This is a genomic window from Mitsuaria sp. CC2 (assembly GCF_048957715.1).
GTDB lineage: Bacteria > Pseudomonadota > Gammaproteobacteria > Burkholderiales > Burkholderiaceae_C > Roseateles.
In genome coordinates, this window is the sequence record NZ_JARVXN010000041.1 from 55294 (window position 1) to 112964 (window position 57671).

The following is a 57671-nucleotide window of genomic DNA, read 5'->3' on the forward strand; positions in this document are numbered from 1 at the left end:
ACCCCGCCGTCAACACCCACCGCAGATCCGACGGCCCCGACAACAAGTCCAGTAGCCAGTTTCGCAAGGCCGTCGGCGAATCCAGCGGCACCGCTGCCGTCGGCATCGCTGACGCCGACGGTCACCAATTTGTTCTTGATCGCGCTCTGTAGATCATTGATCGCCGGCGCGGCCATGGAACTGGCTGCTGCCCCGAGCGCGCCCGACAGGTCACCTGTCAGCCCCCCGACCACCGCATGCAAGGCCGCCCTTGCCGCCCCACCCTCTTTCCACGCGTCGTAGTCCGCATTCACCTGCGGGTCATTGAGCGTCGTTCGAGCGACGTCGACGGTGTATCCGCTCTTCTCCATCTGCGCGAGCCGCTGGCTTTGCTCTGCATTCAAGATGTCTTCGGACCCCTTCAAGGCGAGATAAAGCTCCGCGTCGTCGTGTGCCTTTGTCTTCGTGGCAGCAAAGTCGGCCACCTCCTTCGCCGCCTGCGCCCCAAACTCCGCGACGATCTGCGCATTCACCTTCGCCTGCTGCGCCAGTTGCTGCCCGTCCCAACCCTGAGCCAGCTTGCCCGCCGTCGCATCGTTGGTCGCCCCGCGATCCAGCTTGTCGAGCGCGGCCTGGCTCGCCGCATCCCCGCTGGTGATCGTCGTGCTCCCCGCGCTGATCGTGCTGCGCGTCGTGCTACGGTCGTCGTCGCTGTCCTTGAACGCGCCAGCCATGCCGCCGCCCGTCCCCGCACTCACCATCACGGCGCTCGCCTTGAACTGGCTGCGGTTCTCGATATCGCTCGTCGTCAGCGTGCCGGTGCTCAGGCTGTTGTTGCCCGCATCGATCGCCGCCTGGCTGCTCGTGATCGCCCCACCCTTCAGGTCGGTGTTGCCCTTCACGTTCACCTGGAAGCCGCCATCGCCCGCGCGGATGCCCGCCTGCTCGCCAACCGCCGCGAAGTCCGCGGTGACCTTGGACTGGCTGAAGTTGCCGCTGGCGCTCGAGCCGTACCCGATGGTCACGCTGCCGCCGGCGCTCATGCTCTTGCTGTCGAACTTGGCCGTGTCCTGCAGGCTTTCGATCTTCAGATTGCCGCCAACATCGACGCTCACCTTCGGTCCGCTGACCACCGCGCCCTGCAGCGTTGCGTCGCCACCGGACTCCAGCTTCACCGAGCTGCCGCCCGTGACCTGCGTCGTCGTGAAGTAATTGTCCGTGCCGTCGGAATTGCCCTTGGACACACTGGCCGAAGCCGTGAAGCCCAGGCTGTTCTGCTTGCCCAGCGTGACGCCGATGCCCACCGACGCACTGGTGCTACTGTCCTTGCTGTGCTGCTCGCTGCTGTTGCCTGCGGCCATCAGGTTGATCGCGTTGTCCGCCTTGATCAACACGTCCTGGCCTGTCAGCGCACTGCCGCGCACCGTCACGTTGGAATCGGCGCCGCCGCCGCTCGCGATCAGGCTGAGGTTCTTGCCCGCAGAGATCGCGCTGCTCACGGCCTGGTCGGACTCGTTGTGCTGCGTGCTCTTGCTCTGCGAGCTGCCCACCGTCAGGCTGAGTCGGATGCCGGCGTTCTGGTTGGCCTCGTTCATCGCCTCGCCGAGCTTCTTGATCTCATCGACCGCCTGCATCGCCTTGGAGATCGCCGTCGCCGCCGCGAGCGCCTTCATGCGGTCATCCTGCGTCTGCGTGACGTGCTCGGCCGCCTTCGTCGCATCCATCGCGGTGCTGATCCCCGGCGCGCTCAGCGCCAGCGTCACACCGGCCTGCTTGAACTTCGTCTCGCTGTCCTGGGCGGACTTGTTGCGCGCCTCCTCGATCTCGATCGACTTGGCCTGGATCGTCACGTTGCCGCCCGGCGCCTGCACCTCCGAACCGATCTGCTTGTACTTGCCGCCCGCGAGGATGTCCACGTCGCCGTTGACGCTGCCCACCATCGAGCCCTGGTTGGTCTCCTGCGTGGACTTCGTCGCCTGCGACAGCTCCTGCTTGCCGATCGTCACGCCGATCCCGCCGCCGCTGAAGAGCCCCGACTTCACCGTCTTCTTGAACTGCTCGGTGTCCACGGAGTTCGTCACCCCGTCGATGGTGATGTCGCGATCCGCGATCAGCTTCGTGCCGTTGTCCGACACCGCCTGCGCCGCGGCCAGCGTGATGTCGCGGCCCGCCACGATGTTCACCGTGTCGCCCGACACCGTCGTGCCGATCGCCGTCGTCTCGTCGGTCTTGTTGTAGGTCGTGACCGTCTTCTTCTTGAACAGACTCTTCTTCGTCTTCTGCGTCATCTCCTCGACGACCGAGTTCGCCTCGCCCGCGAGCAGCTGCACGTCGCGACCCGCGCCCAGCGTCACCTCGCCCTGCGCGCTCGCGATCTGCGCCGCCGTGGCCGTCAGGTCCTGCCCCGCCTTGAGCACGATCGCGCCCTCGGCCTGCAGCGCCGTGCCCACGTCCTGGTGCTGACTCTCCTTCTTGTAGTTGTTGGCGTTCTTGATCTCGTCGCGCGAACTCGAGGTCTGCACCGTCGTCAGCGACAGATCGCGCCCGGCCTGGATCAGCACGCCGCCGTCCGCGCCTGCGCCGTCGGCCCCGCCCTGCGTGATCTGCACCGCCTGCATCGTGATGTCGCGATCGGCCTTCACCACCATGACGCCGCCCGCGCTCAGCGAAGCCACCTGATCCAGCACCGTCGCCGTCGTCGTCACGTTGCCGCGCTTGGTCCCGCCGCTGGCCGTGGTCGTCTCCATCACGATGTCGCGACCCGCCGTCAGGCTCATGTCGCCCGTGGCGCTCAATGAACCACCGATGTTGCGCAGGTCGTCCCGCGCCGTCAGCGCCAGCGTCGTGCCGCGCATGTCGCCCGTGTTGGCGATGTTCTGCGCGGTGATGTCTACCACGCCGCCACGCACGTCACCGCCATTGGTGAAATCGCCGCTCAGCGCCATCTCCACGCGGCCGCCCGCGATGAGCGAGCCGCTGGGCAGCAGGTCGCCCTCGCGCGGTACCAGGTACACCTGCGGCACCAGCACGCGCTGCGTCGTGCCGTCCGCCAGCGTCACCGTCTGCTCCACCAGCCACACCAGGTCGCTGGTGAGCTGCGACATCTGCTCCGCCGTCAGCGCAACACCTGGCACCAGCTGGTGCTCCTTGGCGAAGGTCGCGCCGCGGGTCAGCAGCGCGCGGTACTGGGACTCGTCGTCCGCGTAGCCCGACAGGTAGCCCGTGCCGGTCAGCTGGCCGATCTGCTCGCGCACCAGGCGCTATCGAATTCCGCTATGCCTGTTGACTCACCAAGTATTCCTGGAGGCCAGCCACGCTCAAGTTACGCACCAGTTTTAGTGATTGCTTCGAACACCATGGGCCAAGTTTGAAAGGCGTCCTCGCTGGAGCAAATCCGTTGCCGAATCAACGCCACCTCCACCCGATAGCAATGTTCAGGCCACGCAGCATCGACATTGAATGTTTTTCCATTGCTGGGAATTATGAGCTCTTCAAGATATTCCTCAACGTGGTCAAAATCGCTCTTTACCTTGCCATCTAAACCTTCACGGCGCCCAAGCCTCAAAAGAACTGACAACAATTCAAAGTGCTTAGGAAGCGCTCCGAATTTGCGTTTCACGAACAGCATTTCGCGCGCCGCATCCCATTCACCGCAAATCATCAATAAGCGAACGGCATACAGATATCGCGCCTGGATTACGTCATCATTCCACGCTCGCCCTTTTGAGAGCAAAGCCGATTGAGATATTTCCAACGCGCTCTTCTTGAGGTCGGCTTCATCAATGGACGCACCCTCCAGCACTGCCGACGCGAAGGCGTTAACCGCTCTTACCTCCCCACGATTTCCAGGAAAAGTCGGGACATTCATCCATCCCCTCGATCGATTTTCGGGGGGAATGGCAAAGCGTTCATCACGAAGAGCCCTGGACGAAGTTTCAAAAGCCCAAGTCAAGTACTTTCGGGCAAGCGGACTGCGCCAATCCCAAAGACAAATATAGAGCGCATAGCCCAAATATCGCTGACAAGGCCCCTCCGGTGAACTCAACTGGTCCCAGATGGCGAAGGGCGCACCGCGCGCCTCCAACGCATCTATTGCATCAGCTATACCTCCTTGCCAATGAATGTCTCGCTGGATCTTTTCATCCCAGGGGTGACAAATATAGCTAGTCACTCAACCATTTCCTAACATGGGAATACATGGCGATTACTCTTCCAATTCTTGCCAAAAGTAGAATTTGGCTCACCCGCCGCAGTCCACGTCTGCCCCATCAGCCGCCGCTTCTGCCGCGCTCAAAAAGGGGCACGGCACTTTGCTGCGGCAGTTTATGGTCTCGGCGAGCCATTGGTCTGCAAAAAACTGCCCACACTCTTGCAGCATCGCAGCGATCCAGATTAGTTCAATCCCCACCATGCCTTGCTAACTCGTGTGCGACGAAGTCAGGATCCACTTGCTTCAGTACCGAGATCGCGTCTTCAACCTTCCAATGATGAAATTCGCGATTCTTTAATATTTCATGCAGGTAATTCCTGACATCCGGGAGCAGTTCGATCAATTTTGCATGCAGCAGCAAGAATTGAAGTGGCACCTCAAATTGAAGGACGGACGCATATTCAATCAACCGCCTCAAGGTTAGAACAAGCTCAGTCCTCAATTCTTCATTTATATTTGCGTCCAGAGATTTCGCCCAGAAACTCTCCAGTGCCATGAAAATTCTTGTATAGGTCTCATCGTATAAGCGAAGCCTATGGGGGAACCACTCAAGGTCCTTCCCTTTGCTAATCTCCACGAACAAACGCAAGAACTCGAATCCCGACTTTTCACCCCAGCTCGCCAGAAGCAGTCCTGCGCGTAGTCGAACGTACTCATCTTCGGCTACCAATAAATGTTCAAGCCGCGGAATTCGCTCACGCGGAATATCATCAAAATCCAGTTCGGCAGGTTCGTCCGTATAGTCAACACCGGCCGGAATTCGCTCCAGAAGGTCTTTTTCGTCTGAAATCATGGCTTCTTGGGAGGTTGAGAAAGGGGTTTAGGTACGACTGGCGCTATCGGCGCAACAAAATATCCACCCGGCACGCAGCCCTTGATCAGGCATTCCGAGTCGCGCACCGCATTCTGCAGATCCGATTGCGCGCGATTCAAACGTACAAGATTGTCATTCGTGGGGCTTTTATCATATTTCATCTGAGCTGCATCGATTTTCAATTGCAAATCGCGCTGCACGACCTGGGGCGCGAGGATCTGCGTCTGATCCATCGATATTAGGCCGGAGTTCAAATCCCGCTGCATCTCCCGAGTATCGATTGTAATCTTTTGCCCACCGTAGTTCTTAGCAGACTCAGCCCCGGACGCATCAGTCGTTGAAATATAGGGAGTTTGGTTTGGATTACTACCCCGCACGTGTGTTTGGACACTTCCACTTCCGTCGGGATTTGCAGCAACCAAGTTTCCATCCTTGTCGATAGAGGCCTTCGGATTGCCCTTCAAGTTGACTGATGAATAGAAATCATAGTCCTGACGGATCACCTTCTCTGGAACCTGGATGGGTGCCGGAGTATTTATATATTGCTGTGCATCGTCCACCCGACTGTTGAGCTCGACCTTGACGCGCTGGAGCACCGCTGCCTGCTCCTGAGCAATCCTATCGGCAGCTTTAAGTTCATTGATGGTATTGCGCGTTGTATTCGCAAGGGCACTGCCCCCAGTAATTCCCGACGCCACCCCGACTGCGAAGTTCCCCTGCTGCTTGTTATTGGCTCCAGCGCCGACTCGATCCAGCATATCCATTCGGCCACTCGCCAAGTCGGACCAAATTGAGCTGCGAACCCAATCCGCGGCTTGATCCAATTTCTGGCCGGCTGGAATTTCATCAATTGCCTCCGACGCCGACCGCATATCAGAAAACTGCGCTTTGTACGCGGCAATCAATATTTCGGCGGAATAAGGTCCCGACTTGGACTTTTGAACCGCCCATGCTGAAATCTCAGTATCGGACGGAAGGAAACTCTTCACCGCCGCATCCGCCTTCGCGCGCAGTTGCACGCAAGCTGCGCTCCCCTGACCCAAGCAACTCCGCAACTGAGCATTCGTTCGAAGGTCTTCATTGATCAGTTCCTGCCTCTCGGCCGCTTCCGCACTAGTCAACTTGCCAGACTTCTTCTTTTCCTCCAATTCGCGTAACCGAGACGCCTGGGCATGGTTAAGGAAGTTGTTCTCCGTGGCATTGAACGCAGTCATTGCGCCGCTGCCCCCACCCGCAACGCCACCGATCGCACTTGATGCCCCTGCGATCAACACGTTGGCCAAACCTGCCGGGATGTCCAAAGCGCGGATGTCTTCGCCGAGTTTCGCCACTACAGATTGACTTGCCAGCGCTCCTGCCGCCCCACCGACGCCTCCAGACATGGCGCCCACGATTCCGTGCAGCGCCACTCTCGAAGAGCCTCCCTCTTTCCATGCTTCGTAGTCAGCAATGACGTTCGCGTCCGCGAGAGTGGCATTCGCATTGGTGACGCTGAAGCCTCCCTTCGTCTCCATCTCCACCAGACGCTTCTTTTCGTCGTCCGACAGGGTCGACTCGGAGTTCTTCAGCGCGAGATACAACTCTGCGTCGTCATGCGCCTTCGTCTTGGAGGCCGCATAGTCCCCGACCTCCTTCGCCGCCTGCGCCCCGAACTCCGCCACGATCTGCGCGTTGAGCTTCGCCTGCTGTGCCAGCTCCTGCCCGTTCCAGCCCTGCGCCAGCTTGCCCGCCGTCGCATCGTTGGTCGCGCCGCGGTCCAGCTTCTCCAGCGCGGCCTGGCTCGCCGCATCCCCGCTGGTGATCGTCGTGCTCCCCGCGCTGATCGTGCTGCGCGTCGTGCTGCGGTCGTCGTCGCTGTCCTTGAACGCGCCGGCCATGCCGCCACCCGTTCCCGCGCTCACCATCACGGCGCTCGCTTTGAACTGGCTGCGGTTCTCGATATCGCTCGTCGTCAGCGTGCCGGTGCTCAGGCTGTTGTTGCCCGCATCGATCGCCGCCTGGCTGCTCGTGATCGCCCCACCCTTCAGGTCGGTGTTGCCCTTCACGTTCACCTGGAAGCCGCCATCGCCCGCGCGGATGCCCGCCTGCTCGCCAACCGCCGCGAAGTCCGCGGTGACCTTGGACTGGCTGAAGTTGCCGCTGGCGCTCGAGCCGTACCCGATGGTCACGCTGCCGCCGGCGCTCATGCTCTTGCTGTCGAACTTGGCCGTGTCCTGCAGGCTTTCGATCTTCAGATTGCCGCCAACATCGACGCTCACCTTCGGTCCGCTGACCACCGCGCCCTGCAGCGTTGCGTCGCCACCGGACTCCAGCTTCACCGAGCTGCCGCCCGTGACCTGCGTCGTCGTGAAGTAATTGTCCGTGCCGTCGGAATTGCCCTTGGACACACTGGCCGAAGCCGTGAAGCCCAGGCTGTTCTGCTTGCCCAGCGTGACGCCGATGCCCACCGACGCACTGGTGCTACTGTCCTTGCTGTGCTGCTCGCTGCTGTTGCCTGCGGCCATCAGGTTGATCGCGTTGTCCGCCTTGATCAACACGTCCTGGCCTGTCAGCGCACTGCCGCGCACCGTCACGTTGGAATCGGCGCCGCCGCCGCTCGCGATCAGGCTGAGGTTCTTGCCCGCAGAGATCGCGCTGCTCACGGCCTGGTCGGACTCGTTGTGCTGCGTGCTCTTGCTCTGCGAGCTGCCCACCGTCAGGCTGAGTCGGATGCCGGCGTTCTGGTTGGCCTCGTTCATCGCCTCGCCGAGCTTCTTGATCTCATCGACCGCCTGCATCGCCTTGGAGATCGCCGTCGCCGCCGCGAGCGCCTTCATGCGGTCATCCTGCGTCTGCGTGACGTGCTCGGCCGCCTTCGTCGCATCCATCGCGGTGCTGATCCCCGGCGCGCTCAGCGCCAGCGTCACACCGGCCTGCTTGAACTTCGTCTCGCTGTCCTGGGCGGACTTGTTGCGCGCCTCCTCGATCTCGATCGACTTGGCCTGGATCGTCACGTTGCCGCCCGGCGCCTGCACCTCCGAACCGATCTGCTTGTACTTGCCGCCCGCGAGGATGTCCACGTCGCCGTTGACGCTGCCCACCATCGAGCCCTGGTTGGTCTCCTGCGTGGACTTCGTCGCCTGCGACAGCTCCTGCTTGCCGATCGTCACGCCGATCCCGCCGCCGCTGAAGAGCCCCGACTTCACCGTCTTCTTGAACTGCTCGGTGTCCACGGAGTTCGTCACCCCGTCGATGGTGATGTCGCGATCCGCGATCAGCTTCGTGCCGTTGTCCGACACCGCCTGCGCCGCGGCCAGCGTGATGTCGCGGCCCGCCACGATGTTCACCGTGTCGCCCGACACCGTCGTGCCGATCGCCGTCGTCTCGTCGGTCTTGTTGTAGGTCGTGACCGTCTTCTTCTTGAACAGACTCTTCTTCGTCTTCTGCGTCATCTCCTCGACGACCGAGTTCGCCTCGCCCGCGAGCAGCTGCACGTCGCGACCCGCGCCCAGCGTCACCTCGCCCTGCGCGCTCGCGATCTGCGCCGCCGTGGCCGTCAGGTCCTGCCCCGCCTTGAGCACGATCGCGCCCTCGGCCTGCAGCGCCGTGCCCACGTCCTGGTGCTGACTCTCCTTCTTGTAGTTGTTGGCGTTCTTGATCTCGTCGCGCGAACTCGAGGTCTGCACCGTCGTCAGCGACAGATCGCGCCCGGCCTGGATCAGCACGCCGCCGTCCGCGCCTGCGCCGTCGGCCCCGCCCTGCGTGATCTGCACCGCCTGCATCGTGATGTCGCGATCGGCCTTCACCACCATGACGCCGCCCGCGCTCAGCGAAGCCACCTGATCCAGCACCGTCGCCGTCGTCGTCACGTTGCCGCGCTTGGTCCCGCCGCTGGCCGTGGTCGTCTCCATCACGATGTCGCGACCCGCCGTCAGGCTCATGTCGCCCGTGGCGCTCAATGAACCACCGATGTTGCGCAGGTCGTCCCGCGCCGTCAGCGCCAGCGTCGTGCCGCGCATGTCGCCCGTGTTGGCGATGTTCTGCGCGGTGATGTCTACCACGCCGCCACGCACGTCACCGCCATTGGTGAAATCGCCGCTCAGCGCCATCTCCACGCGGCCGCCCGCGATGAGCGAGCCGCTGGGCAGCAGGTCACCCTCGCGCGGCACCAGGTACACCTGCGGCACCAGCACGCGCTGCGTCGTGCCGTCCGCCAGCGTCACCGTCTGCTCCACCAGCCACACCAGGTCGCTGGTGAGCTGCGACATCTGCTCCGCCGTCAGCGCAACACCTGGCACCAGCTGGTGCTCCTTGGCGAAGGTCGCGCCGCGGGTCAGCAGCGCGCGGTACTGGGACTCGTCGTCCGCGTAGCCCGACAGGTAGCCCGTGCCGGTCAGCTGGCCGATCTGCTCGCGCACCAGGCGCTGCTCGTAGAAGCCGTCGCCCAGGCGCTTCTGTGTGACCGTCGGGTCCAGCGCCATCGCCTGCAGCAGGAAATCGCTGGACAGCCATTCCTTGTAGTTGGCGAAGCGCGGATCGGTCTCGATCAGGTACTTCGACGTCGGCTCCTTGTGCGTCTTGAACAGGCTATTGGAGGGCGGTGTCAGGTTGACCCGCACGCTCAGCGCCAGCGGCTTGCCGTTGAAGGTCGCGCCGGAACCGCTCAGCGTCACGCCCTGCGACGCGCCCGGACGCTGCGACGACGAGGCCGACGACGCGAGCACCTTGGTCGCCTGCGTCATCGCCTTGCCGTCGGCCTGCGCCGAGCCGTCCGCCTGCGCGGCCGCCGCAGCGCGCAGCGCCTGCGCCGCCGCGGAGCGGCCGGTCTGCGCGCCGCCCTGGATCGTGGACGACAAGTCGCCGCCCTGGATCGCGCCGAGCTGCTGGATCGATGTCACGGTGGCATTGAGGATCTGGACTTCGGCCGTGCCTGCGTTGCCGGCGCCGGTTCCGGCGTCGACCGCCTGCGCGAACACCTGGCCGCCGGTGCGCACCTGCGCGCCGCCCTGGGCGCCGGTCACCACCGCATTGCCGGCATTGACCTGTCGCATGACGCGACCGATCAGGCCGCTCAGGCCGGAGCCGCCGCCCGCAGTCGCGCGGGTGTCGCCTTGCGCGCCCTGCTGCGACGCACCGCCGCCCAGGCTCACGCCGCCGGCCTGCTGGCGGCCGTCCGCCCCTTGCGACGCCGGAATGAAGGACTGCGCCTGCGAAGGCAGCTGCAGCGTCACTGTCTGCGTCACGCCCTGCGCGTCGACCACCTGAACGTCGTGCTTGACGTTGGTCACCTTGCCGCCGGTGATGTCGACGCCGGTGTAACCGACCACGCGGCTCATGTCGTTCGTGATCGACGACGCCCCGAGCACCGTCAATTGACCGCCGACGATGATGTTCGCCGCCAACGACTGCGTGACCGAGGCCAGGCCTTCGCCGCCCTCGACCGTGTAGCCGACGACTCCCTCCGTCGGATGCGCGCGCGACCACTCGGCCACCGCATCGTTCGCCGTCTTGCCATTGAGCGGCACGTTGGCGTAGTAATACTGCACCATCCCCTGCGCCGACCGGTACTGGACCCGCGCATACGGCGCCGCCGCGCCCGGATTGGTCTTCCACGCTAGGTACGGATTCAGGTTGTCGATCGTTCCGGCTTGCAGCAGCAGGTCGCCGCGCGCCTCGATGTTGGCGCCGCTGTTGACCAGCGACGCGCCGATCAGGCTCATGTTGCCGCCGCTGCGGATGAAGGCCTTCGTGTCGAGGAAGCTCACGCCGTTCACCGTGCCGCCTGTCGGCTCCGTGCCGCCGCCACCGCCGCCGCCTTCTTCACGCGGCGAATCCTCGATGACGGCGTTCGCCGACATCATCCGCATCTGCTGGTTCTGGTGGTTGTCGCTGCCCGAGCCACCGCCACCGCCGCCTCCACCCGTTCCCCCCGTCCCGCCGGAGCCGGTGCCCGTCGTCTGCCCCGTGCTCACGCCCGCCAACACCGTCCGGTTCACGATCCCGCCGGTCATCTGGATCCCCAGCGCATGGCTGGCCTCGATGATCGAGTTCTCGTTGAGCAGGCTCGCCCCCGTCATCGTCAGCGTGCCGTCCGCAAAGATCAGCGCGCCGCCGGTGTTGGCGATGTCGCGCGTCATCGCCGCATCGATCGTGCGCCGGCCGGCGATCACCGCCGATACGCCGCCTTCCGCGCCGTTGGTGAGCTGGCCGCCGTCGATGACGATGTCGCCGCCGTAGATCCGGCCGGTGCCGACGTTGACGATCCGGTCCGCATTCAGCGCCACGCCGTCGCCGTCGATCAGGCCGCGGTTGGTGAGCTGCCCCGCCGCCGTCAGCAGCGTCAGCGTGCCGCTGAGCTCGCCGCTGGCGGCGTTGTCGATGTTGGCCGCCTGGATGGACAAGGCGCCGCCGCTGCGCAGCGTGCCCTGGTTGCCGAAGTTGCCCGAGACGCTCAGCGTCATGTCGCCGGCCGACTGGAACTGGCTGCCCGCGCTGTAGCTGAAGTCGCCCGCGAGCTTCACCGTCATGCCGGCGCCGCTGCTGATCTGCCCGCCGACACCGCCGGCGAGCTCGCGCAAGTTCAGCCCCATCGCGTCGCCCGACCAGATGCGGCCGCCAGCGTTGTTCAGCGACAGCGCCGAGGCCTGCGCGCCGTCCCCGATCGTCTGCGAGCCCGACGCGCCCAGCGCGCCGCTGGTGTTGTTCAGCGCCTGCGTGATCGTCAGCCCGAGGTTGCCGCTGGCCAGCACCTGGCCGCCGACGTTGTCGAGCTGCTGCGCCTGCAACGTGATGTTGCCGCCCTGGATGCCCACGCTGCCGCCGGCATTGCCGGTGTTGTCGATGCGGCCGGCCGAACTGAGCGTCAGCGTGCTGCCGCCATAGATCAGACCGCCCTGGTTGAGCACCTGCTGCGCGGAGGCGTTCAACGACTGACCACCGATCAGGCGACCGCCCTGGTTGTCCAGCGTGCTGCCGACCGTCAGGCCCAGCGCCGAGGCCGACAGCTCCGCCCGGTTGGTCAACTGGCTCACGCTCAGTTGCGCCGAGGTGCCGGCGCTGATGCCGGTCTCGTTGGTCAGCGCGCCGGCGGCGATCGTCATCGCGCCCACCGCGCGGATGCCGGTCGGCGTCGAGACCGCGGCGTCGCGCGTGTTGTTCAGCGCCGCGCCGTGCGTCTGCACCGACAGCCCGCCGCCCGATTGCAGCAGGCCGCCGCGGTTCTTCAGCGTGCCGCTGTCCGTCGTCAGCGATTGCGAGGCGAGCAGCCGCCCGCCAGCGTTGTCCAGCGTCTGGCCGCGCGTGTCGACCACGACCGTCGCGCCCGAGACCTCACCCTGGCGGTTGGTCAGCGAGGTCGACAGCAGGTCCACCGTCTGCGCCGCCTGGATCGCCCCTTGCGTGTTGTCGAGCGCCCCCAGCGCGCGCACGGTCACGCCGCCCTGCAGGCTGGCGATGCGGCCCGCCTGGTTGGCGACGGACGCTGCGGTCAGCGACATCCCCTGCTGCGACAGCAGGCTGCCGCCGCCGTTCAGCAGATTCCCGCCCGTGGTCAGCGTCAGCGCGCCGTCGCTGCCAGCCCAGCCGCCGCGGTTGTCCACGGTGCCGGCGTTCAGCGTCATCGTCGAGCCGCTGCGCAGCCGGCCGCCCTGGTTGTCCAGGGTGCCGGCGATCGTCGCTTGCAGCGTCGAGTCGCTCTGCAGCAGGCCGTTGCCGTTGTTCGCGAGACTGGCCGCGCGCACGTCGAGCGCCCCCGCGCTGGCGAGCGTGCCGCCGGTGTTGTCGAGGGCGCCGTCGATGGTGACCTGCGCCGCGCCCGTGCTCACCAGGTTGCCGCCGCGGTGGTCGAGGCTGCTGCCCGTCACCGTCACGCCCGCGCCCTGCGTCTGCGCGTCCGTCAGCGTCACCGCACCGCTCGCGCCGATCGTCAGCGCGCCGTTGCTGAGGATCTGACCGGACGTGCCGTTCAGCGTTCCAATCGACAGCGTCAGCGGGCCGCTGCCCGCCTGCACCAGCGAGCCCCGCACGTTGTCGATCGCCTGCGCCTGCAGACGCAGCAGCGTGCCGCTGGACTGGATGCGTCCATCGGTGTTGAGGATCTGGCCGCCGATCGTGGCCGTCAGTTGGCCGGTCGCGCCGAGCTGCGTGAGCGAACCGCCGACATTGCGCCAGTCGCTCGCCGTCAGGCCGACGTTCGCGCCGCTCAGCGTCGCGCCGTCGGTCGACAGCAGGCCCGCGCTCGCCAGCATCAGGTTGCCGGCGCTGGCGAGCGCCGCGCGGTCCAGCCGCAGCGGGCCGCCGGTCGAGGTCAGCGAGGCGGACGCCGCCTGCACGCGGCTATCCTGGAGCTGCAGGTCATGCCGGCTGAGCGTCAGGCCGCCAGCGGCCATCAGAGCGCCGCTCGCTTGCATCGTGCCGGTCGTGCGGACCGTGAGGTCGCCTTGGGCCGCCAGCGTGTTGTCCGGACGGAGACCCGCGGCGAGCGTCCCGTTGCCCGACAGCGACGCCGCATCGATCGTCACCGCGCCCTGCGCGGCGATCGATCCGGTGTTCGCCAGCGCGTTGCCGACGTTCAGGACGGCATTGCCCTGCGCGTAGACCGCGCCGCTGCCGGTCATGTCGCCAATGACGGTCAGGCGCGTGTCCGCGCCGGACTGGATAGCGCCAGCGTTGTTCAGCTGGCTCGCGCCGACGGTCAGCGCGCGCTGCGCATTGATCAGGCCTTGCGCGCCGTTGGTCAGCGCGCCGGTGGTCAGATTGACGTCGCGAGCACCGATCTGGCCGCCCGTGTTGTCCAGCGATCCGGCCTGCCCCACCAGGTCGCGCGTGGCGACGATCGCGCCGCCCGTGTTGTCCAGCGCGCCCGTGACGCGCAGTTGCGCGTCGCCGCCGCTCAGCAACTGGCCGCCTTGGTGGCGCAGGCTGCCGGCCTCGATCACGACCTGTCCGCCTTGCGTCTTCGCCTGGCTGAGGTCGACCGCGCCGGTCACCGCGAGCGTCACCGACTGCGCGCCGAGGATCTCGCCACCGACGCCGCTCAGCGAGGTCGCATCGATGCGCAGACCCTCGCCCCCCGCGTGAACGACGCGCCCCTGGGTGTTGTTCACCGCGCCGGCCGAGATCGCCAACGTGCGACCGGCCGAAGCGATCTCGCCGCGCGTGTTGTCGAGCGCGCCTTGCAGCGTCGCGCTCAGGGTGGCGCCCTGTCCGCCCTGGCCGGTCTGCGTCACCGTGCCGTCGACGTTGGACCAGCGCTGCGCCGCGATGGCGATGCTGTTTCCCGAGACAGCCGCCGCGCCGGTGTCGAGCGCGCCGGTGCTGCCCAACGTCAGCGCGCCGGCGGAAGCTACGGTCGCGCGGTTCAATTGAAGGGCACCCGCCGTGGCCGTCAAGCCGACGGTCTGTGCCTGGAGCTTCGCGTCCTGCAATTGCAGGGTGGCGCCGCGCAGGGACATCGCGCCTGCCGCCAGCGTCTGGCCGCTCTGCTGCAGCGCACCGGTCGCGCGCAATGTCAGGTCGCCCTGCGCGCCCAGCGTGTTATCCGGATTCAGCCCGGCAATGAAGCCGCCGCTGCTGGCGATGCTGTCCGCCTGCACCGCCAGCGCGCCCTGCGACGCCAGCATGCCGGTGTTGCCGAGCACGTCGCCCGTCGTGATCGTCAGCGGGCCGCGCGCGTACGCGGTGCCGGTGTTGGAGAACGCGTCGTGGACGGTCAGGTCCATCGCCGCCTGCGACTGCAGGCTGCCGGCGTTGTCGAGCCGGTCCGCGGCGATGGTCATCGCCTGCGTCGAGGCGATCAGGCCCTGCGCGCCGTTGATCAGCGCGCCCGACGTCGACAGATCCACCGTCCGGCCGCCGATCTGGCCGGCGGTGTTGGCGAGGTAGGCCACGTTGATGCGCAGGTCCTCGGCAATCTGGATCACGCCGCGGGTGTTGTCGACCGCGCCGGCCGCCGTCAGCGTCGCGCCGGTCTCGCTGACGAGCTGGCCGTCACGATGGCTCAGGCTGACCGCGGTCATGTCGACACGACGCGCCTGCGTGAGCGCGTCGTCGAGCGTCACCGTGCCGTCGGCGCGCAGCACCAGCGCGCCCTTGCCGAGGATCTCGCCACCGGTGCCGTCCAGGCGCGACACGGTCAGCGCCAGCGTGCCCGAAGCCGCGCCCGCCTGGACGATCGAGCCCGCGCGGTTGTCCAGCACGCCCGCAGCTATCGTCAGGTCGGCCGCGTTGCCCGCGATCGAGCCTCTCTGGTTGTCCAGCGTGCCGACGACCGAGACGGTCAGGGTTCCCGCCGACGCGGTCTGCGCGATGTCGCCGGCGACGTTGCGCCAGTCGGCCGCCGTCACGGCCACCGAGCCTGCGCTCAAGGCCGCGGACGAGGTGTCCAGCACGCCCGCCGTCGCGAGCATCAGGCGCTCGCCGCCCGACAGCGCCGCGCCTTCCAGGCGCAGGTCGCCGGCCAGGGCGTTCAGCGTGACGCGCTGCGCCTGGAACTTCCCGCCCTGCAGGGCCAGTTCGCCGCCGGTCAGCGTCATCGCGCCGCCCGCGAGCGCCGTACCGCCCTGACGCAGCTGTCCGGTCGCGGCCACCGTCAGGTCGCCGGTGGCGGCGACGGTGTTGTCGTCCTTCAGGCCCGCGGCCAGCGCGCCGCTGCTGGCGAACGTGGTCGCCTCGATGCCGAGCGAGCGTTGTGCCGCGATCGTGCCGGTGTTCGTCAGCGCGTCGGCGTGCAGTTGCATGTCGCCCGCGGCGCGTATGGTCCCGGCGTTGTCCAGCCGACCGCTGGTGCGCAGGTCGATGTCGCCGCCAGCCTGCAGCGTGCCGGCATTGCCGAGGCTGCCCACGTCGACCGACAGGCGCTGCTGCGCCGCGATCAGGCCGAGGCCGGCGTTGTCCACGCTGCCGCCGGTCAGCGTGACGTCGACGGCGCCGATCTGTCCGTTGCGATTGATCAGGGATCCGGCCGACGCGACCAGCGTACCGCCCGACTGGACCAGGCCGCCGGTGTTGTCGAGTTCGCCGCTGACCGTGAGTTGCGCCGACCGCTGGGCGATCAGCTTGGCATCGCGCGTGCTCAGGCTGCCCGCAGTGATGGACACGCGGTCCGCCTGCGTGAGCGCCTGCGCCCCGCCCAGATCGGCATGACCGCCGATGTCGAGCGTGAGACCACCCGCGCCGGCGATGGTGCCGCCGGCGCCGTTGAGCGTGGCGGCCTCCAGGCGCAGTTCGCCGTTGGCGCCGCCGGCATGGATCACCTCGCCGGACACGTTGTCGATGCGCTGCGCGCTCAGCGACAGCGCCGAACCGTTCCCCGCGATGCGGCCGCCGCTGTTGTCCAGCGTGCCGCCTACGGCCGCCGTCAGCCGGCCGGCCGCGCCGGTCTGGCCGATCTCGCCGCCGGCATTGCGCCAGTCCGCGGCCGACACGTTCACCGTGCCGCCGCTGAGCTGCGCGTTGTCCGTGATCAGCGAAGCGCCCGCGTTCAGATCGAGCCCGCCGGTCGCGACCATCGTCGCGCGGTCCAGGCGCAGATCGCCGCTTTGCGATCGCACGCTCAGGTTCGCTGCCTGCGTCTGGCTGCCCTGCAGCTGGAGATCGCCACCGTCGATGCGCGCAAGCCCTCCCGCCAGCGCCGTGCCTGCGTGCTTCAGCGCGCGCTCCGCCGTCAGCGTCAGGTCGCCCGCGCTGCCGATGGTGTTGTCCGCCCGTAGACCCGCGGCGAACGTGCCGATGCTGTCGACCGCGCCAGCGCGCACGACCAGCGCGTTGCCGGCCGCGAACGTGCCGGTGTGGGTCAGCGTGTCCGCCTCGATCATCGCCGCGCCGCCGGCGCGGATCAGGCCGCTGTTGACCAAGGTTCCCGCGCCGGTCACCGTCGCGTCGCCTTGCGCCTGCAGCGTGCCGGCGTTGCTCAGCGTGTCGGCACGGACCGCGAGGTGCCCCGACGCCGCGATCAGGCCTTTGCCGAGGTTGTCGAGCTGAGCGCTCGTCACCCCGACCTGACGACCGCTCAGTTCGCCGTCGCGGTTGTCGAGCTGACCGGCGTCGACGGTCAGATCACCCGCCGTCGTCACCGTGCCGCCCTGGTTGGCGAGCGACTCCGTGCGCAGGTTCAACGCGTCGCCGCCGCCGACGATCTTGCCGGCGGTGTTGTCGATGGCCTGCGCCGTCAGCGAGACCGTCTTCGCATTCGCCTGGATCAGGCCCTGGCGGTTGTCCAGCCGGCCGCTCAGCGCCACAGTCAGATCGCCGCTGCCGCTCAACGCGAGCTGGCCGCCGGCATGACGCCAGTCCTGCGCCTTCACCGACAGCGAGGTCGCGCCCAGCCGGGCGCCTTCGGTATTGAACTCGCCGGCGCTCTTCACGCTCAGCGCGTTGACCGCCTGGATCTGCGCGCCCGCGAGGTCGAGGCCCGCCGCGTCGAGGTGGGCGTCGACCGCCAGCACCTGACCGCGCAGCGTCATGTCCGAGCCGGCGGTCATCGACAGCGCACCTTGCGCGCCCAGGGCGCCCTGAACGCCGATATGGCCGTCGGTGCCGAGGCCGGCCGCGACCGTCGATCCGGCGCCGGTCTGCAGGCGCTGCGCCGCCGTGGCGCTCAGTTGACCTTGCGCCGCAAGCAGCCCGGCGACGCTCAGATCTCCCCCAGAGGACACAGCGACCTGCGCGCCATAGACGGATCCGCCCAGCGTCGCGCTGTCGCGTGCCGTCAGGGCCAGCGCGCCGCCCGCGCGCAGTTGTCCGTTCGAGACGATCGACGGGGCGGCGATGTCCAGGCTCCTGCCAACCGAGACGCTGGCCGACGCATCCTGTCGGAATTCGCCTTGCAGCGTCAGCGTCACGTCCTGGCCGCCGATCGCCGCGCCCTGGTCCTGGGCCAGCGAACGCGCCGACACGGTCACGCCGTCGCGCGCGGCGATGAAGCCGGCACCGTTGGTGATGTCGGCCTGACCCGCGATCGCGAGGCCGCCCGAGGCGGCCTGCAGTTCGCCGCGGTCGTTGCGCAGCTCGGTCCCGACCTGGATGGACAGACCGCTGTCGGCCGCGACGCGGGCGTCGCGGTTGTCAATGCGGTCCGCGCTCAAGGTCGCGGCGCCGGTCGTGCGCAGCGTCGCGTGCTGCTGGCTCAGCAGGCCGTCGGCCTGCAAGGCGATCGAACGCGCCTGCGCGTCCGCGCCGTTCAGCGTCAGCTGTGCGCCGCGGGCCGAAAGCGCCCCGTTCGACCACAGCGTCGCGCCGCTCAGGTCCAGCGAGCCGCCGTCCAGGCTCAGCGCGCCGATGCCGTACTGCTCCACGCTCGCGCCGACCGCGCTGAAGGCGTCCGCCGTGATCGCCAGCGACGCGCCGTTGCTGGCGATGCGCGCGGCGTCGGCGTTCATCGTGCCGTCGACCCGCATGCTCAACGCGTCCGTCCCGATCTGCAGCCATTCAGCCTGGCGCAGGTCCAGGTCATGCGCCGCAATCGACAACTTGCCGCCGGCCAGGCTCGCGGCGCGTGTGCTCAAGCTGCCGTCGGTCTTCAGGCTCAGCGTCCCCGTGGCCGACAGCTGCGCACCGTCGGCGGTCAGTGTCGGCGCGGTCGCCGCGATCGAGCCGCCCTGCACCTGCGCGCGGGTCAGATCGACAGACGCGGTGCCGGTCGCATCGACCGCGCCGGTGGCGATGAGCAGCGCGTCGCGTGCCGCGACGCTGCCGCCGCCCAGCGTGATCGCCGAGGCCTGCGCCTGCGCGCCACCGAGATCAACCGTTGGCGCCTGCACCGTCAGCCGGTCGGCGGCCAGCAGTTGGCCGGCCTGCGTCGCTGACTGCGACGCGCTCAGCGACAGCCCGCCGGCGCCTGCGACCACCGTGCCGTCCGAGGCGATGCCGGCCGCGGTGACGCTGCCGGCTTCACCGGTCAGTTGCGGCGCGCGGACATCCGCCGAGCCGCGCGACGCCAGCCAACCGGCGTTGCGCACGCCGGTATTCGACTGCACCGTCAACGCGGGCGTGACGTTGCTGGTCCCGGTGCCGGCGCCATTGGCATCCGCCTCCTGCGCATAGACGGTGCCGGTGTTGTCCAGCCAGCCGTCCGCGCGCAAGGTCAGTTGTCCGCCGACGACCTGGCCGGCCTGGCGCACGCCCAGGCCCGCCTCGGTCCCCACCAGCGTGATGCGCTGCGCGTAGATGCCGCCCAGCGCCGTGCTGTCCAGCGCGTAGCGCGGACGCTCGCCCGTCGGCGTCAGCGATTCGCCGCCGGCGACGCCGGCCTCGTCCACCGTCATCACCTGCGTGCCGGTCTGGATGCGGGCATCCTTGGCCCAGATCCCGGCGTTGATCTCGACGGCACGCGCGAGCAGCGCCGTGTAGTCCGTCTGCGAGCCGTCCAGGCCCTGGCCGTCGACGCGGATCAGCCCGCCCTGCACGCCGTAGCCGGCGATGCTGCCGTCGGCGTTGAAGCGCGGCGTGCCGGTCGTCAGCACCGCGGCGCTGGCGTTGATGAAGCCGGCGCCGTCAACCTGGATGCCGGACGGGTTGGCGATGACGACCTCGGCGCGCTGTCCGGCGACCTCGACGTAACCCTTCAGCTGGCTGGGCGCGCTGCTGTTGACCTCGTTGAGGATCACCCGCGCGGGGCCCTTGGCCAGCCACGGGTTGGCCTGCACGTAGCCGCCGATCTGCGTGCTCACGTCGCTGCGTGAGTTGTTCAGGATCACGCCGCGCTTGTCGACGTCGAACTGACTGTAGGTATTGCGCGAGACGCCGGCGGCGCTCGGCGTCTGGATGTTGACCTGCACCGTGCCGTTGGCGCTGTTGACCACCGTCGGCTGCTGGTTCTTCGGCGCGTTGGCATCGGCCTTGACCTGTGCGAGCGCGTCCGGTGCCAGCGTGATCGCCGCACCCATCGCGAAGGCCGCCGCCAGCGCGAGCAGCGTGGGCGGGCCGCGCGAGACCGTCGGGACGACGTCGGCGCTGCCCGGCGCGCGCGCGGCGGGTCCCGCGCTTTCCCCGTTGCTGCCGCCCTTGACGTGGCTCAGGGCGGTCTCGGCCACGGCCATCAGTTGGCCGCGTTGCTTGTTGAAGACGATTCGGTACTGAAGACGGTTCATCGCGATCTCAACGGGAATAGGTCAGGTTGAAACCCGCGACGACGCGGGCTGCGGGGAAGCGGGACGGTTGCCACAGCGGCGCGCCGGCGAAGACCTCGAGCGAGAAGCCTTGCGTGCGCAGCCGGGATCCGATGACGGCGCCGGTCAGGTGGCGGCCGGCGAGGCGCTCGGCACCGTTGCCGCCGACCAGGCCGGCGTCCACGCCGAGGTACATCGAGACCGCCGGCGACTGCTGCGCCGCGGAGAGTGGCAGCTCGGCCTCGTTGCGCCACAGCAGGCCGTTGTCGGCGGAGAGCGACGCGTCGCTGCCGAAGCCGCGCACGGTGTAGCGGCCGCCGATCGAGAAGCGGTCCTGCGGCGTGAGCCGGTTCAGCGCGTACTGGCCGCGCAGCGAGGTGCTCAGCTGCAGTTGCCGGCTGCCGAGCGCCAGCGCGCCGTTGACGCTGTAGCTTCCCTGCAGCAGTCGCACGCGCGACTCGGCTTCACCGAAGCTTTCCTCCGGCGCCTGCAGCGCGTGGAAGGCGCCGGTGCCGCGCTTCAGGCTCAGTTCGGCCTCGCTGCCGACGCCGCCCGCGTTGCGCTTCAAGTTGATGCCGGCCTCCCAGCCGCCGGTGCGGCGGCGCTGGACCTCGACCTCGGCGTCGTCGATGTAGTTGCGCGAGCCGCGGCCGAACAGCTTCACGTAGCCGCTGAACTTGTACTGGCCGTCGCGCCAGAGCATGCGGGTCAGCTTCAGTTCGCCGTTGCTGCTGGCGCCGCGATAGACATAGGTCTGGTTGGCGCCGATGACGACCTGGCGGTAGCCGCTGCGGCTCATCGTCAGGCTGATCAGCGAGTGTCCCCAGGGCAGCGAGTAATGCAGCACGTGGCCGCCGGTGCCCTTGTGCGGCCCCTCGCGGTGGTCGACGCGGCGCGCGAGCCAGTCGGCATCGCGGTTGAGCGTCGCGTAGAACAGGTCGTTGAGCGTCAACGCATGGTCCAGCGATGCCGTCAGCGCCAGCGGATAACGACCCGTCGCTTCGCTGCCGCTGTCGTCGAGCGACACCTGCCAGCGCCACTGGCGTCCGCCCTGGTAGCTCACGGCGAGGTCGCTGTAGCCGGGTTCGCTGGTGCCCTGGGCCGGCTCGACCTGGATGTCGGCCTGTACGCCGGGGACGCGCTGCAGGTTCTCGAGCGCCTGCTCCATGTCGCGCAGGTTGAGCACGTCGCCGGGTTTCACCGGCAGCGCGTTGGCGAGCCGCACCTGCGGCGACGTGCCTTCGCGCAGGCGGATCGCGTGGACGCGGCCGGGCACGACGGTCAGCTCGAGCCGCCCGGTGGACAGGTCCTGCGGCGCCGCGAGCACGCGCGTTGTGATGAAGCCTTCCTCGATCAGCGCGTCCTGAAGGCGCGTCACCAGCGTGGCGATGCTGCCGGCGCCGAGGCAGCGGCCGATCGGGGCGTCATCGCCCTGCGGTCCGTCGAGCGCGCCGATCTGGCGCGCCATGCGGGGCTGGCCCTTGACGCCACGCAGCTCGATCCGGGTGATCTGGAAACAGGGCGACTCGTCGTCGCGCAGCCGCGCACGCGCCTGCGGCGCGCTGGCGCGCAGGCGCACGTCGGGTTCGCGCTCGAGCGACTGGCGCTGCTGCGCCTCGCGTTGCTGCTGGAGCTGGCGCTGCGCATCGGGGTCGACGGTGCCCGGGGGCAAGGCCTGACCCCAGGCGGTGTCGTAGGCCGCGCACAAGGCGGCGGCGATCGCGATCGTGGCGACCGTCGGCACGCCGACGGCCGGACGCCCCGCGGGCGTCCGCTGTTCATACTTCTCTTGCATCCCTGCCTGCCGTTTGTCTGGCGTTGTTTTTCAACCCAGGACGGGCCAGGCGAGCGGCGATGCGTCACGAACCGGTCGAGTCCGGTCCGGCAACCCCGCTATCTCGCGTCGTGACTTCCTTGGGAAATCGGCATCGAGACCGGAGGCTTTGCGTCGCCGGCTCGCGCCGGTTTTGCCCTGGTCAGCCCCCCTGGTGTGACATCCCTCACGGAATGCACGGTCCCTCGGGGAACTGACGTAAATGACTGTATCGGAAGGCAACAGGGCCGACACATCGCCACCCGGGGGTGGTTGACGGGCGGTAGGCGGATGCGGTAGCGGCAATGGCGGGGTCACCCATCGCGGGGTCACCCATCCGGCGGATGCGTCACGCGCCCGCGCAGGGCACCCTTCGGGCACCCTCCTACAATCCGCGCGCCTTGACAGGAGCCCGCATGCCCGCACCGATCGACTTCTATTTCGACTTCGCCTCGCCCTACGGCTACATCGCCGCGCAGAGCATCGACGAGCTCGCGGCCCGGTACGGCCGCACCGTCAACTGGCACGCCATCGTGCTGGACGCCAACTTCCAGTCGCTCGAACGCATCCGCGTCCCCAACAGCGTCATGCGCAGCGACTACGTCCGTCGCGACGTCGTCCGGCTCGCCGCGTTCATGAAGGTGCCCTACAACACGCCGTCCTCGCTGGGCCTGCACACCGAGATGGCCGCGCGCCTGTTCCACTGGTTCAATGACCGCGATCCGGAGCAGGGCCGCAAGTTCGCGCAGGCCGTCTACAGGGCCTACTTCGTCGACGACCGCAACATCGCACAGGGCGAAGTGCTGCAGGACCTCTGCGCCACGCAGCACGTCTCGCCCGACCAGCTCCAGGCCATCGCCAACGACACGGCCGCGCGTGCCCGCCTCAAGGCCGAGATCGACCTCGCGGAAGCGCGCGGCGTCTTCGGCTCGCCGTTCTTCATCGTCGAAGGCGAACGCTTCTGGGGCAACGACCGCATGCCGCAACTCGAACACTGGCTGAAGAACGGCCCGTACTGATCGGCCTCACCGGCCGTTACTCCTTGTCCGTCGGGTAATGCCCGGCGCGACAGGTCATCGGTGGCCTCCGGGGCCGCGTTATCAGACGCATGTTGTCCCCGTCATGGAGGTCCCGCATGCGAATGCTTCGTCCCCTGCTGCTCGCGCTCATCGCGGCTCCGCTGGTCGCGACATTGACCGGCTGCGTCGTGGTCCCCGCCCATCGTTATCACGGCTATGACCGCGGCTACGGCGGCGGTGGCGGCTACGGTGCCGGCTACTCGGAAGGCGGTCCCGTCGTCACCGGCACCATCTGGATCGACGGCTACTGGGACAACCGCGGCGGCGGCCGCCGCTGGATCCCGGGCCACTACGGTCCGCGACGCTGAGCGGGCGCGGCCGTGAAACGACGATGCCGGCTCCAGGCCGGCATCGGGTGCACAACGCCCGCGATCGCGGGCGTCGCCAAGCGCTCAAGCGCTCAAGCGCGCCTTTCGATCAGGGCGCGCAGGTGAAGGTCGCGATGCCGCGGTAGTCGCCTCGACCCACCGGCACTTGATACCCCGCCACCACGCGCAACTTGTTGTCCGGCGCCGCGCCAATCGTCAACATCGCACCGTCGCCGATGATGGAGAAGGTCAGGCTCTTGACCCGGCTGTCCGGCGTGGCCAGGGGCTCGTCCGTATTGAAGCTCATGCTCTTCTGATCGCCGTTCGCCTGGACCAGGATCGTCACTTTCGCCGTGGCGCCACCCGGCGCGAACGACAGCGTGGCGGATCCCGTCGCCGTGCCGATGATGTCGCCCACGCCCGTGCTGCGGGTCGGCGCAGTGAAGGTCCCGGCGTCGCAGGTGTAGGTGCCGCTTGTCGGGAAGGTGTCGGCGCGGTTGAAGACGATGTAGTGGAAGCCTCCGTCCGTGCGCGTGACCAGCGAGGTCCGCACGCTGAAGTTCGCCGTGCCCTGACCCCAGCGACCCATCGCGAAGGTCGCGTCGCCAGCGATGCTCTGCACCGCCAGATCGCCGGCAAGCCTGTTGTCGTCGATCGCCACGATGGCGCCGTCGGCCTGTTGCGTCACCAGACTGCCGACGACGCCGGTGTCCAACTCGGTGAACCCCAGCAGCAGGTAGCGCGTCGAGCTGTTCTTCACGAAGGGCGCGCTCACCGAACCCGACGACCCCGCCGGCGTTTCCTTCACTTCCGTCAGGGTGCTGCCGCCGGTCGTCGTGCCACCGGTAGAACCGCCCGTGGTCGTGCCGCCCGTGGTGCCACCGGTCGTCGCGCCCCCCGTGCTGCCCCCGGTGGAACCGCCAATCGTGCCACCGGTCGTGGTCCCGCCGGTCGTACCCTGGTTGGCGTTCACGGAACCGCCATCGCTGCCGCCACCACCGCAGGCTGTCAGCGCCGCGATCAGCGGCAGGAACACGAACACCTTCTTGACTTCGAACTTCATGTGATTCCCTGAATTGAAAACTTTTGTTGCCAAATGCATCCGTTGGCGGGGGCGGAGTCTGGTGGGACTTCTTGCCCTCCGCGCGGGAGTTTTTGGCGTCTTCAGGGGGAACCGCCCGCGTCGCGCGCTATGCGCCCGTCGAGCCTGAAGGTGTGGGATGGCGTTCACCCCCTGATGGGTGTAACGCTTGACTCGGATTTCGCGCCTGCGATACCCGCAAGCCTGGCCTCAGCTCGCGGGCGGTCTCCTGCGACCGCAGACGCTCACGGAGCGCGTCGCGCGATCACGGCGTGCAGACGAAGGTGGCGATGCCGCGATAACCGATGCCGCGCACCGGCACTTGGTAGGGCACGACCACGCGCATCGCGTTGCCCGGCGCCGCGCCGACGGTGAGCAGCAGGCCGTTGCCCGAGGAATCCACGAATCCCGGCGTCTTCAGGTAGTGGTCCGGCGTCTCCAGCGGCGTGTCGGCAGTGCTGAAGCTCTGGGTGCCCAGGAAGCCGTTCGCACGGACCTGGATCGTGGACTGCACGATGGCGCCCGCCGGCGCGAACGACAACGAGGCCGTCCCGCTGGCGACCCCGGTGAGCTGACCCGATCCGGACAACCGGCTCGGCGCGGTGAAGGTGCCCGTGTCGCAGGTGTAGCTGCCCGAGCCTGGAAACGCCGCCACACCGTTGAACACGATGTAGTGATAGCCGGTGCTCCCCGCCGTGATGGGTTGGTCGAACGAGAAGAGCCGGAAGATCCCCAGCGCCCATCGCCCCATCGCGAAGCTGGCATCGCCTGCGATGCTCTCCACCGCCGCGTCGTCGCCGATCAGCGAGAGGTTGTCCATCCTCACGACGGCACCGTCGGCCCGCTGCGTGATGCCGAACTCGACCAGATTGGCCTCGTTGATGTCGTTGCCGAGGATGAAGAAGCGGCTGCTCGCGTCCGTCTGGAAGGGTGCGCCGACCGCCGCCGCGGCGGCGTCCGACGCGGCGGTGGCGGACGCTTGCGCTGTCGCGATGGCACGACCGTCGGCCGCCGCACCGACCTTGCCCGTCCCGCCCTCGCTCAGCGGGGCTGCCGTCGTCGGACTGTCGTCATTGCCGCCACCGCAGGCCGCCAGCGCCGCGACCAGTGGCAACGCCACGAATGCCTTGTTGAATGCGTTCTTCATGACACTCCCTGAAATGAAGTCTGATGCCGGCGGGATTGCCGGCGCGGACAAGTCTCACGGGACCGGCGCAAAGCCAGGTGGCATCAGTTGGCAGTTCAGACGGGAGTTCAGTCCAGCGCTTCGGATTTCGCGACATCGCTGCGGGTGAGCGGAACATCAGCCGCGCAGAGATCTCAACTCGCCTGCTTGAACGCCATCACGGCCTGGTTGCGCAGCGTGCGCAGCAGCGAGAGCTGCTTCTCGTCGAGCACCACGCTGCCCGGCTGCGCCTTGTCCGCGTAGATCATCGCGAAGGGCGCGCCGCGCAGGGCCATCGGCAGGATCAGGAAGCTGTGCGCCTTGGCCCCGCTGAGGAACCACGGCGGCAGCCGCTCGGCGATCTTGGGCTGCGAGGCGTCGGCGATCAGCGTGTCCACGCCCTTGGAACAGATCGCCGTGAAGAGGTCCGCCGGCATGCCCGGCATCACCCGCAGCGGCACGCGGAACAGCGGCACCACCGCCTCCACGCCGTCGCCCAGGCCGAAGCGGCCGGTGAGCGTCTCGGTCTTGGGATCGCGCAGGCAGAAGATCACCCGCCGGAAGCCCAGCCCGCGGTACATGGTCTCCAGGATCATGCGCAGGATCTCGTTGAGCTTGAAGCTCTCGACCATCGCGTTGGTGATGTCCTGGATGCCCGCGGCCAGCGTCGCCGCCGCCTGCTCGGGCGGGATCACGCCGGCCGGCGCCTGGCCGTCCACCATCGTCGCCTGCAGCTGGTGCGGCGACAGCGTGTCCTCCGCCGACGGCGTCAGCGGCGCCAGCAGGCGCTGCGCCGGCGAGTTCTTCGTCAGCTTGATGTCCATCGCCTGCGCCAGCTGCGTCAGCCGCTGCCGCGCCTGGTCCGCCGCCGCTTCGAACGCCTTGGCCTCGACACCCAAAGCGCGCGCGTAGCGCTGCGCCATCGCGCGCACCTTGGCATGCGCCTCGGCCGGATCGCTGTTCAGGATGACGTCCGCGACGTCGTTGCTTGCGCGGCCCAGCCAGCGCATGCGGTCGGTCGAATGCTCCACCAGCCGCGCCGGCGCGTCGCCGTCGGGCCGCTGCATGCTGCGCTGCAGGCTCTCCGGGAAGCCCCACTGCCGCGCCACGCCCAGGCCCAGGCTCTCGTAGCTCAGCCCCAGCACCTGCGCGGAAGCCGCGGCCTCGCTCAGCGGCGGCGCCGCCTGCTCGCCCATGCCGCGCTCCGGCCGCACGACGCGGCGCACCTGCTGCGCCTCCTCGGGCAGGTAGAACTCGGCCAGCAGCCGGCCCAGGCCCTGGAACATCGTGGCGAGGAAGGACTCCTCGTTCTCGCGCGGCACCAGGCACAGCTCGCGCGCCAGCGAGCCCGCCATCAGCGAGCGCAGGAACTCCTCCTTCAGCCGCTGCGCGTGGCCCTTGTTCTCCATGCGCTCCAGCAGCACCAGCGACAGCGCCAGGTTGCGGATGCCGCCGAAGCCCACCAGCGCCACCGCGCGCGACACCGTGCTGATGTGCCCGCCGCCCGCATGGCTGAACTGCACCGTATTGACCAGCCGCAGCAGCTTGTTGGTCAGCGCCACGTCCTTGAGGATCTCGTTGGACAGGGAGTTGAGGCTCTCGTTGTCGGACTGCGTCATCCGCTGGATGCGCGTCACCGAGTCGGCCATCGCCGGGAAGTCGCTGCGGTGCCGCATGCGGCGCAGCAGGAATTCGAGCGTGGCGTTGCCGCCCTCGCCCGTGTCGGTGGTCTCGCTCGCGGCCGGATGCAGCCACGCGGCCAGCGCGTCGTGGAAGGCCTTGGCATCGGCCCAGCGCTGCGACGATTCCCGCGACAGGCCGCGCAGCAGCACGGCGCGCAGCGCGTCGTCGCTGTCCGGGCCGAGGTCGGCGGGCGGATCCATCGTCTGCTCCATCGCGCGGCGCACCGCGCGCCACGGATCGGTGTCGTAGTTGAGCCGCTGGCCGGACAGCATCTCGCTGAGCATCACCGCCGCCGCGAACACGTCCATCACCGGCGAGGCGGGATCGCCCTTCGCCGCTTCCGGCGAGATGTAGCCCGGCGTGCCGACGATGCGGTTGGGGCGCGCGGCCACGCCGGCCGCGGCCGACTGGATGCGTCCGGCGATGCCGAAGTCCATCACCTTGGGGCGGCCCGCGGCGTCGATCAGGATGTTGGACGGCTTCAGGTCGCGATGGACGACACCCGCCTGGTGCGCCGCGTGCAGTCCGTCGAGGATGCCCAGCATCAGCGCGACGGCCTCGCGCGCCGGCAGCCGGCCGCGCTGGCGCAGCCGGTCCGTGAGCGTGCCGCCGGGCACGTACTCGAAGACCATGTAGGCCTGGCCGGACTCGATGTCGGCCTCGAAGACCGGCACGATGTTGGGGTGCGTCAAGCGGCTGACCGCGCGCGCCTCATGCAGCCAGGCATCGACGCTCGCGCGATCGACCGCCTGCGTCAGCACCTTCAGCGCGACCTCGCGGTCCAGCCGCGGATCGTGGGCCAGCCACACCACCGCCTGGGCGCCCTGCCCAAGACTGCGCAGCGGCTTGAATCGCCCGACGGCGGGCGGCATGGCGGTCATGGTCGGTCCTTGCCGGGCTGGGACGTGCCGGGCTGGGACGTGCCGGACGGGCGCGTGCCGGTCGACGACCCTGGCTGGGCGGTGCTGTTCGTGTTGTTCGTGGACGTGTTGGTGGCGGTGGCGGGAGCCGGCGCGCCGGATTCGGCACGCTCGCGCAGTCGGGACCGTGGCGCCGCCGTCGCCGCCGCGCCCACGGCCGGGTCGCTCATCGCGCCCAGGCCGCTTTCGCCCGCGTCGGCGATCGCGCCGCTGTTGCCCAGGGCGTCGTAGATCTCGCGCAGGCCCAGACCGAGCGCGCGCGCATAACGCCGCGTCGCGAGTTCGATCGCCGCCTGGCGCTTGCGCTCCGGCAGGGCCAGCGCGTCCACCAGCTCGTTGGCCAGGCTGCAGGTGAGGCGCAGCATCTCGGTGTCGCCGTCGGCGTGGCGCACCGGCGCCTCCTGCGGCTGGCGGCGCATCATGTGCTGCAGCTCGTCGCCGAGCCCCCAGTACCGCGCGACCGCCAGACCCAGGCTCTCCAGGTCGCAGCCCAGCACCGCGTAGGCGGCGGACTGCTCGTTCATGCCGCGCGGATTGGGGTTGTCCTCGGTCGCCTCGGGCGCGACCTGCAGCTGGCGGATCTGCTGCGCGTCGTCCGGGAAGTGGTACTGCACCAGCAGCCGGCCCAGGTTCTGCATCAGCGAGATGAGGTAGACCACCTCGCCGTCGTAGCCGGCCGGCCGCAGCGCCTGCGCCACCTGACCGGCGCGCTGCACGCGGCGCATCACGCTCTGCATGAACTGGGCCTGGCCTTCGTTCATCGGACCGGGCCAGGGCTTGAGCGCCCGCGCCGCGTCCTCGAGCCCGTTCAGGCCCAGCATCGCGATCGCGCGCTGCAGGTTGAGCACCGTGCCGCCGCTGGTCGGTCCCTGCTGGCGCAGCGCGTTGTTGACGCGGCGGATCAGCTCCAGCGCCAGGGCCATGTCCTTCAGCGCCATGGCCGCCAGCTGGCTGCCGTGCTGCCCCGCCATCGCCGACGACGACACCGTCGTCACCAGCCGGGTCGACGTGCTCGGCAGGTGGCCGAAGCGCTGCATCTTGTCCTTCAGCAGCGCGATCGGGCCGCCGTCGTCCTGCTCGGCCGACAGCCGCCAGCCGTCCAGCGCGCGCCAGAAGCTGCGCGCGAGGTGATAGCGCTGGCGCGTCTGCCGGTCGCTGGCGCGGTTGACGATGGCGCGCAGCGGCTCGGGGATCGCGTACGGCGTTTCCCAGCCCAGGCGCACCAGGTCGTGCCCCTGCGGCTGCATGCGCTGCAGCACGACCTGCAGGTCGGATTCGTCCAGCACCGGCTTGCCGCTGAGCAGGCGATGCAGCAGCAACCCGACGCAGACGACGTCCTCCTCCGCGGCTTCGCGCGCGGCGCGGCGGGTGGCGGCGTTGAAGTCGGCGTTCGGCGGCACGACCTCCTGCGCCACTTCGAGGCCCAGCACGCGGACGTGGTTGCCGCCGTCGACGACGATGTGGGCGAGCTGGATGTCGCGGTGCGCATGGCCCGCCTCGTGCGCGAAGGCCAGCCCCTCGAGCGCCTGCGCGGCCCAGCCTGCGGCGTCCAGCGGCAGCGGCGGCGCGCCGCGGGACAGGCGTTCTTCCAGGGTCTCGCCCAGCGCGCGGTCGTAGGCGACGTAAGGCCAGGGATCGACGCGGCCGGTCTCGATGACGTGGGCCAGGTTGGGGTGCTGGATGCGCGAGGCGCCGTCGACCGTCTTCAGCCAGTGCAGCATCGCCGCCTCGCTGTTGGGCTTCTCCCGCGGCATCATCAGGAACATCTCCTGGCCGCTCTGCGGGTCGAAGACGACCCACAGCATCGAGCGCTGGCTCTTGTGCAGCAGCGCGCGCAGCTCGAAGCGGCCGAAACGCTTCATCGGGGCGGCGGAGGATGTTGTGGTGTTGTCAGACACGAGCGATGTGCGGCACCCGACGGTGCAGGGGCCACGGACCTTTTGTAACTTGGATTGGACCGAAAACCCGGCGTCCTCGCCTGAAGAACTGAGGGGGATTCTCCGCTCAGTTCTGTAACTGCGCCCACACCTTTTCCAGGCGCTTGACGCTGACCGGCTGCGGCGTCCTCAGTTCCTGTGCGAAAAGGCTCACCCGCAATTCCTCGAGCTGCCAGCGGAAATCCTCCACCCGCGCGTCGGTCGTCCCCTTGAGGTCGGCCACCCGGCGCGACCAGCGCTGCTCCAGCGGACGCAGCTCGGACAGCAGCTTGGCGTCGCGCGGCGCGTCGGCGCGCAGCTTGTCCAGGCGCAGCGTGATCGCCTTCAGGTAACGCGGGAAATGCTGCAGCTGGCTCCACGGCGTCTGGAGGACGAAACGCTTGGGCATCAGGCGCTGCAGTTGCGCCTGCAGGTCGTCGACCACCTCCTTGGGCGCCGTGCGGGCGTCCTTGAGCTTGCGCAAGGCGCCCTGGAATTCGATCAGGACGTTGAAGGCCAGACGCGCCACCTCCTGCGCGATCAGGTTGAGGCGGGCGCGGCCTTCCTCGAGCCGGGCCTTGAAGCTGAATTCATCCACCGGCAGCGGATCGGCCAGGAAGGCCCGCTCCAGCGCGACCGCGATGATCTGGTCGCGCAGCGCGTCGGCGGTGCCCAGGCTCATGTACGCGACGCCCATCTGCGTCAGGTCGGGGATGTTCTTCTCGAGGTACTTCAACGGCTCCTTGAGCTGCAGCGCGATGAGGCGGCGCAGGCCGGCACGGTGCTTCGCGGCGGCGAGCTCGGGCTCGTCGAAGACCTCGATCTCGACGTGCTGGCCCTTGTCGATCAGCGCGGGGAAGCCGATCAGGGTCTGCGGACCGCGCTTGATCTCCATGAGCTCGGGGAGCTCGCCGAAGGTCCAGGCGGTGTAGGTCTTCGTGGCTTCGGCGGCGGGCTTGGTCGGCGGCACGATCGTCGCCTTGATGCCGCGCGAGGGATTGCCGTCGGTTGAGGTCGGCCGTCCTCCGTCGACCGCAGCCCTCACCCCTGCCCTCTCCCGCGAGCGGGAGAGGGAGTCGTCCGAGCCTTGCCCCGCGAGAGAGTCGCCCGAGCCTTGCAGCTTCAAGGTCGCCAATGCCTGGAACGCGGAACGCGCTTGCATGCCGAGTTCCGCCTTCAGCGTTGCCAGGTTGCGCCCCTGACCCAGCTGCCGGCCGTGCTCGTCGACGACGCGGATGTTCATGAACAGGTGCGCGGGCAACTGTTCCAGCTTGAAGTCGTTGCGCTGCACCGCGACCTGCGAGCGCTCCTTCACCGCCTTCAGCAGCACGTCGACCAGCCCGCCCTGCGCGAACGCGTTCAGCTCGAGGAACTCGGCGACGAACTCGGGCAACGGCGTCAGCCGGTTGCGCGGCTTCTGGTGCAGGCTCTTGAGCAGCGCCGTCACCTTGGCCTCGATCATCCCGGGCACCAGCCAGTCGACGCGTTCGTCGCTGACCTGGTTGAGCGCGTAGATCGGCACCGTCACCGTCAGGCCGTCGCGCGCGTCGCCGGGCTGGTGCAGGTAGGTCGCCGCGCAGTCGACGCCGCCCAGGCGGATGGTCTTCGGGAAGGCGTTGCTCGTGACGCCCGCGGCCTCGTGCCGCATCAGCTCGTCGCGGCTGAGCTGCAGCAGCTTCGGGTCGGCCTTGCTGGCTTCGCGGAACCACTTTTCCAGCGTCACGCCCGAGTACACGTCCGCCGGCAGCTGCTGGTCGTAGAAGGCGTAGATCAGCTCGTCGTCGACCAGCACGTCCTGCCGGCGCGACTTGTGTTCCAGCTCCTCGACCTTGGCGATCTGCTTCTGGTTGTGCGCCAGGAAGGGCAGTCGCGTCTCCCAGTCGCCGTTGACCAGCGCCTCGCGGATGAAGATCTCGCGCGCGGCGACGGCGTCGACGCGACCGAAGTTCACGCGCTTGTTGTTGTAGAGCACGATGCCGTAGAGCGTGGCGCGTTCCAGCGCCACGACCTCGGCGGCCTTCTTCTCCCAGTGCGGCTCCAGCAGCTGGGTCTTGATCAGGTGGCCGGCGATGCCCGGCAGCCATTGCGGCTCGATCGCCGCGATGCCGCGGCCAAACAGCCGCGTCGTGTCCACCAGTTCCGCCGCGACGATCCATCGCCCCGGCTTCTTGCTCAGGTGGGCGCCGGGGTGGCGCCAGAACTTGATGCCGCGCGCGCCCAGGTACCAGTCGTCGTCGTCGGCCTTGACGCCGATGTTGCCCAGCAGGCCCGCGAGCATGGACAGATGGACCTGCTCGTAGGTCGCGGGCGCGCCGTTCAGGCGCCAGCCGTGCTCGGCGATCACCGTGTGCAGCTGCGAGTAGATGTCGCGCCACTCGCGCACGCGCCGCGGATTGACGAAGTTGTCGCGCAGCAGCTGTTCCTGCTTGCGGTTGGAGAGCTTGTGCTCCCCTTCCCCGCCGCGCGATTCGCCCAGCCACTTCCACAGCTTCAGGTAGCCCATGAACTCCGACTTCTCGTCGTCGAACTTCTTGTGCTTCTCGTCGGCCTGCTGTTGCTGCTCCATCGGCCGGTCGCGCACGTCCTGGCCGGACAGCGCGCTGGCGATCACCAGCACCTCGCTGAGCGCGTCGCGCTGGCGCGCCTCCAGGATCATCCGGCCGACGCGCGGGTCCAGCGGCAGCTTCGACAGCTCGTGGCCCATCGGCGTGAGCTCGTTGCGCTCGTCCACGGCGCCCAACTCATTGAGCAGCTGGTAGCCGTCGGCCACCGCCTTGCGCGGCGGCGGTTCGATGAAGGGGAAGTCCTCGACCTGGCCGAGGTGCAGCGACTTCATCCGCAGGATCACCCCGGCGAGCGAGCTGCGCAGGATCTCGGGATCGGTGAAGCGCGGACGGGAGAGGTAGTCCTTCTCGTCGTAGAGCCGGATGCAGGTGCCGTTGCTGACCCGGCCGCAACGGCCGGCGCGCTGGTTGGCCGCCGCCTGGCTGATGTTCTCGATCTGCAGCTGCTCGACCTTGTTGCGGTAGCTGTAGCGCTTGACGCGCGCCAGGCCGGGGTCGACCACGTAGCGGATGCCGGGCACCGTCAGCGAGGTCTCGGCGACGTTGGTGGCCAGCACGATGCGCGGCTGGCCGTGCGGCTGGAAGACGCGGTTCTGCTCCTGCTCCGACAGACGCGCGAACAGGGGCAGCACCTCGACGCCGGGCGGGTGGTGCTTGCGCAGCGCCTCGGCGGCATCGCGGATCTCGCGCTCGCCGGGCAGGAAGACCAGCACGTCGCCGCGGCCCTGGCGCCAGAGTTCGTCGACGGCGTCGCAGATGGCATCGTTGACGTCGTACTCGCGCGATTCCTCGAAGGGTCTGTAGAGCTGTTCGACCGGGAACAGGCGCCCCGACACCATGAGCACCGGCGCCGGCCCCTTTGCGGACGCGAAGTGCTGCGCGAAGCGGTCCGCGTCGATCGTCGCGGAGGTGACGACCACCTTCAGGTCGGGCCGGCGCGGCAGGATCTCGCGCAGGTAGCCGAGCAGGAAATCGATGTTGAGGCTGCGTTCGTGCGCCTCGTCGATGATCAGGGTGTCGTAGGCGCTGAGCAGCGGATCGGTCTGGGTTTCGGCCAGCAGGATGCCGTCCGTCATCAGCTTCACCGAGGCGCCCGGCTGCAGCCGGTCCTGGAAGCGGACCTTGTAGCCGACGACGTCGCCCAGGGGCGACGTGAGCTCCTCGGCGATGCGCTTGGCGACGCTGGACGCGGCGATCCGGCGCGGCTGGGTGTGGCCGATCAGGCCGCCGCCGTTGCCGCGGCCCCGGCCCATCGCCAGCGCGATCTTGGGCAGCTGTGTCGTCTTGCCGGAGCCGGTCTCGCCGCAGACGATCACCACCTGGTGCTCGGCCATGGCCCGCATGATCTCCTCGCGACGGCCGGAGACCGGCAGCGATTCGGGGAACTCGATCGGCGGGATCGGCGTGGCGGGTGCCGGCGGGCGGCGCGGTCCGGCCTGGCGCGGCGCGCGCGCAGGACGGGGAGGACGCGAAGGCGGCGCGGCGGGGGCGTTGGTATCTTGACTCACGGGGCGCGGATTATCTCGCGCCTCGCGACAACGGGCCGGACGTCAGGCTCCCCGGTCCCCTGCGCTCACTTCTTCTCGTCCGGCATCTCGACATAGGTGATCACGCTGATCACCGCGCCCTGCGGGTCCTGGAGGGTCGCCATCCGGCCGACGGTGGGCACGTCCATGATGTCCATCAGGACCTTGGCGCCCATCGCCTTGGCCTGGGCGACCGTCTCGTCGACGTTGTCCACGGTGACGTAGATCCCCCAGGCGGGCGGCATGCCCGGCTGAGGGCTGGTCATCATCCCGCCGATCGCGTCCTCGCTGCCGCGCGGCTTGATGACCTGGTACGGCGGCGCGTCGGGCGCGCCCGGCATCGGCATGGCCTCGACGGTCCAGCCGAACAGCTTGCCGTAGAACTCGGACGCCTTCGTGGAGTCGGTCGTCATCAACTCCGACCAGCTGAAGGCCCCATGCGTCTTGAACACTTCCATGTGTCGCTCCCGGGGGTGTTGCGGAGGCGCCATGCTCCACCGCCGCACAGCGTCCCGCAAGTGACCTTGCCGCCGCGTCGCGGGGACAGGCTGTTGCACAATCCGCGCCCATGAGCCTGGTCTTCCCCCATACCTTCGTGCCGTGGTTTCGCGCGGTGGCCCCTTATATCCACGCGTATCGCGGAGAAACCTTCGTCGTCGGAATGACCGGGGAAATGATCGCCGCCGGCAAGCTCAACAGCTTCGTCCAGGATCTGGCCATCATGCATGCGATGGGCATCAAGATCGTGCTGGTCCACGGTTTCCGCCCGCAGGTCAACGAGCAGCTCGCGCTCAAGGGCCACCAGCCGCAATACAGCCACGGCATGCGCATCACCGACGGCATCGCGCTGGACAGCGCCCAGGAAGCCGCCGGCCAATTGCGTTTCGAGATCGAGGCGGCGTTTTCCCAGGGCCTGCCCAACACGCCGATGGCCAATTCGACGGTGCGCGTGGTGTCGGGCAATTTCCTGACCGCGCGCCCGGTCGGCATCGTCGACGGCGTCGATTTCAAGCACTCCGGCGTCGTGCGCCGCGTGGACGCCGCGGCGATCCAGCGCGCCATCGATATCGGCGCCATCGTGCTGATGTCGCCCTTCGGTTTCTCGCCCACCGGCGACGCCTTCAATCTGATGATGGAAGACGTCGCGACCGAAACCGCGATCGCGCTGCAGGCCGACAAGCTGCTGTTCATGACGGAGGTCGAGGGCGTCCGCGAAAACCCCGAGGATCCGGAAAGCGCGATCGACACCGAACTGGCGCTGGCCGACGCGAAACGGCTGATCGCCAAACTCCCGCCGCCGACGCAGCCGACCGACGTCGGTTTTTATCTGAAGTACTGCGTGACGGCCTGCGAATCGGGCGTCGAGCGTTCCCACATCCTGCCCTTCGCCGTCGACGGCGCGATCCTGCAGGAGGTCTATACCCACGACGGCATCGGCACAATGGTCGTGGATGAAAAACTCGAAAGCCTGCGCGAGGCGACCCACGACGATATCGGCAGCCTGATTGCGCTGATCGAGCCGTTCGAACGCGACGGCACGCTGGTCAAACGCGAGCGCAGCGAAATCGAACGCGACATCGAGTCCTATACCGTCATCGAACACGACGGCGTGATATTCGGCTGCGCGGCGCTGCATCCGTATCAGGAAGCGCGCACCGCCGAAATGGCGGCGCTCACCGTGTCCAGCGCCGTGCAGGGCCAGGGCGACGGCGAACGCATCCTCAAGCGCATCGAACAACGCGCCAAGGCCATGGGCTTGACCAGCGTCTTCGTGCTGACCACGCGCACCATGCACTGGTTCATCAAACGCGGCTTCCAGCCGGTCGATCCGAACTGGCTGCCCGAGGAACGCAAGCGCAAATACAACTGGGACCGGCGATCGCAGGTCCTCGTCAAGAAACTCACCTGATCCCCTCGGGATCGTTCTCCAGGCAGCGGCCGGCGTCGGCCGGCTGCCGCACTCCCCCACGCGGACTTGCGTCCGACAATTTCTGAACATCGAGGTTTGATATGGCCCGCACCGTCCAATGCGTTTATCTGAAGAAGGAAGCCGAAGGGATGGACTTTCCCATCTATCCGGGCGAACTCGGCAAGCGCATCTATGAGAACGTGTCCAAGGAAGCCTGGGCGGCGTGGATGAAGCACCAGACCATGCTGGTCAACGAAAACCGCCTGAATCTGGCCGACCAGCGCGCCCGCCAATACCTCGCGCGGCAGATGGAGCAGTTCTTCTTCGGCAGCGGGGCGGAGCAGCCCGCGGGATATGTCCCGCCGACGGAGTGATTTCCTGGTCGCACCGCGGCGGTGCGACGTCGCCCTGGTCAATTCGTGTCAGCCGGGACACGTTTTCTGACAGTTGATCCGGCAAAAACTCCAGCAAATGCCAGTCCGGGGCCTTTTTCCACATCGGCCCGGGGATTTACCCCCTTGCGGACATACTCGATTCCCTGCCTATAATGCGGACATTCCCTTTCGAGGGAGCCGTTGAACTACGCGAGGAATTGCATAAATGGCATCGCTCAAAGACCTCCTGGCCCAACGGGCCGCCCTCGAAGCGCAAATCGCGGAAACCCAGGACCGCGAGCGGTCCGACGCGATCGGCAAAGTCAAGTCGCTGATGCAGGAATACGGCCTGACGGTCGCTGACCTGACCGCCCGCGCCGCCAAGACCGGCGCACCCAAGTCCTCCAAGGTGGCCGCGAAGTATCGCAACCAGGCCACTGGCGAAACCTGGAGCGGCCGCGGCCTGCAACCGAAATGGCTGAAGGCGGCCATTTCCGGCGGCGCCAAGCTGGAAGATTTCGTCATCTGACGATCGTGATCGGAGGGCCTGCGCCTTCCGGCAGCAAAAGCCACCCTCGGGTGGCTTTTTCCGTTTTCAGGCGATACCTCTTGCGGGCACCCTCATTCCGGGGGGAGTCCCCCTTTCGGCAGGGATAGCGCTGACCGGGCCTTCCCGGCGCACGGCTAGCATGCCGCCCGGTCCCCTCCGCGCCTCGCGCGGATCCGCTCTTTTCCTCCTACGCCGCCCCCATCTTGAAGTCCGAGTTGTCCGCTCCCGCCGGTTGGGCTCCGCCCGCCCCGTCGCGCCGCCTGCCCGCGGTCGCGCCGGCCGCCCTGCTGGTCGGCGCCACCGCCCTGCTGCTGGTCGCCGGCGCGCTGTGGCCGGCCTGGCGCATGGTCGCCTGGTGGCTGCTGCCGCTGCTCGGACTGGGCGCCGTCCTGCATGCCCGTTCGCTTCGGCAACGCGCCCTCGACGAGCGCCGTGAATGGCGCGCCAAGATCGACGAGGCCGGCCTCTCGCTGGCGCAATGGATCCCCGGCGAATCGGTGGCGATGTCGCCCGGCTGGCAGTCGCGACTGGGGCCGCTCAATCCCGCCGATCCGCTCGCCTGGCTGACTCAGGTGCACGCGGTCGACCGGATGACGCTGGAGGAGCGCCTGCCCGCCTTGTTGCGGGGCGGCGCCACGACCGCCGCCGGAAGCCGTCCGGGCGGCAAGGAAGGCCCGGACGATCCGACCGGCCAGGCATCGCCGGACACGGAACCCGACACGCTGCACCACGCGCTGCGCCTGCCCGACGAGGCCGGCGGCTGGGTCTGGCATGAGCTGCGGCTGCGCGTCGCGCGCCGCGACCCGCGCGGTCGCGCCCGGCAGGTGCTGGCCAGCCTGCAGGACATCCAGTGGCGCCGCACCGCCGAGGAGCGCCAGCGGATGAGCAGCGGGCTGTTCCAGCATCTGCATGAAGGACTGGCGATCACCGACCTCGAGCATCGGCTGCTCGACGCCAACCCCGCCTATTGGGCCTTGATGGCCGCGCTGGTGGAGCCGCCCGCGGGCCTGGTCATCGAGAACGGCGACCCGGCCCCGGAGACTGCCGAGGCGCTGCGCCGCCGCATGCTCGGCCATCCGGCGCTGCCGCTGGACGAGGCGCAGCTGCGCCGCGCCGGACACGATCCGGAGGCGATCGCCGACGCATTGGCCGACCCCGCCGGCCACTGGCAGGGCCTGGTCAAGGTGCGGGCCGCGGGCGGTCAGCCGCGCACGCTGCGGCTGACGGTGTCCTCGATCCCCGAGCCGGACGGCCCGGCCCGCTACCGCGTGCTGGCGCTCAGCGACCTGACGCAGGAACTGCAGCGGCAGCAGGCGCTGGAGCGCCTCGGCCGCTTCGACCTGCTGACCGGCCTGCCCAACGAGCAGGAATTCCTGCGCCGGCTGCAGGCCGCGCTGCAGATCAGCCGCCAGGTCGGACCCGGCTTCATGCTGTGCGTCGCGCGCGTGGACCTGGACGGTTTCGCCGCGTTCAACCGGCGCCACGGCGTGGCGCGCGCGGACCAGGCGATGCGGGAACTCGGCCGGCGGCTGACGCTCGCCCTGCGGCAGGCGCCGCAGTGGTCGGACGACGTCGCGCGCCTGGGAGGCGATGAGTTCGGCCTGCTGCTGCGTGTGCAGAGCGTCGAGGAAGCGCAGCAGGCCCTGGAACGGCTCGTGCAGGTGCTGCGTCGACCGATCGATCCGGACGACGAGAGCGGCGCCTCCCGCCCGGGCGATCCGGGCGATCCGGGCGATCCGGGCAATCCGGGCCATGCGGACGGCCCGGGTACATCCGCAGGCACGCCCACCAGCGCGGACGCCGAGATCAACGACCTCGACGGGGAGGACGCCTTCGGCGCGCTGCGACTGAGCGCCAGCGTCGGCGCGACGCTGTACCCGCAGGACGGCGGCGAGGCCGAGACACTGATGCGCCACGCCGCGCACGCGCTCTACCGCGTCAAGCGCAGCGGCCGCGACGGCGTGCAGTTCTTCGACGTCGAGAAGCGCCGCAGCCGCGAGGCACAGGCGCAGGCCGCGCTGCGCGTGCAGCAGGCGTTGGAAGCCGGCGAGCTCTGCCTCTACTACCAGCCCAAGCTGGACCTCGTCGGCGGCGCACTGCTCGGCGCCGAAGCGCTGCTGCGCTGGCGGCATCCGCAGCGCGGACTGCTGGCGCCCGCCACCTTCCTGCCGACCGTCGAACACAGCGGCATGGCCGCGCAACTCGGCCACTGGGTGCTGGAGCAGGCGCTGGAGCAGGCCCGCCTCTGGCGCACCCAAGGCCTGGATCTGGAGCTCAGCGTCAACATCAGTCCGCGCCACCTGGCCGCGCCGGCCTTCGTGCCGCGGCTCGAAGCGCTGCTGGCGCGCCACCCGGACGTGCCGCCGGACCGGATCGTGCTGGAACTGCTGGAGTCCAGCGCGCTGGACGACGTCGCGCACGCGCGTCGCCTGCTGACCGACTGCAAGCGCCTGGGCCTGCGCCTGGCGATGGACGACTTCGGCACCGGCTACGCGACGCTGTCGGTGCTCAAGCAGCTGCCGCTGGACCAGCTCAAGATCGACCGGTCGTTCGTGCAGACCATGCTCGTCGACGCCCAGGACCACGCCCTGGTGCAGGGTGTGATCGCACTGGCCGGACAGTTCGGCTGCGAGCTGGTGGCCGAAGGCGTCGAGTCCCCGGCGCACGCGCAGGCGCTGATCGCGTTGGGCTGCCATGTCGGCCAGGGCAGCGGCCTGTGCGAACCGCTGCCGCCGCAGGCGCTGCTGGACTGGGCGCTGCGCCGCACGCCGCCGCCCTCGCCGGCCCTTAAAATCCCGAGGTGATCCCACCCGGCTTTATTCAGGACCTCCTGGCCCGCGTCGACATCGTCGACATCGTGGGCCGCCATGTCGACCTCAAGAAGGCCGGCATCAACCACAAGGGCCTGTGCCCCTTCCACGGCGAGAAGTCCCCGAGCTTCACCGTCAGCCCCTCGCGCCAGACCTACCACTGCTTCGGCTGCGGCCAGCACGGCAACGCCGTCGGTTTCCTGATGGAGCACCTGGGCATCGGCTTCATCGACGCGGTGCGCGACCTCGCGCAGCAGGCCGGCATGCAGGTGCCCGAGGACGACCGCAGCCCGCAGGAGCGCGAGCGCGAGAAGGCCCAGAAGCAGCGCCAGGCGACCCTGACCGAGGTCCTGGCCAAGGCCGGCCAGCACTACCGCCAGCAGCTCAAGGGCAACCCGCGCGCGATCGAGTACCTCAAGGGCCGCGGCCTGACCGGCCAGATCGCGCTGCAGTTCGGCCTGGGCTACGCGCCGGACGGCTGGCGCTCGCTGGCCAACGCCTTCCCGTCGTATGACGATCCGCTGCTGGTCGAGACCGGCATGGTCATCCTGCAGGACGACCCCGGCAAGAGCGAGGCCGAACAGCGCCGCTACGACCGTTTCCGCGACCGCGTGATGTTCCCCATCCGCAATGTGCTGGGCGAGGTCATCGGCTTCGGCGGCCGCGTGCTGGACAAGGGCGAACCCAAGTACCTGAACTCGCCGGAGACGCCGGTCTTCCACAAGGGGCGCGAACTCTACGGCCTCTACGAGGCCCGGCCCCAGATGCGGCGGCGCGGTTACGCGCTGGTGGTCGAGGGCTACATGGACGTGGTCGCGCTGGCGCAGCACGGCTTCGGCAACGCGGTCGCGACGCTGGGCACGGCCTGCACGGCCGAGCACGTGCAGAAACTGTTCCGCTTCACCGAGTCGGTGGTGTTCAGCTTCGACGGCGACGCCGCCGGGCGCCGCGCGGCCGGACGGGCGTTGGAGGCCGCCCTGCCCCACGCCAACGAGACGCGCACGATCAAGTTCCTGTTCCTGCCGACCGAGCACGACCCCGATTCGTATGTGCGCGAACTCGGTGCCGACGCGTTCGAGCGCTGCGTCGAGGGCGCCGTGCCGCTGTCGCGCCAGTTGATGGACACCGCCGCCGACGGCTGCGACCTGGGCACCCCGGAGGGCCGCGCGAAGATGCTGAGCGTCGCCAGGCCCCTGTGGGCGGCGCTGCCGGACGGGTTGCTGAAGCGGCAGCTGCTGGGCGAACTCGCGCGCCGTGCGCAACTGCCGGATGCCGAATTGCAGGCGTTGTGGGCGAACGCGCAGCCGCCCGCGGCGCCGGGTTCGCGCCCCCGCGCGGAACGCCCCGCGCCCGCGCCCAGGGCGGCTCCGAGAACGACCTCCCCGTCTTCCGACGGTCCGCACGAGGAGCCGTACTTCGACATCCCCGCGTCCGCCTATGGCGACGAAGCCCACGCCGGCGCGGACGATGTCCATTTTCCTCCAGACGCTTACGGCGCCGGCGCGGCGCCCGCTCCCGCGCCCCAAGCCTCGGGCCAGGCGGAACGCAAGTGGGTACCCAAAGGCGAATACAAGGGCAAGGGCGGCGGGGGCGGCTGGAGCGGCAAGGGGGGCAAGGGCGAGTGGCGCAAGCGCGACCAGGACCCCACCATCGGGATGCCGCTGGAATTGCCGCCGGCACCGATGAACCTCGCGGTTCGCATGCTGGTGCTGCACAGCGAGCTCTGGCAGCAGATCGGCGAGCAGGATCTGCAGCTGCTGCACGAGCTCCCCGGCGAGCACGGCCAGTTGATTGCGTGGCTGGAGCGCTCACAGGTCGACAACGGTCCGCTGCCGTGGGCGGTGCTGCAGATCGCGCTGCAGGAGGCCGACCTGATGGACCTGGCCCAGCGCGTCAGCGGCGGTCCGCTGACCGCACCGCCGCCGGACCAGCATGTCGAGGTGGAATTTCGCGTCGTGATGCGCAAGCTGTGGGTGGGCAAGCTCCGCGCGGAAGCCGACCGCATCGCGCGCAGCCCGCAGCCGGACATGGCGCGGTTCCAGGCCTTGCTGCGTCAGATCCGCGAGCTGGAAGCCGCCTGAATCAGCGGCCTGCCGCATCTTGCAGCGGCTGGCAGCAGCTGACAGCGGCCTGGGCGAACCGCCCGATCGTGCTTTTTGACCGATCGGGAAAATTCGCAGATAATCTATGGTTTTCGCGCGTCAAGAGTGACCGCAGCGCCAACCGGTCCCCGGCCCCCCACTGACCCTGGGTTCATACACAAAGTGGCCAACTTACACCGCCTGGGCTGCAACAACAAAGGTTCACGCTAACCTTCACGCGCCAAGCCTTGAATGGCAGTCGGTTTGTCCCGATCTGTCCTCCGGGGCCGAGTTCGAGCCGCCTGGCTCGCTCGCGCCGCATAGCCCGCAAGTGTCGGGAGTTTGCGGGCGCCAGCGGGACAGGTGGCTGTTTGCATTGCCTGCACCCACTGCGATTTCCCCGCATTCACCTACTGGCCCACGAGCCACCGAGGAACTGCATGACCGCCAAAAAGACCGCGTCCAAGGCCGCCGCCGCAGAAACCGAAGAAGTCAAGAAGCCGGCCGTCAAGGCCGCCGCGAAGACCGCCAAAGCCGCCACCGCTGCCGCGTCCGCTGACGACGCGAAGCCCAAGCGCGGCCGCAAGCCCAAGGCCGAGACCGAGTCCAAGAAGCCGGCCGGCAAGGCCAAGGTGGAAGAGGAAGAGGAGGACTTCGACGCCGACGGCGACGGCGAGTCCGATGGCGAGTCGGATGCCGAAGGCGACTCGGCCGAGACCGTCGAGGCGGTGGAGGTCGAGGAAGTCGGCGAGGACAAGCCCAAGGCCAAGCCGCTGCGCATGAAGGTCAGCCGCGCCAAGGAGCGCGCGCTGATGCGCGAGTTCGGCCTGGACGAGACGGCGCTGACCGAAGAGGAAGTCGCCAAGCGCCGCCATGAGCTGAAGACCCTGATCAAGATGGGCAAGACGCGTGGTTTCCTGACGCATCAGGAAATCAACGACCACCTGCCCGAGAAGCTGATCAACGAGGAAATCCTCGAGGCGATCGTGTCGATGCTCAACGACATGGGCATCGCCGTGTACGAGCAGGCGCCCGACGCCGCCACGCTGCTGATCCAGGGCTCGACCTCGCCGACCGCCACCGAAGAGGAAGCGGAAGAAGCGGCCGAGGCCGCGCTGTCGACCGTCGACTCCGAATTCGGCCGCACGACCGACCCGGTGCGCATGTACATGCGCGAGATGGGCACCGTCGAGCTGCTGACCCGCGAGGGCGAGATCGAGATCGCCAAGCGCATCGAAGGCGGCCTGCAGGCCATGATGCTGGCTATCTCGGCCTCCCCGACGACCATCGCCGAGATCCTGGCCATGGCCGCCAAGATCCGCGCCGGCGAGATGCAGATCTCCGAGTCGGTGGACGGCTTCGTCTCCGACGACGAGGCGGACGACTACGTCGCGGAAGAAGACTTCGACGAGTTCGACGAAGAGGACGACGACGACGGCGCCGGCGGCTCCAAGGCCCTGACCAAGAAGCTGGAGGAGCTGAAGAATGCCGCGCTGGTGAAGCTGGATTCGCTCGCGACCAACTTCGACAAGATGCGCAAGGCCTTCGAGAAGGACGGCTACAAGTCGGCCAACTACAACAAGGCCCAGTCCGCGATCAGCCAGGAGCTGATGACCATCCGCTTCACGGTCAAGACGATCGAGAAGCTGTGCGACATCCTGCGCTCGCAGGTGGACGACGTGCGCCGCTTCGAACGCGAGATCCGCAAGATCGTCGTGGACAAGTGCGGCATGCCGCAAGAGCACTTCATCAAGACGTTCCCGCCCAACGTGCTGAACCTGCAGTGGGCGGAAAAGGAAGTGGCGGCCGGGAAGTCGTACGCGAACATCATGTCGCGCAACCTGCCCGCGATCCAGGAGCTGCAGCAGAAGCTGATCGACATCCAGGGCAAGGCCGTGGTGCCGCTGGACGACCTCAAGGGCATCAACAAGCGGATGAACGAGGGCGAAAAGGCCTCGCGCGACGCGAAGAAGGAAATGATCGAGGCCAACCTGCGCCTGGTCATCTCCATCGCCAAGAAGTACACCAACCGCGGTCTGCAGTTCCTGGACCTGATCCAGGAAGGCAACATCGGTCTGATGAAGGCGGTCGACAAGTTCGAGTACCGCCGCGGCTACAAGTTCTCGACCTACGCGACGTGGTGGATCCGCCAGGCCATCACCCGCTCGATCGCGGACCAGGCCCGTACCATCCGCATCCCGGTTCACATGATCGAGACGATCAACAAGATGAACCGGATCTCGCGTCAGCATCTGCAGGAGTTCGGCTTCGAGCCGGACGCGCCGACGCTGGCCGAGAAGATGGAGATGCCGGAGGACAAGATCCGCAAGATCATGAAGATCGCCAAAGAGCCGATCTCCATGGAAACGCCGATCGGGGACGACGACGACAGCCATCTGGGCGACTTCATCGAGGACACCAACAACACCGCGCCGATCGAGGCCGCGATGCAGGCCGGCCTGCGCGAGGTGGTGAAGGACATCCTGGACAGCCTGACCCCGCGCGAAGCCAAGGTGCTGCGCATGCGCTTCGGCATCGAGATGAGCACGGACCACACGCTGGAGGAAGTCGGCAAGCAGTTCGACGTCACCCGCGAGCGCATCCGCCAGATCGAAGCCAAGGCGATCCGCAAGCTGAAGCACCCGTCGCGCAGCGACAAGCTCCGCACCTACCTGGACAACCTCTGATCCAGACCGGACCCGGACCCCAGCCAGGGGCTCCGGGTCGGCACCGGGTTTGCCGCAAGACCGGCCCCCGTCCTCGGACGCGGGCCGGTTTTTTCTTGGCGCCGCCGCTGTCGGACTTCAGCAGCCGAAGGGCTTGTTACGACATTCGCCCGCCCGTTGGGGGAGGTGTCGTACAGGGGCCGACAGGCCCCCGAGGCGAGGGCTTATCACCACGTGACGCCCAGGGTGGCGCGGCTACACTGAGACTTCCATCACATCTTGTCCCCTGCCCAGGCCGATGACCCAGATCCGCGAGCGCACCGTCCTGTTTGCCGACTTGCGCGGCAGCACGGCGCTGTTCGAGACGCTGGGGAACGCGGAAGCCTCGGGACTGGTGACGCAGACGGTCGCGCTGACCGGCCAGGCGGTGGAAGAGAACCGCGGACACATCATCAAGACGCTGGGCGACGGTCTGATGGCCGCCTTCGACAACCCGCGCGACGGCATCAAGGCCGCGATGCGGATGCAGGAACTGCTGCTGAAGACCTCGGCGCGCAGTGAGCGTCTGCGCCACACCCACCTGCAGATCGCGCTGGCGCGCGGCGAGGTCGTCGAGATCCACGGCGACTGCTTCGGCGACGCGGTCAATGTCGCGGCACGGCTGCTCGACCACGCGGGCGACGGCGAGACCGTCGTGACCGCCGAGGTCGTCAACGGCCTGACCGGCGCGCAGAAGGCGCGCTTCCGCAGCCTGGACCACATCAGCGTGCGCGGCCGCGCCGAGCCGGTCCACATCTACGTGCTGGACCAGGGTTCCGGCGACCCCGGCGCGACGCAGTTCGGCGAGATCGCGCGCAGCGCCGGGCCCGAAGGCATCCGGCTGGTCTGGCAAGACCTGGACCGCGTCTTCGACATCGAACAGATGCCCATCGTGCTGGGCCGCAGCACGCAGGCCACCTACTGCATCACCGACGTCCGCGTCAGCCGCTCCCATGCGCGCATCGACTGGCAGGGCAGCAGCTTCAGCCTGACCGACCTCAGCTACAACGGCACCTTCGTGCGCTTCGGCGCCGGCGGCCAGACGCTGAGCCTGCGCCGCGGCTCGTGCACGCTGCACGGCGCGGGTGCGATCGGTCTCGGCGGCGCGGCCTCGGAATCCCAGGCGCCCACCGTGCGCTTCGAGGTGATCCACCTGGCCGAAGCCGCCACATCGGCGATGATGCGCCGCGGAATCTGAACCGGATGAGTTTCCTTCCCGAACCCGACCACGCGCACGGACGTGCGCCGACCATCGGCATGCTGCTGGTCAACCTCGGCACGCCCGACGCGCCCACCCCGGAGGCCACGCGCCGCTACCTGGCGCAGTTCCTGTCCGACCCGCGCGTCATCGAGATCCCCAAGGCCGCCTGGTGGCCCATCCTGCACGGTGTGATCCTGCGCACGCGTCCGGCCAAGTCGGCGAAGAAGTACGCCAGCATCTGGACCAAGGACGGCTCGCCGCTGATGGTCTGGACGAAGAAGCAGGCCAAGCTGCTGCAAGGCCAGCTCGGCGAGCAGGGCCACCGCGTCAAGGTGCTGCACGCGATGCGCTACGGCAACCCGTCGATCGCGTCGCAGCTGGACGCGCTGCGCGCCGAGGGCGCGACCCGCGTGCTGGTGCTGCCGGCGTATCCGCAGTATTCGGGCGCGACCACCGCCAGCGTCGTCGACGACGTGGCGCGCTGGTCGCTGGCACACCGGCACGTGCCGGAGTTCCGCTTCGTCAACCGCTACCACGACGACAAGCGCTACATCGCCGCGCTGGCCGACAGCGTGCGCGCCCACTGGAAGGCCGAAGGCCGCGGCGATCTGCTGGTGATGAGCTTCCACGGCATGCCCGCGCGCACGCTGGCGCTGGGCGATCCGTACCACTGCGAATGCCTCAAGACCGGCCGCCTGCTGGCCGAGGCGCTGGGCCTGTCCGATGCGCAGTACAAAGTGACCTTCCAGAGCCGCTTCGGCAAGGCGCGCTGGCTGGAGCCCTACACCGAGCCGACGCTGCGCGAGCTCGCCGGACGCGGGCTGAAGTCGGTCGACCTGATCTGCCCGGGCTTCTCGTCGGACTGCATCGAGACGCTGGAAGAGATCGACATGGAAGCGCGCGAGGCCTTCCTGCACAGCGGCGGACAGCGCTTCAGCTACATCCCCTGCCTGAACGACCGCCCCGCCCACATCCGCGCGCTGGCGGCGATCGCCGAGCAGCACCTGCAGGGCTGGCCGACCACCGCCGTGCCCGACGAAGCGCAAGCGGCCGCCCTCGCCCGCCAGCGCGAGGCCGCGCTGACGGCAGGCGCCGCACGTTGATCAGCTGATCGCGGCCGCGGACTGACGCGCCTTGCGCGTGGCCATCCACTTCATGACGCGAGGCAGCAGCAGCACGATCACGACGATGGCCAGCAGCGAGGCCGACAGCGGACGTTCGAAGAACACGCTCCAGTTCCCGCCGCCGATCGCCACGCCGTTGCGCAGATGCGCTTCGGCGAGCGGGCCCAGGATCATGCCGACGACGACCGGTGCGGTCGGGAAGTCGAAGCGCCGCATCACCACGCCCAGCAGACCGATGGCCAGCATCACGTAGAGGTCGAAGGCGCTCTGGCGCATGCCGTACACGCCGACCGTGGCGAAGATCAGGATGCCGGCGTACAGCGGCGCGCGCGGGATGCGCAGCAGCTTCACCCACAGCCCCACCATCGGCAGGTTGAGCACCAGCAGCATCACGTTGCCGATGTACAGCGACGCGATCAGCGCCCACACGAGCGTCGACGAGGTCTCGAACAGCTGCGGCCCGGCCTGGATGCCGTAGTTCTGCAGGGCCGACAGCAGGATGGCCGCCGTGACCGAGGTCGGGATGCCCAGCGTCAGCAGCGGCACCAGCGTGCCGGTCACGGCCGCGTTGTTGGCGGCCTCCGGTCCGGCGACGCCCTCGATGGCGCCGACCGTGCCGAACTCCTCCTTGTGCTTGGACAGCTTGCGCTCGGTCGCATAGCTCAGGAAGGTCGGGATCTCGGTGCCGCCGGCGGGGATCACGCCGAACGGGAAGCCCAGCGCGGTGCCGCGGATCCAGGAGGGGATGGAGCGCCGCCACTCCTGCTTCGTCATGTGCACGCGGCCCATGGTGTTCATCGTCAGGTTGCTGCGGCCCTCGTAGAGCGCCACGTAGAGCGTCTCGCCCACCGCGAACAGGCCCACGGCGACCAGCACCGTCTCGATGCCGTCCATGAACTCGGGCACGCCGCCGGTGTAGCGGATCTGGCCGGTGATCTGGTCCATGCCGACCAGGCCCATGGCCAGGCCGATGAACAGCGCCGTCATGCCGCGCAGCGTGCTCTGGCCCAGCACCGCGGAGACCGTGGTGAAGGCGATCAGCATCAGGCAGAAGTACTCCGGCGGGCCGAGCGTGACGGCGAAGTCCGCCAGCACCGGCGCGAACAGCGTGACCAGCACGGTCGCGATGGTGCCGGCGAAGAACGAGCCGATCGCCGCCGTGGCCAGCGCCGCGCCGGCGCGGCCGTGGCGGGCCATCTTGAAGCCTTCCAGCGCGGTCACCATGGTGCCGGTCTCGCCGGGGGTGTTGAGCAGGATGGAGGTGGTCGAGCCCCCGTACATCGCGCCGTAGTAGATGCCGGCGAAGAAGATCATCGACGCGGTCGGGTCGACCTGCGCGGTGATGGGCAGCAGCATCGCGACGGTCACGGCCGGGCCGAGGCCGGGCAGCACGCCGATCGCCGTCCCGAGCGCGCAGCCGACGAAGGCCCACAACAGGTTGACGCCGGAGGCGGCCGTGGCGAAGCCGCCCATCAGGTGGGTCCAGAGGTCTTGCATGTCGGAACTCCGGTGAGGCCTAGAGCCAGCCGCCGGCCGTGATGGCGGGCAGGTTCAGCGCGAGCAGCTTGTTGAACAGCCAGAACACCGGCGCGGCGATCAGCAGGCCGGTGACGAGGTCGATGACGATCTGGCGCACGCCGCCGTGGGCCTTGCCCTCGGCGCGGCGCAGGCCGCGCACCGCCAGCACGAAGCACAGCGTGCAGGCGAGGACGAACCCGATCGTGGTGATCAGCGCCGCGTTGGCGATGACGGCGCCGGCGACCCAGGCGGCGGACAGCCAGTCCGCCTTCGGCGCGCCGGATGGCGGCTCCATCGAGCGGTAGCCGCCGCTGCGCGACTCCCAGATCAGCCAGGCGCCGCAGACCAGCAGCACCGCGGCAACGAACCAGGGCAGCGCGTTCGGGCCGATGCCTGAGTAGCCCGCGTCGGACGGGATCGCGGCGGCCCCGAAGGCCATCACGCCGCCTATGCCCATCGCGGCCACGCCGACCAGCGTTTGATAGAGCGGGCTGGTTGCTGCCTGCTCGGTGGTGTCAGTCATGAAGACCTCCCGGTCCAGAATCAATGCACGGCACGCGCGCCGTTTCTACCAAGCGGAACCCGAGGAACTGGCTTCGCCAGGCCACCGGGTTCGCCCCCTTGAGGGGCGCCTCTGGCGTTGGCCGCCGAAGGCGGTAGGGGGTGGGTCAAACCATGCCGGACTTGTGCATGATCGCGCGCAGCGAGGCGAACTCGTTGTCGACGAAGGTCTCGAAGTCCTTGCCGGTCAGCACGGCCGGGGTCCAGCCGTTCTTCTCCAGCGCCTCGGCCCATGCCTTGGACTTGGTCGCCTTCACGACCAGGTCGATCAAGGTCTGACGCTGTGCCGGCGTGATGCCGGGCGCGCCGTAGACGCCGCGCCAGTTGCCGATCTCGACGTTGTAGCCGAGCTCCTTCATCGTCGGGATGTCCAGTCCCTTGATGCGCTGGGGCGCGGTGATCGCGATCGGGCGCATCTTGCCGCTCTCGATGTAGGGCTGGAACTCGCTGTAGCCGCTGCCGCCGATGCTGACGTTGCCGCCCAGGATCGCCGCGACGGCCTCGCCGCCGCCCCGGAAGGCGACGTAGTTGATCTTGGTGGCGTCGACGCCGACCTCGCGGGCGAGCATCGCCGCGGCGATGTGCTCCGTGGCGCCGCGCGAGCCGCCGCCCCACTTCACCGAGCCCGGGTCCTTCTTCAGCGCGTCGACCACGTCCTTCATCGTCTTGAACGGCGAATTGGCCGGCAGCACGAAGACGTTGTACTCGCTGGTCAGGCGGGCGATCGGCGTGGCCTGCGTCAGCGTGACGGGCTGCTTGCTGGTGATCAGGCCGCCCAGCATCACGGCGCCCATCACCATCATCGCGTTCGGGTCGCCCTTGGCGGCGTTCACGAACTGCGCCAGGCCGATGGCGCCGGCCGCGCCGCCCTTGTTCTCGAAGGTCACCGCGCCCGCGGCGCCGGCGTCCTGCAGGGCCTTGCCCAGCGCGCGGCCGGTGATGTCCCAGCCGCCGCCCGGGTTGGCCGGCACCAGGATCTTCAGGGCCGCCGCGGCCTGCGCGCCCAGCGGCAGCGCGCCGGTGGCGCCCAGCGCGGCGAAGGCGGCCGCGGACTTCAGGAATTGGTCTCGACGCATGCTCGTGTCTCCTGTTGTAGATCTCAGCGTCAGGGCAGAGCGCGCACCCGACGTTCGTTGTAGGCGTGAATCCTGCACACATCGCCTTTCATTCGGCTGTCGGGAAGCTCAGGGTTGACCCTGAGCGGCGCGGCCTTCGCGCGTGGCGGACACTGCCGGCCATGAGGCTGTTTTTCGTCGAGGACAACGCCGCGCTGCAGACCACGGTGGCGCGGTCGTTCGAGCGCCGCGGCATCCAGGTGCAGGTGTTCGCGGAGGGCCGCGCGGCGCTCGAGCGCTGGCGCGCGTCGCCGCCCGACGTCGTGCTGCTGGACCTGTCGCTGCCCGACATCGACGGGCTGGAGCTGCTGTCGGCCGCGCGCGCCGAACAGCTCACCACGCCGGTCATCATCCTGACCGCGCGCGGCACCGTCGGCGACCGCATCCTGGGCCTGAACATCGGCGCCGACGACTACCTGCCCAAGCCGTTCGACCTCGACGAACTCGAAGCGCGGGTGCGCGCCCTCGCCCGCCGCAGTCGCGGCGCGCCGGGATCGGCAGCGGGCGCTGGCGCGGGTGCCGGGGCCGGTGCCGGGGCGCATGAGGACGAGTCCTTCCATGGACTGCGCGTGGACGCCGACAGCGGCGCGGTCTACCACCTCGGGTTGCCGCTGGAGCTGCCGCCGCGCGAGGCGGCCCTCCTGCGCGCGCTGCTGGCGCGTCCGGGCCAGGCGGTCGCCAAGGAGCGGCTGACGGAGATCGTCTTCGCCGACGATCTGGACGTGCAACCCGACGCGGTCGAGGTCGTGGCCTACCGCCTGCGCAAGCGGCTGCCGGCGGACGGCGTGCGACTCGTGACACTGCGCGGCCTGGGCTACCTGCTCAAGGCGCCGGACTGAGTGGCTGAGTGGTGATGCGGTCGTCCGCGACCTCGCGCCGACGCTGGCTGTCGTCGATGCGCAGCCGGCTGCTCGTCGGCATCCTGGTCCCCGTCGGCCTGCTGATCGCGGCCAACGCGCACCGGCTCTACGAAGACGCGCTGCGGGCCATCGACACGGCCTACGACCGCACGCTGCTCGCCTCGGCGAAGACCATCGGCGAGCAGCTCGACGTGCACGGCACGCGCGAGGACCCTCACCTGGTCTCCGAGGTGCCCTACGCGGCGCTGGAGGCCTTCGAGGCCGACAACCGCAGCCGCATGTTCTACCGCGTCACCGGCTTCAAGGGCGAATGGGTGTCGGGCTTCGACGACCTGCCCGCGTGGCACGGCAAGCTGCCCGCGCGCGGCGCCTATGCGGCGCTGGTCGATTTCTACGACGACGTGTACCAGGGCGAGGAAGTGCGCGTCGCGGTGCTCAAGCAGCCGGTCTCGGGCGAGGCCGGCCTGGGCGTGGCGACCATCCAGGTCGCCGAGACGCTGGAGATCCGGCGCACGCTGGCGCGGCAGGTGCTGATCTCCACGCTGTGGCGGCAGGCCGCGCTGCTGGCCGTGATCGCGATCGTGGTCTGGGGCGTGGTGCTCTTCGCGACCTGGCCGGTGCGCGAGCTCAGCCGCTCGATCGGCGCGCGCGCGGACGACGACCTCAGCCCCATCCCGATGCCGGGCGTGCCGGCGGAACTCGCGCCGCTGGTGGTCGCGATCAACGAGGCCTGGTCTCGACAGTCCGGCCTGTTCGCGCATCAGAAGCGCTTCGTGCGCGACACCTCGCACCAGTTGCGCACGCCGCTGGCGGTGCTCAAGGCGCAGGTGCAGTCGGCGCGCCGCGGCGACCTGCCGCTGACGCAGGCGATCGACGAAATCGGCGCGACCGTCGACGGCGCCACCTCGCTCGCCAACCAGATGCTGGCGCTGGCCAAGGTCGAGCAGTTGCGCCAGCAGGGGGATCCGCCGCGACTGGACCTGGCGGACACCGTGCGCGAAGTGGCGCTTGACCTGGCGCCGCTGATCGCGGACGCGGAGCTCGACTTCGAGCTGATCACCGAGCCCGCGCCGGTGCGCGGTCACGAGTGGGCGCTGCGGGAGCTGGTGCGCAACCTGCTGCACAACGCGCTGCGGCACTGCCCGCGCGGTGGTCGGCTGGAGTTGCGCGTGACGGCGCGCGGACGGGACGGCGACGCCGGCTCCGCAGGGGGCATGGGCGCAGGCACTGGGGCGGGCGCGGGCGGCGGCATCGAACTGCGCATCGCCGACAGCGGCTCCGGCATCGCGCCGGCGCTGCGGCCCAGACTCGGACAACCGTTCGCGGCCGGCAGCGGCGGCGGGTCGGGCCTCGGGCTCGCGATTTGCCGTGAGATCGTCGATTCGCTCGGCGGCACGCTGGCGCTCGACAACCGCGAACGGGACGGGGTCATCGAAGGCCTGGACGCCGTGGTCCGGCTGCCGGCGGCACCATCCGCCGATCCGTCGCCCGCATAGGACAATCCGATTCAGATGTCTTCCTCCACCCGCAACCCTTCGCCCTCCCCTTCCCCAGGATCCGCCGGCGTGCGCCTGGACAAATGGCTCTGGGCGGCGCGTTTCTTCAAGACGCGCTCCATCGCCGTCGACGAGATCGGCAAGGGCCGCGTGACGATCAACGGGCAGGCCGCCAAGGCCTCGCGCGAGGTGCGCGTCGGCGACGTGGTGAAGCTGCGCCAGGGCCAGATCGATCGCGAGGTGAAGGTCGCCGGTCTCAGCGGCGTCCGCGGCCCGGCGCCGGTCGCGCAGGCGCTGTACGAGGAAACGCCCGACAGCATCGCGGCGCGCGAGCGCGCGGCCGAGGCACGCCGCCTCGCGCCCGAGCCGGCCGACGCCATCGAGCAGGGCCGCCCGACCAAGCAGGACCGCCGCCGCCTCGCGGACTGGAACCGCTGGTCCGCCAGCCTGGACTGACGCCGCCTCCGCCAGCCTTGCACCGGTGGGGACACCGGTGCGGCAAGCCGTCCCGCCGGGGCTGACCGCGAGGACGACATGATCCCTCTCCACATGAGCCCGGCGTCTCACGACGCGTCGTCGTCGACGCTTGAGGAAACGAGCGCCGAAGCCAGCGTCGACACCAGCGCCGAAGCCAAGGACGGATCGGTCGCGGCGCGCGGGGGCGACGTCCCGCACCCCCGATCGCGCGCCGCTTCGCTCGCGCCTGCGCTCGTGAACCCGCCGTCCCGTTCCGACGACCGTTCCGACGACCGTTCCGAATTCCAAGAGGCGACCCGGCGCCAGGCCGTCGCCCGCTTCGATGCGATCCGGCTCGCCGGCGTGTCGATGACGCCCGCCGACATCGAAGTCCTGAAGGCGATCGTCGCGCTCGCGGTCTCGATCGGTGGCGCGGCGGCTTTCGGCTTCGGACTGGGCCGGGGCATCGGCGGCGCGATCGCCGAACTGGGCGTGCGCAGTGCCTTCGACGCACCACAGACGCTGGGCATCGGCAATGACCGCAACTACGTCGAGCAGGACACCGATCACAGCCTCCTGCTGATCGCCGTGATCACGACATCCCGCTGGGTCGGCGCGTCGATCTGCGGCGCCATCGGCGCGACGGTGGGCAGCGTCGTGTCGCCTCGCGCCGCGGCGCTGACCGGTCGTCAACTGGCGGCCATTCCGCCAAACCAACTGGTACCCGACCACGTGGCCGATCTGCTGGACGAGACTGGCGCGCCCCATGGGATGGACGGCGTACGCCGGCTCCGCCAGGAGATCCAGGCGATCCAGGACCGCCACGGCCTCATCGACGGCCCGACGCAGGTGCGCGCCGGCGAATGGGCCTTCGGCGGCATGAACGCGGTCCGGGGGGCCTCGCTCGGCATGGCCCCGCTCGGCGCGCTGCCGGACATCGGGTTGTCGGCCGGCGTGTCGTTGACGGCCGGCGCCCTCACGGGCCTGGCCGCCGGTGTGGCCATGGCCCGTCAGCGCCATCGCGTGCCGGACGCCGGTCACGTCGGCGGCGACCCGGCGCCGCTCGTGCCAGTGCCGCTGTTCGAGGTGAAGAAAACACCTGTCGTGCGCTCCCGCTTCACGGGCACGGGCCCGCGACACGCGATGGGCAACATCGGCCACGGCGTGGCACACCGGCTGCGGCTCTTCCTCGGCTCGACCTGGCTGCTGGGCATGCTGGGGCTGCTCGTCAACGTCGCCGGCGCCGCCACCCGGCCCGCGCCGCTGAACTGGATCCACCGCGCCGGCAAGGCCGTCGAACTCGGTGTCGGCGTGGGCTGCGCCGTCCGCCCCTACTTCCAGGGGCTGCCGCCGATCAACGCCCGCGAGCACGCCCGACTGGAAAGTCAGCGGATCTCGCCCGCCCCGGGCGAATAGCGGCTCCCCGCCTCAGCCACGATCGCCCGTGCGCTGGGTCCCCGCTATCAGGCCCCAGGCTTGCCCGCGCACGGATGCGAAAATCACCCTCTTGAAGTTCCGGCCATGGGCCCCAGATGCGGCGGGTCGCCCGACGCTCGCTGGTTCTCAAAGAGGCCGGCCGCGCTTCCAGAGAGGAGCCGGGCATCCGCATTGGGGCATTCCAACCATGACGACTGACAACCAACAACCTGATCCGACGCTGGACGAACTGACCCAGCAAGCCGCTGCCGCGGCCGCCGCCTCGGTCCCCGAAACGCTCGAAGCCAGACTGGCCGACACCGAGCGCCGCCTGGCCGAGATGTCCGACGCCTACCTGCGCGCCAAGGCCGAGGTCGAGAACACCCGCCGCCGCGGCGAGGAAGACACGACCAAGGCCCGCAAGTTCGCCGTCGAGGGTTTCGCCGAAGCGATGCTGCCGGTGATGGACAGCCTGTCCGCCGCCATCGCCCTGCCCGACGCCAGCGTGGAGCAGGTGCTGCAGGGCGTGCACGCCACGCTGCGACAGCTGCAGTCGGCGCTGGAGCGCAACAAGGTGGTGGAAATCAATCCCGCCGCCGGCACGAAGTTCGACCCGCACCAGCACCAGGCGATCTCGGTGGTGCCGGCCGAGCAGGACCCGAACACGGTCGTGACCGTGCTGCAGAAGGGCTTCCTCATCGCCGACCGCGTGCTGCGGCCGGCGCTGGTCACGGTGACCGCCCCGAAGTGAGCGCATCGACCGGCGTGATCGAAAAAACACGCTGAAAAAAGATCCGGGCCCTTGAACCCGGACAAGTTATCCACAGATCAGAAGCATCCCGGAACGTTGTTTCAGCCGCTCATTGATGAGCGCCAGGGAAAGCTTGAAGCGCCCCCCGCTGACCGTTCCGCCAGTTTTCAAATTCAGGAGCACCACATGGCTAAGAAAAAGATCATCGGCATCGACCTGGGCACGACCAACTCGTGCGTCGCGGTCATGGAAGGCAACACCACCCGCGTCATCGAGAACGCGGAAGGCGCCCGCACCACGCCGTCCATCATTGCGTACCAGGAAGATGGCGAAGTGCTGGTCGGCGCGTCGGCCAAGCGCCAGGCCGTGACCAACCCGCGCAACACGCTGTACGCGGTGAAGCGCCTGATCGGCCGCAAGTTCCAGGAAAAGGAAGTCCAGAAGGACATCGACCTGATGCCCTACACCATCGCCGCCGCCGACAACGGCGACGCGTGGGTGGAAGTGCGCGGCAAGAAGCTGGCGCCCCCGCAGGTGTCGGCTGAAGTCCTGCGCAAGATGAAGAAGACGGCCGAGGACTACCTCGGCGAGGAAGTGACCGAGGCCGTCATCACGGTGCCGGCCTACTTCAACGACGCACAGCGTCAGGCGACCAAGGACGCCGGCCGCATCGCCGGCCTGGACGTCAAGCGCATCATCAACGAGCCCACCGCCGCGGCCCTGGCCTTCGGCCTGGACAAGCACGGCGCGGGTGACCGCAAGATCGCCGTGTTCGACCTGGGCGGCGGCACCTTCGACATCTCGATCATCGAGATCGCGGACGTCGACGGCGAGAAGCAGTTCGAAGTGCTGTCGACCAACGGCGACACCTTCCTGGGCGGCGAGGACTTCGACCAGCGCATCATCGACTACATCATCGCCGAGTTCAAAAAGGAACAGGGCGTCGACCTGACCAAGGACGTGCTGGCCCTGCAGCGCCTGAAGGAAGCCGCCGAGAAGGCCAAGATCGAGCTGTCGAACTCGTCGCAGACCGACGTGAACCTGCCGTACATCACGGCCGATGCCACCGGTCCGAAGCACCTGAACATCAAGCTGACCCGCGCCAAGCTGGAGTCGCTGGTGGACGAGCTGATCGAGCGCACGATCGCCCCCTGCCGCACCGCGATCAAGGACGCGGGCGTGTCGGTCGGCGAGATCGACGACGTCATCCTGGTCGGCGGCATGTCGCGCATGCCCAAGGTGCAGGAGAAGGTCAAGGAGTTCTTCGGCAAGGACCCGCGCAAGGACGTGAACCCCGATGAGGCCGTGGCCGTCGGCGCCGCGATCCAGGGCCAGGTCCTGGGCGGCGAACGGACCGACGTGCTGCTGCTGGACGTCACCCCGCTGAGCCTGGGCATCGAGACCCTGGGTGGCGTGATGACGAAGATGATCAAGAAGAACACGACCATCCCGACCAAGTTCGCGCAGACCTTCTCCACCGCCGAGGACAGCCAGCCCGCCGTGACCATCAAGGTCTACCAGGGCGAGCGCGAACTGGCGCAGGCCAACAAGAGCCTGGGCGAGTTCAACCTCGAAGGCATCCCGCCGGCACCGCGCGGCCTGCCGCAGATCGAGGTCAGCTTCGACATCGACGCCAACGGCATCCTGCACGTCGGCGCCAAGGACAAGGGCACCGGCAAGGAAAACAAGATCACCATCAAGGCGAACTCCGGCCTGTCCGAGGCCGAGATCGAGAAGATGGTGAAGGACGCCGAGGCCAACGCCGCCGAGGACAAGAAGAAGGTCGAGCTGGTGCAGGCGAAGAATCAGGCCGACGGCCTGGTGCACTCGGTGCAGAAGTCGCTCAGCGAGCACGGCGACAAACTGGACGCCGGCGAGAAGGAAAAGATCGAGGCGGCGGTGAAGGACCTGGAAGAAGCCATCAAGGGCGAGGACAAGGCCGACATCGACGCCAAGACCGAAGCGCTGATGACCGCCAGCCAGAAGCTGGGCGAGAAGGTCTACGCCGAGGCGCAGGCGGCCCAGGCCGCCGCCGGCGGCGCGGCGGGTGCGGCGGGTGCGGCGGGCGCCGCCGGTGCCGAGCAGGCGGACGCCGCGGGCGCGCAGGCGTCGGCCAAGCCGGCCGACGACAACGTCGTGGACGCGGAGTTCAAGGAAGTCAAGGACTCCAAGTAAGCCGCACAGGCGTGCGTGCCGGCCCGGGGCCGGCATCGCGCCCGGCAATCGCTGTCGACTGACAGCCGCCGCGCGGGGCCGCCAGCCTCGCGCGGCGTTCTGGTTTGAGGCCTGCAGGAATATCCATGGCAAAGCGTGACTATTACGAAGTCCTGGGCGTCGCGAAGAACGCCAGCGAAGAGGACATCAAGAAGGCGTATCGCAAGCTCGCGATGAAGTACCACCCTGACCGCAATCAGGGCGACGGTGCCAAGGAGGCCGAGGACAAGTTCAAGGAAACCAAGGAAGCCTACGAGATGCTCTCGGACGGCCAGAAGCGGGCCGCCTACGACCAGTACGGCCACGCGGGCGTGGATCCGAACCAGGGCATGCGCGGCGGTCCGGGCGGCGAAGGCTTCGGCGGTTTCGCGGAGGCCTTCGGCGACATC

The 57671-nt window shown here is 68.6% G+C and carries 31 protein-coding genes and 1 riboswitch (2 of these 32 only partly in view); of the genes, 17 read left to right on the forward strand and 14 right to left on the reverse strand.

Features of this window, described 5'->3' with window-relative positions; all coding sequences use genetic code 11:
* The 5 genes from PV762_RS25945 to PV762_RS25965 all read right to left on the reverse strand — a co-directional run.
* Positions 1–3233: the 5' portion of a hemagglutinin repeat-containing protein gene (locus tag PV762_RS25945; protein WP_421037889.1), read on the reverse strand. The gene continues 1231 nt to the left of window position 1, outside the view; the window shows 3233 of its 4464 coding nt (coding positions 1–3233); it begins with the start codon at positions 3231–3233; its stop codon lies off the left edge, out of view.
* A gap of 68 nt (positions 3234–3301) precedes the next feature.
* Positions 3302–4150 carry a hypothetical protein gene (locus tag PV762_RS25950; RefSeq protein WP_421037890.1) on the reverse strand — a complete coding sequence of 283 codons (849 nt, stop codon included), beginning with the start codon at positions 4148–4150 and terminating at the stop codon, positions 3302–3304.
* Between the two features lie 226 nt (positions 4151–4376).
* On the reverse strand, positions 4377–4982 hold the full coding sequence (locus tag PV762_RS25955; RefSeq protein WP_421037891.1) for a hypothetical protein: 606 nt from the start codon (positions 4980–4982) through the stop codon (positions 4377–4379).
* Positions 4979–20068, reverse strand: a complete 15090-nt coding sequence (locus tag PV762_RS25960; protein WP_421037892.1) for a hemagglutinin repeat-containing protein — start codon at positions 20066–20068, stop codon at positions 4979–4981. The genes PV762_RS25955 and PV762_RS25960 overlap by 4 nt, the downstream gene beginning before the upstream one ends.
* A gap of 7 nt (positions 20069–20075) precedes the next feature.
* Positions 20076–21881: a ShlB/FhaC/HecB family hemolysin secretion/activation protein gene (locus PV762_RS25965; RefSeq protein WP_421037893.1), complete on the reverse strand. Its 1806-nt coding sequence runs from the start codon at positions 21879–21881 to the stop codon at positions 20076–20078.
* An 85-nt stretch (positions 21882–21966) separates the two neighbouring features.
* Positions 21967–22068: riboswitch (cyclic di-GMP riboswitch) on the reverse strand.
* A 247-nt stretch (positions 22069–22315) separates the two neighbouring features.
* Between PV762_RS25965 and PV762_RS25970 the strand changes: the two genes are divergently transcribed.
* Positions 22316–22918, forward strand: a complete 603-nt coding sequence (locus PV762_RS25970; protein WP_421037894.1) for a 2-hydroxychromene-2-carboxylate isomerase — start codon at positions 22316–22318, stop codon at positions 22916–22918.
* A gap of 116 nt (positions 22919–23034) precedes the next feature.
* Positions 23035–23286: a hypothetical protein gene (locus tag PV762_RS25975; protein ID WP_421037895.1), complete on the forward strand. Its 252-nt coding sequence runs from the start codon at positions 23035–23037 to the stop codon at positions 23284–23286.
* 109 nt (positions 23287–23395) lie between these two features.
* On the opposite strand, the gene PV762_RS25980 is transcribed toward PV762_RS25975, so the two are convergent.
* The 6 genes from PV762_RS25980 to PV762_RS26005 all read right to left on the reverse strand — a co-directional run bounded on the left by PV762_RS25980 (position 23396) and on the right by PV762_RS26005 (position 34599).
* The gene (locus PV762_RS25980) at positions 23396–24349 is read right to left on the reverse strand and encodes a hypothetical protein (protein WP_421037896.1); all 954 of its coding nucleotides are present in this window, start codon (positions 24347–24349) and stop codon (positions 23396–23398) included.
* Positions 24350–24632: 283 nt separating this feature from the next.
* Positions 24633–25514 carry a hypothetical protein gene (locus tag PV762_RS25985; protein WP_421037897.1) on the reverse strand — a complete coding sequence of 294 codons (882 nt, stop codon included), beginning with the start codon at positions 25512–25514 and terminating at the stop codon, positions 24633–24635.
* A 173-nt stretch (positions 25515–25687) separates the two neighbouring features.
* A complete protein-coding gene (locus PV762_RS25990) occupies positions 25688–28096 on the reverse strand; it encodes a protein kinase domain-containing protein (RefSeq protein ID WP_421037898.1) in 2409 nt (802 codons plus the stop codon).
* Positions 28093–30033, reverse strand: a complete 1941-nt coding sequence (locus tag PV762_RS25995) for a serine/threonine protein kinase (protein ID WP_421037899.1) — start codon at positions 30031–30033, stop codon at positions 28093–28095. The genes PV762_RS25990 and PV762_RS25995 overlap by 4 nt, the downstream gene beginning before the upstream one ends.
* 106 nt (positions 30034–30139) lie before the next feature.
* Entirely contained in the window at positions 30140–33958 is a 3819-nt protein-coding gene (hrpA, locus tag PV762_RS26000) for an ATP-dependent RNA helicase HrpA (protein WP_421037986.1), read from the reverse strand.
* A gap of 230 nt (positions 33959–34188) precedes the next feature.
* Positions 34189–34599: a VOC family protein gene (locus PV762_RS26005; RefSeq protein WP_421037900.1), complete on the reverse strand. Its 411-nt coding sequence runs from the start codon at positions 34597–34599 to the stop codon at positions 34189–34191.
* 110 nt (positions 34600–34709) lie between these two features.
* Between PV762_RS26005 and argA the strand changes: the two genes are divergently transcribed.
* The 8 genes from argA to hemH all read left to right on the forward strand — a co-directional run bounded on the left by argA (position 34710) and on the right by hemH (position 46874).
* Complete coding sequence (argA, locus tag PV762_RS26010) at positions 34710–36050, forward strand: amino-acid N-acetyltransferase (protein ID WP_421037901.1); 1341 nt, start codon at positions 34710–34712, stop codon at positions 36048–36050.
* 101 nt (positions 36051–36151) lie between these two features.
* Positions 36152–36424, forward strand: coding sequence for an oxidative damage protection protein (locus tag PV762_RS26015; RefSeq protein ID WP_421037902.1), 273 nt, complete (start codon positions 36152–36154; stop codon positions 36422–36424).
* Between the two features lie 226 nt (positions 36425–36650).
* The gene (locus tag PV762_RS26020; protein ID WP_088403657.1) at positions 36651–36953 is read left to right on the forward strand and encodes an H-NS family nucleoid-associated regulatory protein; all 303 of its coding nucleotides are present in this window, start codon (positions 36651–36653) and stop codon (positions 36951–36953) included.
* Between the two features lie 236 nt (positions 36954–37189).
* On the forward strand, positions 37190–39778 hold the full coding sequence (locus PV762_RS26025) for a putative bifunctional diguanylate cyclase/phosphodiesterase (RefSeq protein WP_421037903.1): 2589 nt from the start codon (positions 37190–37192) through the stop codon (positions 39776–39778).
* On the forward strand, positions 39775–41865 hold the full coding sequence (gene dnaG, locus PV762_RS26030) for a DNA primase (protein WP_421037904.1): 2091 nt from the start codon (positions 39775–39777) through the stop codon (positions 41863–41865). Before PV762_RS26025 ends, dnaG begins: the two co-directional genes overlap by 4 nt.
* 440 nt (positions 41866–42305) lie before the next feature.
* Positions 42306–44552, forward strand: a complete 2247-nt coding sequence (gene rpoD / locus PV762_RS26035; RefSeq protein ID WP_421037905.1) for an RNA polymerase sigma factor RpoD — start codon at positions 42306–42308, stop codon at positions 44550–44552.
* A 277-nt stretch (positions 44553–44829) separates the two neighbouring features.
* On the forward strand, positions 44830–45768 hold the full coding sequence (locus tag PV762_RS26040) for an adenylate/guanylate cyclase domain-containing protein (RefSeq protein ID WP_421037906.1): 939 nt from the start codon (positions 44830–44832) through the stop codon (positions 45766–45768).
* 5 nt (positions 45769–45773) lie between these two features.
* Entirely contained in the window at positions 45774–46874 is a 1101-nt protein-coding gene (hemH, locus tag PV762_RS26045) for a ferrochelatase (RefSeq protein WP_421037907.1), read from the forward strand.
* Here the strand turns inward: hemH and PV762_RS26050 are convergent, their stop codons facing one another.
* From PV762_RS26050 to PV762_RS26060, 3 genes are all read right to left on the reverse strand, one after another.
* Positions 46875–48392: a tripartite tricarboxylate transporter permease gene (locus PV762_RS26050; RefSeq protein ID WP_421037908.1), complete on the reverse strand. Its 1518-nt coding sequence runs from the start codon at positions 48390–48392 to the stop codon at positions 46875–46877.
* A 19-nt stretch (positions 48393–48411) separates the two neighbouring features.
* On the reverse strand, positions 48412–48936 hold the full coding sequence (locus tag PV762_RS26055) for a tripartite tricarboxylate transporter TctB family protein (protein WP_421037909.1): 525 nt from the start codon (positions 48934–48936) through the stop codon (positions 48412–48414).
* Between the two features lie 145 nt (positions 48937–49081).
* The gene (locus PV762_RS26060; RefSeq protein WP_421037910.1) at positions 49082–50050 is read right to left on the reverse strand and encodes a Bug family tripartite tricarboxylate transporter substrate binding protein; all 969 of its coding nucleotides are present in this window, start codon (positions 50048–50050) and stop codon (positions 49082–49084) included.
* Positions 50051–50211: 161 nt separating this feature from the next.
* Here PV762_RS26060 and PV762_RS26065 point away from each other — a divergent pair, with 161 nt between their 5' ends.
* The 7 genes from PV762_RS26065 to dnaJ form a co-directional block, all read left to right on the forward strand.
* Positions 50212–50928, forward strand: coding sequence for a response regulator transcription factor (locus PV762_RS26065; protein WP_421037911.1), 717 nt, complete (start codon positions 50212–50214; stop codon positions 50926–50928).
* A 14-nt stretch (positions 50929–50942) separates the two neighbouring features.
* Positions 50943–52445, forward strand: coding sequence for a sensor histidine kinase (locus PV762_RS26070; RefSeq protein WP_421037912.1), 1503 nt, complete (start codon positions 50943–50945; stop codon positions 52443–52445).
* A 15-nt stretch (positions 52446–52460) separates the two neighbouring features.
* The gene (locus tag PV762_RS26075) at positions 52461–52901 is read left to right on the forward strand and encodes an RNA-binding S4 domain-containing protein (protein ID WP_421037913.1); all 441 of its coding nucleotides are present in this window, start codon (positions 52461–52463) and stop codon (positions 52899–52901) included.
* A gap of 78 nt (positions 52902–52979) precedes the next feature.
* Positions 52980–54317: a hypothetical protein gene (locus PV762_RS26080; protein ID WP_421037914.1), complete on the forward strand. Its 1338-nt coding sequence runs from the start codon at positions 52980–52982 to the stop codon at positions 54315–54317.
* A gap of 208 nt (positions 54318–54525) precedes the next feature.
* Entirely contained in the window at positions 54526–55068 is a 543-nt protein-coding gene (grpE, locus tag PV762_RS26085) for a nucleotide exchange factor GrpE (protein WP_421037915.1), read from the forward strand.
* A gap of 186 nt (positions 55069–55254) precedes the next feature.
* On the forward strand, positions 55255–57243 hold the full coding sequence (dnaK, locus tag PV762_RS26090) for a molecular chaperone DnaK (RefSeq protein ID WP_421037916.1): 1989 nt from the start codon (positions 55255–55257) through the stop codon (positions 57241–57243).
* Positions 57244–57368: 125 nt separating this feature from the next.
* Positions 57369–57671: the beginning of a molecular chaperone DnaJ gene (dnaJ, locus tag PV762_RS26095; RefSeq protein ID WP_421037917.1), read on the forward strand. 843 nt of this gene lie beyond the right edge of the window; 303 of the gene's 1146 nt are visible here — the first part of the coding sequence; its start codon is at positions 57369–57371; the stop codon falls past the right edge of the window.

Excerpts from the sequence above, each read along its gene's own strand:
- PV762_RS26050 (WP_421037908.1), bottom strand. The coding sequence starts at position 48,392 with ATGCAAGACCTCTGGACCCACCTGATGGGCGGCTTCGCCACGGCCGCC.
- PV762_RS25980 (WP_421037896.1), bottom strand. The coding sequence starts at position 24,349 with ATGAAGTTCGAAGTCAAGAAGGTGTTCGTGTTCCTGCCGCTGATCGCG.
- PV762_RS26070 (WP_421037912.1), top strand. The coding sequence starts at position 50,943 with ATGCGGTCGTCCGCGACCTCGCGCCGACGCTGGCTGTCGTCGATGCGC.
- PV762_RS26065 (WP_421037911.1), top strand. The coding sequence starts at position 50,212 with ATGAGGCTGTTTTTCGTCGAGGACAACGCCGCGCTGCAGACCACGGTG.
- dnaK (WP_421037916.1), top strand. The coding sequence starts at position 55,255 with ATGGCTAAGAAAAAGATCATCGGCATCGACCTGGGCACGACCAACTCG.
- PV762_RS25970 (WP_421037894.1), top strand. The coding sequence starts at position 22,316 with ATGCCCGCACCGATCGACTTCTATTTCGACTTCGCCTCGCCCTACGGC.
- PV762_RS26005 (WP_421037900.1), bottom strand. The coding sequence starts at position 34,599 with ATGGAAGTGTTCAAGACGCATGGGGCCTTCAGCTGGTCGGAGTTGATG.
- PV762_RS25965 (WP_421037893.1), bottom strand. The coding sequence starts at position 21,881 with ATGCAAGAGAAGTATGAACAGCGGACGCCCGCGGGGCGTCCGGCCGTC.
- PV762_RS25960 (WP_421037892.1), bottom strand. The coding sequence starts at position 20,068 with ATGAACCGTCTTCAGTACCGAATCGTCTTCAACAAGCAACGCGGCCAA.
- hemH (WP_421037907.1), top strand. The coding sequence starts at position 45,774 with ATGAGTTTCCTTCCCGAACCCGACCACGCGCACGGACGTGCGCCGACC.
- grpE (WP_421037915.1), top strand. The coding sequence starts at position 54,526 with ATGACGACTGACAACCAACAACCTGATCCGACGCTGGACGAACTGACC.
- PV762_RS26015 (WP_421037902.1), top strand. The coding sequence starts at position 36,152 with ATGGCCCGCACCGTCCAATGCGTTTATCTGAAGAAGGAAGCCGAAGGG.
- PV762_RS25990 (WP_421037898.1), bottom strand. The coding sequence starts at position 28,096 with ATGACCGCCATGCCGCCCGCCGTCGGGCGATTCAAGCCGCTGCGCAGT.
- PV762_RS25975 (WP_421037895.1), top strand. The coding sequence starts at position 23,035 with ATGCGAATGCTTCGTCCCCTGCTGCTCGCGCTCATCGCGGCTCCGCTG.
- hrpA (WP_421037986.1), bottom strand. The coding sequence starts at position 33,958 with ATGCGGGCCATGGCCGAGCACCAGGTGGTGATCGTCTGCGGCGAGACC.
- PV762_RS26055 (WP_421037909.1), bottom strand. The coding sequence starts at position 48,936 with ATGACTGACACCACCGAGCAGGCAGCAACCAGCCCGCTCTATCAAACG.
- PV762_RS25955 (WP_421037891.1), bottom strand. The coding sequence starts at position 4,982 with ATGATTTCAGACGAAAAAGACCTTCTGGAGCGAATTCCGGCCGGTGTT.
- PV762_RS26080 (WP_421037914.1), top strand. The coding sequence starts at position 52,980 with ATGATCCCTCTCCACATGAGCCCGGCGTCTCACGACGCGTCGTCGTCG.
- argA (WP_421037901.1), top strand. The coding sequence starts at position 34,710 with ATGAGCCTGGTCTTCCCCCATACCTTCGTGCCGTGGTTTCGCGCGGTG.
- PV762_RS26040 (WP_421037906.1), top strand. The coding sequence starts at position 44,830 with ATGACCCAGATCCGCGAGCGCACCGTCCTGTTTGCCGACTTGCGCGGC.
- PV762_RS26020 (WP_088403657.1), top strand. The coding sequence starts at position 36,651 with ATGGCATCGCTCAAAGACCTCCTGGCCCAACGGGCCGCCCTCGAAGCG.
- PV762_RS26060 (WP_421037910.1), bottom strand. The coding sequence starts at position 50,050 with ATGCGTCGAGACCAATTCCTGAAGTCCGCGGCCGCCTTCGCCGCGCTG.
- PV762_RS26075 (WP_421037913.1), top strand. The coding sequence starts at position 52,461 with ATGTCTTCCTCCACCCGCAACCCTTCGCCCTCCCCTTCCCCAGGATCC.
- PV762_RS25985 (WP_421037897.1), bottom strand. The coding sequence starts at position 25,514 with ATGAAGAACGCATTCAACAAGGCATTCGTGGCGTTGCCACTGGTCGCG.
- rpoD (WP_421037905.1), top strand. The coding sequence starts at position 42,306 with ATGACCGCCAAAAAGACCGCGTCCAAGGCCGCCGCCGCAGAAACCGAA.